Raw genomic sequence first — 56,781 nt, 5'->3', positions numbered from 1 at the left:
TCCTCCATCGAGGCGAACTCGACGGTGATCTTGCCCTTCTTCTGCCCGAGGTCGACCTTCACTCGCGTCTCGAAGCGGTCCGAGAGACGCGTGGCGAGGTCGCTCAGCGCCGGGGAGACCCGGGCGCCGGCCCGCGGTCCCTTGGCCCGCTGCGGCTTCTGCGGCCGGGACCCCATCAGGGTCACGATCTCCTCGACGGCCCGCACCGACAGCCCTTCGGCGACGATCCGGTGGGCAAGGCGGTCCTGCTCCTCCGAGTCCTCCACGGAGAGCAGCGCACGCGCATGTCCGGCGGAGAGCACACCGGCTGCCACCCGACGCTGGACCGCCGGAGACAGCTTCAGCAGACGAAGGGTGTTGGACACCTGCGGGCGGGACCGGCCGATGCGGTCCGCCAGCTGGTCGTGCGTGCAGTTGAAGTCCTTCAGCAACTGGTCGTAGGCGGCTGCCTCTTCCAGCGGGTTCAGCTGAGCCCTGTGGAGGTTCTCCAGCAGCGCGTCCAGGAGGAGCTTCTCGTCGTCCGTAGCCCGCACGATCGCCGGGATCGCCTCCAGACCGGCCTCACGGCAGGCCCGCCAGCGACGCTCACCCATGATGAGCTCGTAGCGACCGGGACCCATCTGCCGTACGACGACAGGCTGGAGGAGACCGACCTCCTTGATGGAGGTGACGAGCTCCTGCAGCGCGTCCTCGTCGAAGACCTCACGCGGCTGGCGCGGGTTCGGCGTGATGGCGTCGAGCGGCACCTCGGCGAAGTGCGCCCCCATGGGGGCAGCCGGCGTATCCAGGCTCGCCGGCGGCTCCTCCGTTTCACGTGAAACAGGCGGCTGCGGCAGCGTCGCCACCTTGGCCGCGGCCACGCCACGCTCGGTCGTGAGAACCGGTACGCCGGTGGGCGACGAGGGAGCGGCGCCCCCCGCCGCGGCCGGGGCCACCGTCTTCTCTGTCGGGGCAGCAGGGATCAGCGCGCCAAGACCACGGCCCAACCCCCTCCGTCGCTCGCTCACTGAATCCCCTCCACCATGTTCGGATCATTCTGTGCGCCGGCGTGAGCGTTCGACGCGTCATAGCTGACGCCGACGCCCCGCAGCGCGATTTCCCGTGCCGCCTCAAGATAGGAGAGGGCACCGCTCGATCCAGGATCGTAAGTCAGCACCGTCTGCCCGTAGCTCGGCGCCTCCGAGATACGGACCGAGCGCGGGATACTCGTCCTCAGTACCTCGTCACCGAAGTGGTTGCGCACCTCATCCGCGACCTGTGACGCGAGTCGCGTCCGGCCGTCGTACATGGTGAGCAGAATCGTCGACACGTGCAGTGTGGGGTTGAGGTGGCCCCGCACCAGGTCGACGTTGCGCAGCAGCTGCCCCAGGCCCTCCAGCGCGTAGTACTCGCACTGGATGGGGATGAGTACCTCCTGGCCCGCGACCAACGCATTGACCGTGAGCAGGCCGAGCGAGGGCGGGCAGTCGATGAGGACGTAGTCCAGCGGCTGCTCGTACGCCTGAATCGCCCGCTCCAGTCGGCTCTCCCGCGCCACCAGGGACACCAGCTCGATCTCCGCACCGGCGAGATCGATCGTGGCGGGGGCGCAGAAGAGTCCCTCGACATCAGGGACGGGCTGGACGACTTCCGAGAGCGGCTTGCTCTCGACCAACACGTCATAGATGGAGGGGACCTCGGCATGGTGGTCGATCCCCAGGGCAGTGGACGCGTTGCCCTGAGGGTCGAGGTCGATCACCAGGACACGGCCGCCGTGCAGAGCCAGCGATGCGGCAAGGTTGACGGTCGTCGTCGTCTTGCCCACACCACCCTTCTGGTTGGCGACCACGATGACCCGGGTCTGCTCGGGCCGTGGCAGGCCCTCGCCGGCGCGGCCTAGAGCCTCCACCGCCAGTTGGGCAGCACGACCGATGGGAGTGTCGTCCATTGGAGGCGGTGTTTCACGTGAAACATCCGCCCCCATCGACTCGGTACGGGGACCGGGGACCGGATCGGTCATCGGTCCCGCGATGTTGGCGTCGGACCGCAAGGATTCACTCTCCTCGACTTCAGGCTCGCGATGAACAGAGCCTCCCATGCCTTCGGGGTCGCGAACCAGTGAGGCCTGGCGTTCTGTGGAGAAATCCACCTCTGTGGACAACTCCGTGACCTCTACGGGGGACGGAGTGCCGCGGGAAGCGGAGTTTTCCTCACGAGATCCGAGGGATCCCAGAGGCTTCCGATCTCGGGGTTCGGCCGCAGCGCGGCCTCGACTGATGATGCCGTGCAACAGTGAGCGACGTTTCACGTGAAACACGATGCAGCGCAGCCGAGACCGGATTGCCGCGACACTCCGGGTTACATGGGTTTGGCAGCTTGTGTGGAGTAGGGAGTCAGGCGCGACGGCGACGCGCGCGCCCCGTCCGGGCCGCCTTGGCCCGCTTGGCGGCGAAGCGCACGCCGCCCGGGCTCTCGCCCACCTCTACCCGCACCACGGTCGACATCGGGTCGACCACGCCCTCACCGACGTGAAGGATCGACGTCTCCACGGCGCCGAGCTTGCTCAGAGCGGTGGCCGCGCTCTTGAGCTCCTCCTCGGCGGTGTCGCCCTTGAGCGCGAGCATCTCCCCGTACGGACGCAGCAGCGGGATGCCCCATGTGGCCAGGCGGTCCAGAGGTGCCACAGCACGGGCCGTGACCACGTGGACCGGCTGAAGCTTGCCCATGACCTCCTCGGCGCGCCCTCGTACGACGGTCACGTGGTCCAGGCCGAGCAGTTCGACGACCTCGGTGAGGAAGTTCGTGCGCCGCAGCAGCGGCTCCAGGAGCGTGATCTTCAGATCGTCCCGGACCAGCGCGAGGGGGATCCCGGGCAGGCCGGCACCGGAGCCGACGTCGCACACCGTCACTCCTTCGGGCACGACTTCCGAGAGCACCGCACAGTTCAGCAGGTGCCGCTCCCACAGGCGGGGCACTTCGCGCGGGCCGATGAGCCCTCGCTGCACACCTGCCTCGGCGAGCAGCTCCGCGTAGCGGACCGCGTCGGCGTACCGATCGCCGAACACCTCACGCGCCTGCTCGGGAACAGGGGGAAGCTCCGCTGCCTCCGTCACGGGGGACCGTCCTTCCGTACGGTGTCGGCAAGGACGCCGACACCAGAACCACCAGAACTATCAGGCTGACAAAGTTCGGCCCCGCCTGCGCAACAGACGGGGCCGGAGGAACGGGGGACCGTTCAGGCGGGAAGTACGACGACGAAGCGCTGCGGCTCCTCGCCCTCGGACTCGCTGCGCAGCCCGGCGGCCTTGACCGCGTCGTGCACGACCTTGCGCTCGAACGGCGTCATCGGGTCCAGCTTCACGGGCTCGCCGCTGTTCTTGACGTCGGCGGCGGCCTTGGCGCCCAGCTCGGAGAGCTCGGCGCGCTTACGGGCGCGGTATCCGGCGATGTCCAGCATCAGACGGCTGCGGTCACCGGTCTCCCGGTGCACGGCCAGACGCGTGAGCTCCTGGAGCGCCTCCAGGACCTCGCCGTCCCGGCCGACCAGCTTCTGCAGGTCACGGCTGCCCGTGTCGCTGATGATCGAGACGGAGGCACGGTCGGCCTCGACGTCCATGTCGATGTCGCCGTCGAGGTCGGCGATGTCGAGCAGACCCTCCAGGTAGTCCGCCGCGATCTCGCCCTCTTGCTCCAGGCGGGACAGGGTGTCTGCACCCTCGGCAGCGGCGGAGGTGGTGCCTTCCGTCACGGGATGGACTCCTTCTTACTTCTTGGACGGGGACTTGGGCCGCTGCGGACCCTTGCGCTGACCGGACTGGGCCTTGCTGCGGCCGCCGGATCCGGCCTTCTTCGCGCCGCCGGCGGGCTTGGCACCGGCCGCGGGCTTGGCGTCCTCGGGGGTCTCGGACTTGGTCAGCGACGTCTTGGACTCGGCTTCGGCCGCGGCCTTGGCGGCCTGGCGCTGGGCCTTGGTCTGCCGCTTGGGCTGCTGGCGCTTGGGCGTCGCGCCGGTGGCCGTGCCGTCCTCGGTCTCGGCGGCGGCCGTGGCCTCGCTCTTCACGACGTTGCCGTCGGCCTGGGCGGCCAGGCCGGCCTTGGTCAGGCCGTTGATGAACTTCCGCTCGTACTCGTTGCGGTCGCGGCCCTTGGCGACGATGGCCTTGACGATGACGCGCTCGCTGCGGCGACGGACCTTGCCGTGGTGCGTGACGTGCTTGTAGAGGCGGTCCAGGTAGGCGGCCTGGGCCTTGGAACCCGGGGTCGGGTTGTTGTGGATGACGTACATCTGCTGGCCCATGGTCCACAGGTTCGTGGTCAGCCAGTAGACGAGGACACCGACCGGGAAGTTGATGCCGAAGACGGCGAACATGATCGGGAAGATGTACATCAGCATCTTCTGCTGCTGCATGAACGGCGTCTTCACCGTGGTGTCGACGTTCTTCGTCATCAGCTGGCGCTGCGTGTAGAACTGCGACAGCGACATCAGAATGATCATGACCGCGGTGACGATCCGGACGTCCGTGAGCGAGGAGCCGAGCGCCTCGACCTTCGACGAGCTGTCCGTGAACTTCACCGCGAGCGGGGCCCCGACGATGTGGGCCTTCTGCGCGCTCGCGAGAAGACGCTCGTTGATCACGCCGACGGTGTCGTTCGACGCGATGCTGTTCAGCACGTGGTACAGGGCGAAGAAGAACGGCGACTGCGCCAGGATGGGAAGGCACGAGGAGAGCGGGTTGGTGCCCGTCTCCTTGTACAGCTTCATCATCTCTTCGGACTGGCGCTGCTTGTCGTTCTTGTAGCGCTCCTGGATCTTCTTCATCTCCGGCTGGAGCGTCTGCATGGCGCGCGTCGCCTTGATCTGCTTCACGAAGAGCGGGATCAGGCAGATGCGGATCAGGATCACCAGGGACACGATCGACAGGCCCCAGGCCCACCCGGTGTCAGCGCCGAAGAGGGCGCCGTACACCTTGTGGAACTGGACGATGACCCAGGAGACCGGTGTCGTGATGAAGCTGAAGAGGCTGGCAATCGTGTCCACTAATCATGCTCCTTGCGCATGGGACGAGGTCTCTGCGGCCGGGCTCGAGGGAGCCTGCCCCTCGGTGGCCGGTTCGGCGGCGGAGTGCCCGCCCTTGCGTGCCCGCCAGGCGTCCCGCAGCATCTCGTGCCATCGAGGACGCTTGCGCGGCGGAACGTGGTCCACCCCGCCGAGCGACCACGGATTGCACCGCAGGATGCGCCAGGCGGTGAGGGCCGTTCCCTTGATCGCACCGTGCCGGTCGATGGCCGTGTAGCCGTAGTGGGAACACGACGGGTAGTACTTGCAGACCGGCCCCAGCAGCGGACTGATCGTCCACTGGTACAGCTTGATCAGAGCTAGCAGCGGGTACTTCATCGCGCGCCCCCTCCCAGCAGCCGCTGCATGGCGGCGTCCAGGTCTCGGGCCAGCTGTGCATGGTCAGCGTCACCCGCACCGGGCAGCGCTCGTACGACTACCAGGCTACCGGGGGGAAACAGGTCGACTCGGTCGCGCATCAGATGACGAAGTCTGCGCTTCACCTTGTTGCGCACCACCGCGCCGCCCACGGCTTTGCTCACGACGAAACCCGCACGCGTCGGGGGAGCGCTCTCCCCAGGCGCGTGCGGGTCCGTGGCACCGCTACGAAAGTGGACGACGAGGCTTGGGCGACCGGCCCTGCGACCTCGTCGTACCGCGGTCGCGAAGTCCTCGCGCCGCCTCAGCCGGTTCTCGGTGGGCAGCACGACGTCATGACCTGACCGGGATCAGGCGGACAGACGGGCGCGACCCTTGCTACGGCGGGACGCGAGAATCGCGCGGCCGGCACGGGTGCGCATACGCAGCCGGAAGCCGTGGGTCTTCGCGCGACGACGGTTGTTCGGCTGGAAGGTGCGCTTGCTCACTCGGGGGCTCCAGTAAGAAATCGATGTTTGGCGGGTGCCGTCCTGGCTGTCACCGTGCGCCCACGAGTAGCTCGCGTTACGCCCGAGTGCACCGCTTCCCGATCACCGGTCACCCCCGACGTGCGGGGGACGTGATCTGTGCCCATCGGAGGCAGGCGGCAGCAGCCATCGACAACTCGACCTGGTTACGGTACGCGCGGCTACGCCATTCGGTCAAACCAAGGGTGATGGCGAGACACTGTCCACAGGCTGGGGACAACAACTTGAACCGTACCCGCCGCCCTGACTACCGTGACTGGACTCCGATTCGTTCCCTTGTCACCTGCCCCATCGGGTTTGCCCCCGCCGACCCGCCCGAATGACATCCCGACCCGTCCCGCGAACCACACGTTCGGGGGACCCCGTGAGAGAGCGTGCCCTGTGGCTGACGTACCTGCCGATCTTGCCGCAGTGTGGCCACGCGTATTGGAGCAGCTACTCGGTGAGGGCCGTGGCCAGGGCGTGGAGGCGAAGGACGAACACTGGATCCGGCGCTGCCAGCCGCTGGCGCTGGTCGCCGACACCGCGCTGCTCGCCGTACCCAACGAATTCGCCAAGGGCGTGCTCGAGGGCCGTCTCGCGCCCGTCGTCAGCGAGACGCTGAGCCGCGAGTGCGGCCGGCCGATCCGCATCGCGATCACCGTCGACGACTCCGCCGGCGAGCCGCCGGCCGCGCCGGCGCCCTCCCGCCCGCAGTCGCGCTACGACGACTCCGAGCACCAGCCCTCCGGCGGCCAGGGCGGGAGGGACGGATACGACCAGGGTCGCGACGGCTACGACCAGAGCGGCCGGGACGCCCGGGACGGCGGCCGCGAACGCGACGGGTACGAGGGGTACGGCCGCCACCGCGCCGAACCCCACCGCGCCGAGCCGCATCGTGGCGAGCCCCACCGTGGCGACTCGCACCGCGCCGACGCCCACCCGGGCCAGTCCGGCGGCGACCAGCTGCCGACCGCCCGGCCCGCGTACCCGTCGGAGTACCAGCGCCCCGAGCCCGGCGCCTGGCCGCGTCCCTCGCACGACGACTACGGCTGGCAGCAGCAACGGCTCGGCTTCCCCGAGCGCGACCCCTACGCGTCGCCGTCGCAGGACGCGTACGGCTCCTCGCAGGACAACTACGGCCCGCCTCCCGGCCACGACGCCTACGGCGCGCCCTCCCAGGACGGATACGGCCCGTCCTCCCAGGACTCCTACGGATCGCCGTCCCACTCGCAGGACTCCTACGGCGCCCCGTCGCACGAGTACCGGCCGCAGCCGATGGACCGCGGCGGCTACGACGGACAGCGCGGCGACTACGAACAGGCGCGCGGGGACTACGAACAGCGCGACGCCCGCCGCGACCTGCCCGAGCCGCCGCCCGGCTCCGGGCACGTGCACCGCGGCGGCCCCGTCGGCCCGAACCTGCCGACCACCGGCGCGCCCGGCCCGCTGGCCGCGCAGCCCGCGCCGGCGACCGGTCCCGGGGAGCCGACCGCGCGGCTGAACCCGAAGTACCTCTTCGACACGTTCGTCATCGGCGCCTCCAACCGGTTCGCGCACGCGGCCGCGGTGGCCGTCGCCGAGGCGCCGGCGAAGGCGTACAACCCCCTGTTCATCTACGGGGAGTCGGGCCTCGGCAAGACGCACCTGCTGCACGCGATCGGGCACTACGCGCGCAGTCTCTACCCGGGCACGCGCGTGCGGTACGTGAGCTCGGAGGAGTTCACCAACGAGTTCATCAACTCGATCCGCGACGGCAAGGGCGACAGCTTCCGCAAGCGGTACCGCGAGATGGACATTCTGCTCGTCGACGACATCCAGTTCCTGGCGGACAAGGAGTCGACGCAGGAGGAGTTCTTTCACACGTTCAACACGCTCCACAACGCCAACAAGCAGATCGTCCTCAGCAGTGACCGGCCGCCCAAGCAGCTGGTGACGCTGGAGGACCGGCTGCGCAACCGCTTCGAGTGGGGTCTGATCACGGACGTCCAGCCGCCCGAGCTGGAGACGCGCATCGCGATCCTGCGCAAGAAGGCGGTCCAGGAGCAGCTCAACGCCCCGCCGGAGGTGCTGGAGTTCATCGCGTCCCGGATCTCGCGGAACATCCGTGAGCTGGAGGGCGCGCTGATCCGGGTGACGGCGTTCGCGTCGCTCAACCGGCAGCCGGTCGATCTGGGCCTGACGGAGATCGTCCTGAAGGACCTGATGCCGGGCGGCGAGGACTCGGCGCCGGAGATCACCTCGACGGCCATCATGGGCGCGACCGCCGACTACTTCGGGCTCACGGTCGAGGACCTGTGCGGCACCTCGCGCGGGCGCGCGCTGGTGACGGCCCGCCAGATCGCCATGTATCTGTGCCGGGAGCTGACGGACCTCTCCCTGCCGAAGATCGGCGCGCTGTTCGGCGGCCGGGACCACACGACGGTCATGCACGCCGACCGCAAGATCCGCAATCTGATGGCCGAGCGCCGCTCCATCTACAACCAGGTGACGGAGCTGACCAACCGCATCAAGGCGGGCTGAGCGCCCCCGAGTTACGCGCCCGTAGGCGCCCCTGGACGAGATCCGGGGGCGCCTTTCGCGTGCCCCCGGGCCGGCCGCGGGCCCCGCGCGTGTGCCGGCTCGCTCCGGAATCAGGTCTCGGCGCCGTAACCCCCTGTTCGATTAGCCGCCGGGTTACGGTCTCCCTCCACAGATTCGGCGACTTTTTCCCGTCCACACGCTGGGGACCCAGAAGTTGTCCAGACGCTGTCCACAGCGCACGGTGGTGAAGGATCATCAGGGCAGGTCAGCCGCCTGTGGATTGGTGGACGAAGGATCTCCACAGCTTGTGGACGGGGAGTTGATCCACAGGCTGTGCACAGAGTTGTCCACGGGCAACCCACAGGCCGGACCCGGTTGTCCCCAGTGATCCCGCGCTTCTCCACATGGCTGTCCACTGTTCGGCAACGTGACGCGCCTCCTCACCGGGTCGAGTGAAAGGCGTCACACAAAGGTGCCGGGTTGGGCTGTGGGAAAGGTGGGTAAAGCTGGGGACGGCACTGGGGAGAACTCGCCCGGTCCTGTGCACGGGGTGTGCAGAACTTTCCGTTCTCCACAGAACCCCCTGGTTGTCCACCGCCGCCGCCCACAGGACCAGTGGACAAAATTTGGGGTCTGAGCTGGGAAAACGTGGTTATCCACGGTATCCACAGCCCCTACTACTACTCCCGACCATAGAGAGCCAGGGATTCGTTTCGAAGCGGGTCCTGTGCACAACTCGCCGTCTCGAGCCCGGCTGCCCCTCGGTGCGACTTGACCCCGATGGGCACCTACTGTCAGTGCGGTGCGTCAGACTGGTCCCCGGTGGTCCTTCCCCTCACAGGGATCCGTGACACCGAGACAGACGACGAAGGCGAAGCAGGGCGAGAACGCCGGCAACAGCAGGAGGCGGCTTAGGTGAAGATCCGGGTGGAACGCGACGTACTCGCGGAGGCAGTGGCCTGGGCGGCGCGCAGCCTCCCGGCCCGTCCGCCGGCGCCTGTCCTCGCCGGCCTGCTCCTTAAGGCCGAGGACGGGGCGCTGAGCCTGTCCGGCTTCGACTACGAGGTCTCGGCGCGGGTGTCCGTGGAGGCGGAGGTCGAGGAGGACGGCACGGTGCTGGTCTCCGGCCGCCTGCTCGCCGACATCTCGCGCGCCCTCCCCAACCGGCCGGTGGAGATCTCCACAGACGGTGTACGGGCGACGGTGGTGTGCGGCTCCTCGCGGTTCACACTCCACACCCTGCCTGTGGAGGAGTACCCGGCCCTGCCGCAGATGCCGAACGCGACGGGCACGGTCCCGGGCGAGGTCTTCTCGTCGGCCGTGCAGCAGGTCGCCATCGCCGCGGGCCGCGACGACACGCTGCCCGTCCTGACCGGCGTGCGCATCGAGATCGAGGGCGACACGGTCACGCTGGCCTCCACCGACCGCTACCGCTTCGCGGTCCGCGAGTTCCTGTGGAAGCCGGAGAACCCCGAGGCGTCCGCGGTCGCCCTGGTCCCTGCCAAGACCCTGCTGGACACGGCCAAGGCCCTGACCAGCGGAGACCAGGTCACGCTGGCGCTGTCCGGCTCGGGCTCCGGTGAGGGCCTGATCGGTTTCGAGGGCGCCGGCCGCCGCACGACGACGCGTCTGCTGGAGGGCGACCTCCCGAAGTACCGCACGCTGTTCCCGACGGAGTTCAACAGCGTCGCCGTCATCGAGACCGCCCCCTTCGTGGAGGCCGTCAAGCGCGTGTCCCTGGTCGCCGAGCGCAACACCCCGGTGCGGCTCAGCTTCGAGCAGGGCGTCCTGATCCTGGAGGCCGGCTCCAGCGACGACGCACAGGCTGTGGAAAGAGTCGACGCCCAGCTGGAGGGCGACGACATCTCGATCGCGTTCAACCCGACGTTCCTGCTGGACGGTCTGAGCGCGATCGACTCCCCGGTGGCCCAGCTGTCGTTCACGACGTCCACGAAGCCCGCGCTGCTCAGCGGCAAGCCCGCGCTGGACGCCGAGGCGGACGAGGCCTACAAGTACCTGATCATGCCGGTGCGCCTCAGCGGCTGACGTGAGTCCCGGCCGGTTGTCCACAGCGCCCCCGCGGCCGGTGGACAACCGGGCCCGCCGGGCGAAGCCGCAGGTAGGGGCCTACGTATGAGCGCGTATGCCCACAGGTGTGCGTCACCGTCCGGGTTTAGGCTCGGACTCGTACGCAAGTGCTGTAACGCCACCTCGCACACCTAAGGAACGCAACTGATGGAGCTCGGTCTCGTCGGCCTCGGCAAGATGGGCGGCAACATGCGCGAGCGGATCCGCCGCGCGGGCCACACCGTCGTCGGATACGACCGCAACCCTGACCTCGCCGACGTCCACAGCCTCGAAGAGCTTGTGGGCAAGCTCAAGGGCCCGCGCGTGGTCTGGGTGATGGTCCCGGCCGGCGAAGCCACCCAGTCCACGATCGACGAGCTCGCCGAGCTGCTGGAGCCCGGCGACGTGGTCGTGGACGGCGGCAACTCCCGCTGGACCGACGACGAGAAGCACGCCGAGGAGCTGGCCGCCAAGGGCATCGGCTTCGTCGACTGCGGCGTCTCGGGCGGCGTCTGGGGCCTGGAGAACGGCTACGCGCTGATGTACGGCGGCGACGCGGAGAACGTCGCCAAGGTCCAGCCGGTCTTCGACGCGCTCAAGCCGGAGGGCGACTTCGGCTCGGTGCACGCCGGCAAGGTCGGCGCGGGCCACTTCGCCAAGATGGTCCACAACGGCATCGAGTACGCCATGATGCAGGCCTACGCCGAGGGCTGGGAGCTGCTGGAGAAGGTCGACTCCGTGACCGACGTCCGGGAGGTCTTCCGCTCCTGGCAGGAGGGCACCGTCATCCGCTCCTGGCTGCTCGACCTCGCGGTCAACGCCCTCGACGAGGACGAGCACCTCGACAAGCTCCGGGGTTACGCACAGGACTCCGGTGAGGGACGCTGGACGGTGGAGGCCGCGATCGACAACGCGGTCCCGCTGCCCGCGATCACCGCGTCCCTGTTCGCGCGGTTCGCCTCCCGCCAGGACGACTCGCCGCAGATGAAGATGATCGCGGCGCTGCGCAACCAGTTCGGCGGCCACGCGGTGGAGAAGAAGTAGCCCGAGCAGCAGCCCGGGCAGTAAACGGTCACCAGAGCTACTGGGGGAGGTCGGCGAACGACCATGCACGTCACGCATCTGTCGCTTGCCGACTTCCGCTCCTACCCCCGGGTCGAGGTCCCGCTCGACCCGGGCGTGACCGCGTTCGTCGGACCCAACGGCCAGGGCAAGACGAACCTCGTCGAGGCGGTCGGCTATCTCGCCACCCTCGGCAGCCACCGCGTCTCCTCCGACGCCCCGCTGGTCCGCATGGGCGCCGACCGCGCGATCGTCCGCGCCCAGGTCCGCCAGGGCGAGCGGCAGCAGCTGATCGAGCTCGAGCTGAACCCGGGCCGCGCCAACCGGGCCCGCATCAACCGGTCCACGCAGGTCAGACCCCGTGACGTGCTCGGCATCGTGCGGACCGTGCTGTTCGCGCCCGAGGACCTCGCCCTGGTCAAGGGCGACCCCGGTGAGCGCCGCCGCTTCCTCGACGAGCTGATCACGGCCCGCTCGCCGCGCATGGCCGGCGTCCGCTCCGACTACGACCGCGTCCTCAGGCAGCGCAACACCCTGCTGAAGTCAGCCGCGCTGGCCCGCCGGCACGGCGGCCGCACGATGGACCTGTCCACCCTCGACGTGTGGGACCAGCACCTGGCGCGCGCGGGTGCCGAACTGCTCGCCCAGCGGCTCGACCTGATCGCCGCGGTCCAGCCGCTCGCCGACAAGGCGTACGAGCAACTGGCCCCCGGCGGCGGCCCGGTGGCCCTGGAGTACAAGCCGTCCGCCCCGGGCGAGGCACACACGCGTGACGACCTCTACGAGCAGTTGACGGCCGCCCTCGCCGAGGCGCGCAAGCAGGAGATCGAGCGGGGCGTCACGCTGGTCGGACCGCACCGCGACGACCTGCTGCTCAAGCTCGGCCAGTTGCCCGCCAAGGGCTACGCCTCGCACGGCGAGTCCTGGTCCTACGCGCTCGCCCTGCGGCTGGCCTCCTACGACCTGCTGCGCGCCGAGGGCAATGAACCGGTGCTCGTCCTCGACGACGTGTTCGCCGAGTTGGACACCCGCCGCCGCGAGCGCCTCGCCGAGCTGGTCGCGCCCGGCGAGCAGGTGCTCGTGACCGCCGCGGTCGACGACGACGTACCGCACGTCCTGGCCGGGGCGCGGTTCACGGTGTCCGACGGGACCGTGGAGCGCGTATGAGCGAGAACGCACCCGGGAACGGGGCCGGAAGGCCCGGACACACCTCCGCGAGCACGTCCGGGGCCGCCGCCGGCAAGGCGCCCGAGCCGTCCGGCGTCGACCTCGCGCGCGTGGCGTTGAAGGCGGCGAAGGAAGCGGCACGCGCGCGTGGCGACGCGGCACGGCAGAAGAAGCAGGCGCGGCGCGGCGGTCTGCGCTCCGGCGCGCGCGCCGACGGCCGCGATCCGATGGCGCTCGGCGCGGCCATCAACCGGCTGATCAGCGAGCGGGGCTGGGAGGCCCCGGCCGCGGTGGGCGGGGTGATGGGCCGCTGGCCGCAGATCGTCGGCGAGGACGTGGCCAAGCACTGCGTACCGGAGAGGTACGACGAGGACGAGCGGGTCCTGGTCGTGCGGTGCGACTCCACGGCCTGGGCGACGAACCTGCGGCTGCTCGCCCCGACGCTGGTGGCCCGGCTCAACGAGGACCTGGGGCACGGCACGGTGCGGCTCATCAAGGTCAACGGCCCCGGTGGGGGCGCCCGTCGCTACGGTCCCCTGCGTGCCCCGGGCAGCACGGGACCCGGCGACACCTATGGGTGACAGACATCACATCGAAGGCCGTCGAGGGGCCCGTTCCACCGCCCTCGGCGGCCTTCGGCGCGTGATCGCACGCGGTTGCGAATGCCGACCTGACTTCCAAGTAGCCAAGGGTTGACACCCGGAAGCGCTGAGTGCCGTTGTGAGCCTCTTGGAGCCCCCATCCGCATATCGGGAGTCGGGCGAGTCCGGTTCAGGGCGGCACATGAGGACTCAGGGACCGGCAAACCCCCATCAGTGTCAGTGCTACCGGTAGACTGGAAGCCAATCCCGCCCCATTCGTGGGGACCGTCCGGGACAAGCTGAGCAACGCTGATCAAGGCTTACCAACGCAACATGCCGCAGCCGCTCCGGCATCCCCGCCGACGAGCCCGGCTCGTGCTGTGCCAGAAAGGGCGCTTCGTGGCCGATTCCGGCAACCCCAACGAGAACATCCCGTCCACCGACACCGGCGTGAACGACGCGGCGAGCACCTCGAACGGCGAGGCCGCGGCCTCGTACGACGCCAGTGCCATCACCGTCCTCGAGGGTCTGGACGCGGTCCGCAAGCGACCCGGTATGTACATCGGTTCGACCGGTGAACGAGGACTGCACCACCTCGTGCAGGAGGTCGTCGACAACTCCGTCGACGAGGCGCTGGCCGGCCACGCGGACACGATCGACGTCACGATCCTCGCCGACGGCGGCGTCCGGGTCGTCGACAACGGCCGCGGCATCCCGGTGGGCATCGTGCCCTCCGAGGGTAAGCCCGCCGTCGAGGTCGTCCTGACCGTGCTGCACGCGGGCGGCAAGTTCGGGGGCGGCGGCTACGCGGTCTCCGGCGGTCTGCACGGCGTGGGCGTCTCCGTGGTCAACGCGCTGTCGACGCGGGTCGCCGTCGAGGTCAAGACCGACGGCTACCGCTGGACGCAGGACTACAAGCTGGGTGTCCCCACCGCGCCCCTCGCCCGGCACGAGGCCACCGAGGAGACCGGCACGTCGGTCACCTTCTGGGCCGACGGCGACATCTTCGAGACCACCGACTACTCCTTCGAGACGCTCTCCCGGCGCTTCCAGGAGATGGCGTTCCTCAACAAGGGCCTGCGCATCAACCTCACCGACGAGCGCGAGTCGGCGAAGGCCACCGCCGGCGCGGACGAGGCGGGCGAGGACGAGAAGCACGAGGTCAAGCACGTCTCGTACCACTACGAGGGCGGCATCGTCGACTTCGTGAAGTACCTCAACTCCCGCAAGGGAGAGGTGGTGCACCCCACCGTGATCGACCTGGAGGCCGAGGACAAGGACAGGAACCTGTCCCTCGAGGTCGCCATGCAGTGGAACGGCGGCTACACGGAGGGCGTGTACTCCTTCGCCAACATCATCCACACGCACGAGGGCGGTACGCACGAAGAGGGCTTCCGCGCCGCGCTCACCTCGCTCATCAACAAGTACGCGCGCGACAAGAAGCTGCTGCGCGAGAAGGACGACAACCTCACCGGTGACGACATCCGTGAGGGTCTGACCGCGATCATCTCGGTCAAGCTGAGCGAGCCGCAGTTCGAGGGCCAGACCAAGACCAAGCTGGGCAACACCGAGGCGAAGACGTTCGTCCAGAAGGTCGTCTACGAGCACCTCAACGACTGGCTGGACCGCAACCCCAACGAGGCCGCGGACATCGTCCGCAAGGGCATCCAGGCCGCCACCGCGCGCGTGGCGGCGCGCAAGGCGCGCGACCTGACCCGCCGCAAGGGCCTGCTGGAGTCGGCGTCGCTGCCGGGCAAGCTGTCCGACTGCCAGTCGAACGACCCCACCAAGTGCGAGATCTTCATCGTCGAGGGCGACTCCGCCGGCGGCTCGGCCAAGTCCGGCCGCAACCCGCAGTACCAGGCGATCCTCCCGATCCGCGGCAAGATCCTCAACGTCGAGAAGGCGCGCATCGACCGCATCCTGCAGAACCAGGAGATCCAGGCGATGATCTCCGCGTTCGGCACGGGCGTGCACGAGGACTTCGACATCGAGAAGCTCCGCTATCACAAGATCATCCTGATGGCGGACGCCGACGTCGACGGCCAGCACATCAACACCCTGCTGCTGACCTTCCTGTTCCGCTTCATGCGGCCGCTGGTCGAGGCCGGGCACGTGTACCTGTCCCGCCCCCCGCTGTACAAGATCAAGTGGGGCAAGGACGACTTCGAGTACGCGTACTCCGACCGCGAGCGCGACGCCCTGATCGAGATGGGCCGCAACGCCGGCAAGCGCATCCGCGAGGACTCGGTCCAGCGCTTCAAGGGTCTCGGTGAGATGAACGCCGAGGAGCTGCGCATCACGACCATGGACCAGGAGCACCGCGTCCTCGGCCAGGTCACCCTCGACGACGCCGCCCAGGCCGACGACCTGTTCTCGGTCCTGATGGGCGAGGACGTCGAGGCCCGCCGCGCGTTCATCCAGCGCAACGCCAAGGACGTCCGCTTCCTCGACATCTGAGTCGGTCTCAGCTGACCGCACCAGGAAGGATCTTCACCAGCAATGACCGACGAGAACACTCCCGTGACGACGCCCGAGGGTGACGCCCTGGCCATGCGCGTCGAGCCCGTCGGGCTCGAGACGGAGATGCAGCGCTCGTACCTCGACTACGCGATGTCCGTCATCGTCTCGCGTGCGCTGCCCGACGTCCGCGACGGCCTCAAGCCCGTCCACCGCCGCGTGCTGTACGCGATGTACGACGGCGGCTACCGGCCCGAGCGCGGCTTCTACAAGTGCGCCCGCGTCGTCGGCGACGTCATGGGCAACTACCACCCGCACGGCGACTCCTCGATCTACGACGCGCTGGTCCGCCTCGCGCAGTCGTGGTCGATGCGGATGCCGCTGGTCGACTCCAACGGCAACTTCGGCTCGCCGGGCAACGACCCGGCGGCGGCCATGCGCTACACCGAGTGCAAGATGGCGCCGCTGTCGATGGAGATGGTCCGTGACATCGACGAGGAGACCGTCGACTTCACGGACAACTACGACGGCCGCTCCCAGGAGCCGACCGTCCTGCCGGCCCGCTTCCCGAACCTGCTGATCAACGGCTCCGCCGGTATCGCGGTCGGCATGGCGACCAACATCCCGCCGCACAACCTGCGCGAGGTCGCCGCCGGCGCCCAGTGGTACCTGGAGAACCCCGAGGCCTCGCACGAGGAACTGCTCGACGCGCTCATCGAGCGCATCAAGGGCCCGGACTTCCCGACCGGCGCGCTCGTCGTCGGCCGCCGGGGCATCGAGGAGGCGTACCGCACCGGTCGCGGCTCCATCACGATGCGCGCGGTCGTCGAGGTCGAGGAGATCCAGAACCGCCAGTGCCTGGTGGTCACGGAACTGCCGTACCAGGTCAACCCCGACAACCTCGCGCAGAAGATCGCCGACCTCGTGAAGGACGGCAAGATCGGCGGCATCGCCGACGTCCGCGACGAGACGTCGTCCCGCACGGGCCAGCGCCTGGTCATCGTCCTGAAGCGGGACGCGGTCGCCAAGGTCGTGCTGAACAACCTCTACAAGCACACCGACCTGCAGACGAACTTCGGCGCCAACATGCTGGCGCTGGTCGACGGCGTGCCGCGCACGCTGTCGCTGGACGCGTTCATCCGCCACTGGGTGACGCACCAGATCGAGGTCATCGTCCGCCGTACGAAGTTCCGGCTGCGCAAGGCCGAGGAGCGCGCGCACATCCTGCGCGGCCTGCTGAAGGCCCTGGACGCCATCGACGAGGTCATCGCGCTGATCCGGCGCAGCGACACCGTCGAGATCGCGCGCGGCGGCCTGATGGACCTCCTGGAGATCGACGAGATCCAGGCCAACGCCATCCTCGAGATGCAGCTGCGCCGGCTGGCCGCCCTGGAGCGCCAGAAGATCGTCCAGGAGCACGACGAACTCCAGGCGAAGATCCGCGAGTACAACGAGATCCTGTCCTCGCCGGTCCGCCAGCGCGGCATCGTCAGCGAGGAACTGGCCGCGATCGTCGACAAGTACGGCGACGACCGCAAGACCAAGCTGATCCCGTACGAGGGCGACATGTCCATCGAGGACCTGATCGCCGAAGAGGACATCGTCGTCACGGTCACGCGCGGCGGCTACATCAAGCGCACCAAGACCGACGACTACCGCGCCCAGAAGCGCGGCGGCAAGGGCGTGCGCGGCGCGAAGCTGAAGGAAGACGACATCGTCGACCACTTCTTCGTGTCCACCACGCACCACTGGCTGCTGTTCTTCACGAACAAGGGCCGCGTGTACCGCGCGAAGGCCTACGAGCTTCCCGACGCCGGCCGTGACGCGCGCGGGCAGCACGTGGCGAACCTGCTCGCCTTCCAGCCGGACGAGGCCATCGCCGAGATCCTCGCGATCCGTGACTACGACGCGGCGCCGTACCTGGTCCTGGCGACCAAGGGCGGCCTGGTGAAGAAGACGCCGCTGAAGGACTACGACTCCCCGCGTTCCGGTGGCGTGATCGCCATCAACCTCCGGGAGCGGGAGGACGGCAGCGACGACGAACTGATCGGAGCCGAGCTCGTCTCGTCCGACGACGATCTGCTGCTGATCAGCAAGAAGGCGCAGTCGATCAGGTTCACCGCTACGGACGACTCGCTGCGGCCCATGGGCCGTGCGACCTCGGGTGTCAAGGGCATGAGTTTCCGCGAGGGCGACGAGCTGCTCTCGATGAATGTTGTTCGACCCGGTACGTTCGTGTTCACTGCCACTGACGGTGGGTACGCGAAGCGGACCGCCGTCGACGAGTACCGCGTCCAGGGTCGCGGTGGCCTGGGCATCAAGGCCGCCAAGATCGTCGAGGACCGCGGCTCGCTCGTCGGCGCGCTGGTGGTCGAGGAGACCGACGAGATCCTCGCCATCACGCTGTCGGGCGGTGTGATTCGCACGCGAGTCAACGAGATCAGGGAGACGGGCCGTGACACCATGGGCGTCCAACTGATCAATCTGGGCAAGCGCGATGCCGTGGTCGGTGTCGCACGCAACGCCGAGGCGGGGCGCGAGGCGGAGGAAGTCGACGGCGACGTGGTCGTCGACGAGTCCGCCGCGGACGCCACCGCGGCCGGCACGGACGAGGGTGAGGCGCCCTCGGCCGAGTAGGACGAGGAGTGAGTCAGCGTGAGCGGAGCCACGGGCGCCGGACCGGCCGGTACCAGTACGGGGACGGACGGCGGCGGCCGTGGCTCCGCCGCGCAGGCACAGGACTCGCACACCACTCAGCTGAAGGCGATCAAGTCCTCCGCGACCGACTCGCACTCGCCCGACTCTCATGGATCCCAGGGGGGAACTGTGACGGACACCCGAGGCCCGCAGACCCAGCACTACGCGGCTGGCGCGGGCCCGGCCGCTTCGGGGGCACAGCCGGGGGCCGGCTCGCCCCTTCCGGGGGAGCGGCAGCCGCAGCAGCAGAGCGGCCCGTACCACCCGCCGCAGGCCTACCCCACGCAGGGCGGCCAGACCGGGGCGGTCCGCCGCCCCCGCACCGGCGCGCGCACCACTCCCCGCGTCCGCAAGGCCCGCCTGCGGGTCGCGAAGGCCGACCCGTGGTCGGTGATGAAGGTCAGCTTCCTGCTCTCCATCGCCCTCGGCATCTGCACGATCGTCGCGGCTGCGGTGCTGTGGATGGTCATGGACGCGATGGGCGTCTTCTCGACGGTCGGCGGCACGATCTCCGAGGCGACCGGCTCGAACGAGTCGAACGGCTTCGACCTGCAGTCGTTCCTCTCCCTGCCCAACGTGCTGCTGTTCTCGACGATCATCGCGGTCATCGACGTCGTCCTCGCGACGGCTCTCGCGACGCTCGGCGCGTTCATCTACAACCTCTCCGCGGGCTTCGTGGGCGGCGTGGAACTGACGCTGGCGGAGGACGAGTGACGGGCGGCTGCCAGGGCGGGTGACGGGTCATCGACGAGGGCGGGTGACGGGTCACTGACGGGCGCGGGCGGTCCCCGGACAACCGATTTTGGGACTGCCCACCTCGTGCGCTAATCTTCAGGAGTCAGCGCGCGGGACACACACCGCAGAGCGCGGCGGGGCTATAGCTCAGTTGGTTAGAGCGCATCCCTGATAAGGATGAGGCCACAGGTTCAAATCCTGTTAGCCCCACCAGCGAAAAGACCCCCAGTCGATAGCGGCTGGGGGTCTTTGACATTCACGGCTGACATCAGTCGATGAGTGGATCTTTCAGTAGCTCGGCGAGCATGCCCACTGCTTCGCGCTCACTGTCGCCGACCACGTGCGTGTAGACATCCATGGTCATGCTGATCCGACTGTGCCGGAGAATGGTCGACGACGGACGGGATGGGAGCTGGCGAGAGCGGTGGGTTGAGGAAGGGAAGCAGGTGCAGGTCAGTGCGGGTTCAGCAGCAGTCGCAACCGGGGCGGCACCCGCAGGTGTCCGATGACGCACTGGTCTTTCCCAACCCTGCGGAGGGCGTCGCGCAGCAGCCCTTGCCCTGCCAGGCGTCGCGGCCTTCCTTGACGGCTACGGCGGCGATGACGAGGGCGGCGATGGGATCGGCCCATGACCAGCCGAGGACGGCGTTCAGGACAAGGCCCACCAGGAGTACGGCCGAGAGATACGTGCACAACAGAGTTTGCTTGGAGTCGGCGACGGCGGAAGCCGAGCCGAGTTCGCGTCCGGCCTTGCGCTGGGCTGCGGACAGGAACGGCATGATCGCCAGGGACAGGGCCGCGAGCACGATGCCGGGGATGGAACGGTCTGCCTCACTGGAGCCGACCAAGGCCCGCACGGCGTCGATGCTGACATAGGCCGCGAGCGCGAAGAACGAGACAGCGATGATGCGCAGAGTGGTCTTCTCGCGGGCTTCCCGCACGGTGTGCTCTCGGGCGGAGAACTGCCAGGCAACCGCCGCCGCGGAGGAAACTTCAATGATCGAGTCGAGACCGAAACCGACCAGCGCAGTGGAGGACGCCAGGGTGCCGGCCGAGATGGCAACGACAGCCTCGATGACGTTGTAGGTGATGGTCGCGGCGACCAACAGACGTATGCGGCGGGTGAGCGCATCGCGTCGGGACGGCGACGGACCGAGGGATATCGCGGTCATCAGCAGCAGCCCCTTTTGTCGGCATCGGGGCACGTACGGTCGCTCTCGACAGCCACCACGGCGGTCCGCAGATCATCGAGAGCGTGACCAAGGCGTTCGTCGGCGAGTTCGTAGCGGGTGCGTCGACCGTTCGGCACGGTCACGACCAGGCCACAGTCCCGCAGGCAGGCCAGATGGTTGGACAGACGGGTGCGTGAAACGCCCAGGTTCTCGGCGAGATCGGCCGGATAGGCCGGGGCTTGCCGCAGGGCCAGCAGGATGCGGCAGCGGATCGGGTCGGCGAGCGCACGGCCGAAGCGGGCCAGCACCTCGATGTCGGAAGCAACAGTGAGCACCCAACGACAGTACACGGAATCCTGAACTCAAGGACTCGTGAATCGTCGGTGATGTGCGCGAGGCGGCGGTCACCGTCAAGTGAGTGGGGGGCCTGACATCAGTGCCTGACACCAGCAGGCCCGAACGCGGGCGGTCTGTGCCGCACTCCAGCGGCATGGGGGCGCATGGCTGGCAACGGGTCGCGCCACTTCGCGGGCGTTTCCCCTGGTGGGAAGCGCCTGCTCTGCGTTTTTTTGCCCAGCTCAGAAGATCCTCAAGATCGTTGCGGCTGCATGCGACGCACTGATTGGATCTTTCTGTGCAGACCGCATCGCAGGCTGACCACCTGCGCATATGCGGCATATTCACCTACCCGGGTATCCGGGAATCCAAAGGTGGGGGAACACCTTGAAGCTCAATCGCATCACCACGCTGACCGCTGCCGTCGTCACTGCGGCGATACTCAGCACCGGCCTCTCCGGCGCTGCCGTGGCAGCGGACCACTCGTCCTCGCCCGCTGCTCCCGGGGCAGCGTCCGCGGCCGCTCGCGTCGCGGACGGCATCCCTGCGGAGCCCACGGCCGACGAGCAGGAACTCATCGACGCACTCGCGGTGATCGACGCCATGCCGGAGAGCGTCGCCGAGCGGGGCGACGCGGCCGTGCGCGCCTACCTGGCGGAGCACCTGCCGAAGAAGAAGGTCGCCCTGGCCGGTTGGTGGCAGACCACCAAGTGCGTCGGCGCCATCACCATGGCGGTGGCCAGTGCTGCCGTGCCTGCCGCCAAGATCCTCAAGCTGAAGGCGTTCATCAAGAAGGCCGGCGGCGTGAAGAAGGCCGCGTACCTCCTCATCCGCGTGTCCAAGGGCGAGGAGAAGCTCAGCGAGCTGGGTGCGACGCTCGGCGGTCTCGCGGGCTCGATCATCGGCATCGACAGCATCGCCAAGCACTGCAAGTGAGGACGGAGGGCGCCACACCATGAGCAGCAAGCAGGAAGTGACCATTCTGATCACCCCGGTTGATGCCGAGGTACAGGACGAGGCGCTGGCGCTGGCCGGCGAAGGCCGGGCCTCCAAGGCGGTGGCCAGGCTGCGCAAGGCTTCCGGACTCGGACTCGTCGACGCGCAAGCGGCCCTGGATCTGCTGACCTCCGGTCGCCGGCTGCCCGTGGACTACGCACAGGCCCTGGCCAACCTCAGGTCTCTGGACCCGGGACTGGTGGCGGAGCTGGACTCCCTGGTGGCCGTCGATGACGGCACTGGTGCGATCAAGCTGCTGCGGGAGCGTACCGACATGGACCTGGCCGGTGGTTACCACCTGGTGCAGGAGTTGACCGGCCAGGCCGGCTAACCACGGCCGACTGCCGCCTGACGTCGGCCCGGCAGAGGCCGGTTCGGGCAGCGGGGCAGGCCGAGGCCGGGGTGGCGGATGACTCCGGGTCGGGTCGAGGCCGTTGGCGTATCCGCTTTGAGGATGTGGCTATAAGTCGGCGGATTGCATCCATCGCGTGATTCGGGAGGCCGTGCGCAACCGCTGGTGGGTCCGTGGGGCTCTGTTGAGACCAAGGACGGCATCCACCACCCGAAGGAGAGCGGTATGCACACGATGACTGCCCCACCTGCTGCCGACCTGACGCGCCATCGCGCCGCCGAGGACGACTTCCTGCTGCCCCCGCCCAACCCGGTCGACCGACTGCCGAGCCGGATCGACCCGAGGGATCTGCGTCGGCTCGATCTGCACGCCGCGCTGACGGCGGCCGGGATCGCGCCCTCGCCGGGCGACCGTGAGGCCATCGAGAGGCTCAGCGACCTTCCGGTCACCGTGCACGAGGCCCTTCACCGCTGGCTCACGACCATGCCGTGACCGCGACGGCGGGAAACGCCGACAGCGCGAAGGCCCGACGGCCGGTATGAGCCGTCGGGTCTTCGCCTCGTGGGCGGTGCTGTACGCAAAGCGCCGGAACTGCTGGGTCTGGTCAAAGAGAGGGCTGGGGCGGCACGTGCCGGGACGTGCGGCGCGGTCAGCGCTGGAGGGGGATCTCGTGGGTGAGGGGTTCCTCGGAGGCCGTGCTGGGAGTGCAGGAGCTGGTGGCCGCGGTGGAGGCGTCCGGGCGGTGGCGGCAACTCGGGGACTTGCCGTGGGCCTCGGCGTGGATGCGCTGCTTCATCGTGGGGGGCAGGGCGCCGGTGTGTGACCAGGACCAGGGGGACGCCGTTCGTGCCGCCGGCTGCGGAGCGCTCCGGCCGGTGTCGCGCTCGCTGTCGCTGTTGCGCGTCGTCTCGGTCTGCTGTACGGCCGCCGAGGCGGTGGTGGTGGCGAGTCCGAGCGCCGCGAACAGCGCGAGGAAGGCGGTGACGATGGCGGTCCACAGCTTCATGACCTTGATCCGGGCCATGGCCCCTCACTTTCGGGTTGGGCGATTTGCGTACTTTCCTCATGATGTGTATGAGCGTCGCGAAGTGGTGGACCTACGCCCGTGGCGCGGCGATGTTCAGATGAACACCACTCGGATGGGTGCAAGAGCGGAGAAAAGGAGGAGAGTAGGGAGGGAAGCGCACAAATCTCACCGTCCGTGGGGGTGTGATCACCCTCCGATCGGAGCGGAGTACTCCCCTTCTTCTGCTGTGCGGCAGGCGGGAGTTGAGGGCCTACTCAGGTCACCGATCGGTATCGGTCGGTGTGTATAGTCGGGCGCCAGAGGTCCCCTACGTCAAGGAAAGACGAGGTCGCGCGGTGAAGAAGCTTCTCCTGGTCGCACTGGCCGCCATCGGCGGGCTCCTCGTGTACCGCCAGATCCAGGCGGATCGCGCCGAGCAGGATCTGTGGACGGAGGCGACTGACTCCGTGCCCACGGGTTCGTGAGCATCGACTTTCGATTCTGAACAGACCCCGGCCGTCGTAGCGGTCGGGGTTTTGTGTGTCCGGGGCGCCGGCGTCCGGCGCCGGGGCGGGCGTTTCGGACGGTGCGTTTCGGACGGGCGTACGGGAATGCGCGGACGGCGCAGGGGCGTGCGGGGCAGGATGGGCCACGGTTCCGGGCCCGGGTGGCGAAGAGGCGGGGTGTGTGATGGGGCGGCGGCGTACGGGGGGACGGGGGCGCGCGGGGGTGTTCCGCGCGGTGCTCTGCTGCTTCGTCGTCGCGCTTCCCGCCCCCGTGGCTTGGGCCACCCCCGTCGACGGGAGCGGTTACGACTTCTCCGACGGTGCCCGGCCGGTCGAGGGTGCGGAGGACACCGCGGACGCCGAGCGGCTCGAACCCGGCACGACGTACCGCAGCTCCCTGCCCAGCGGCGGCAAGGTCCACTACCGCCTCGAACTCGACGACGCCTCCAGTACGTACGTCGCCGCCACCGCCGTACCCCGCCCCGGCAGCTCGATCGCCGTCGTCGACGGGATCAAGGTGTCCGTGGAGGACACCGAGGGCCGCTCCTGCTCCTTCGACACCGCGAGTTTCGGCGCCGCCCGCAGCCCGCACCCCATCGCCGCCTGGGGCATGCGGGAGATCTCCCCCGGAAAGCCCCTGTGCCAGGAGGCCGGCACCTACTACGTCTCCGTCGAGCGCGTCGAACCGGCGGACACCTCCCCCGGCGTCTGGGACCTGGAGCTCACCGTCGCCTCCGAGCCGCGTACGGCGAAGGCCGGGGCGACGAGCCCGCCCGGCGCCTGGGACTCCGCCTCACCGGCGCCCGTCGAGGGCCGGGCCGGACACCGGCCGGGCGGCGCGGGCTTCGACACGGCCGCGTCCGTGGGGCAGGGCGTCTGGCGCGCCGAGATCGCGCCCGGCGGGACCCTGTTCTACAAGGTGCCGGTGGACTGGGGGCAGCAACTGTCCGCCACCGCCGAACTGGGCGACGCGAACGGGGGCGGCGGATACGCCGTCAGCGCCCTGCACCTCTCCCTCTACAACCCGGCGCGCGGGCACGTGCAGGACAGCAGCGTCGGGTACGACGGCGTCCGGAAGGCGGCGAGCCTCGCGCCGGTGCCGCCGGTCGGGTACGCCAACCGTTACGCCGCCACCGAGCAGGTGAACACCGTGCGGTTCGCCGGCTCCTACTACCTCGTCGTGCACCTCGCGGAAAAGGTGGCCGAGAGGTTCGGCGAGGGGCCGTTCGCGCTGACGCTGCGCGTGGGGGTGCGCGGAGCCGCGCAGGCCGGGCCCGGCTACGCGGGGGAGCCGGAACCGGCGGGCCTCTTCGAGGTCACGGAGCAGGACCGGCAGGCCGCGGCCGAGGGCGGCTCCGCCGATGACGACGGCGCGATGACGGCACTCGCGGCGGGAGGCATTGGTACGGGGACGGTTCTGCTCGTCGGGCTCGGGGTGTGGACGGCCGTGGCGCGGCGGAGGGGCCTGGGCGGGTGAGGTCCCGGGTCCCGAGGCACCGGGCAGCTCGGACGTGGCTGGGAGCTGCCGAGCCTGACCGGAGACCTGCGGATCTCAGATGCGGGTCAGGGCCCAGAAACCGATCGCGTAGCAGGCCAGGGCCAGGAGGAGGACCGGTACCGCGACCTTGGCCGGTGGCCCGGGGCGGCGCGGGCGCGCGGCGCGGTGCCTCGCCGGGGCGGGGGGCATCGGTACCGGCGGTGGCGGCGCTTGTCCGTGGGAAGGCTGGGAAGGCTGGGAGGCCTGGGGGGACTGCGCGGACTGGGGGGACTGCGCGGTGTAGGCGGCGGTTGAGGCTTCGGTGCGTTCTTGGGGCGGGTGGGACGTGGCGGAGTAGGGGGGCTGGGGGACCGGCGCCGCGTACGACTGTGGACGGTGGGGCGGCGGTGGTGCGGGGTGGTGGTGCTGGACGTTGCCCGCGCCCAGTGCGTGGGTCGCCTCGGCGTGGTTCCCGGCCGGAGGCACCGGCGGCGGCTGTGGGGCGCCAGGCGCGTGAGACGTGGTCACCGTGGCCTGCGGGGGCGGCAGATGGAAGCTTCCGGTGTCGGACATGGACGGCTGCTGCGCCGCCCGTGCCGGGGGCGGTGAGTGAGGGGTGGCAGCGGGGGCGGGCGCAGGTGTGGGTGTGGGCGTGGCCGGGGTGTGCGGCTCGGGGGGCGCTGCCCCTGGGCCCGGGGTCTCCGGGCCCGGCACCTTCCGGTCCGGCGACTCCGGGCCCGGCACCATCGGGTCGGGTGTCTTCTGGGCCGGGGCGGCGGAGGCCCGTCCGGTGGAGGCCCGTGCGTCCGGGGCAGGTGGGGCTGTGGGGGTGGCGCGCCCGTCGGCGTTCGGCATCGCGTTCTCAGAGGGTTCCTGCGCGGCGGGGGAGCCCGAGGCGGGGGCCCGGCGGGGATCCCCCGCTGCTGAGCCCGCCGCTGAGCCCGCTGCTGAACTCGCTGTCGAGCCCGGCACGGCGCCTGCCTCTGCGCCCGGCACGGCGCCTGCTGCTGAACCCGACCCCGTGCCCGCCGCCGAACCTGCCACTGGCCCCGCCGCGTTGCCCGCGGTTCCGCCCGCCGCCGCGCCCCCAAAGCCGCCCGCCGCTGTGCCCGTAAGGCCGTCCGCCGCACGGCTCGCAGTGCCGCCCGTCGCAGCCTCGGCCCCCGTCGCAGCCTCGGCCCCTGTCGCAGCCTCGGCCCCTGTCGCAGCCTCGGCCCCTGTCGCAGCCTCGGCCCCTGTCGCAGCCTCGGCCCCTGTCGCCGCCTCGGCCCTCGACGGCTCCGATTCCTGCGTGGCCCCAGCGGCACCGCCGCCCGGCTCCCTCGCCGTCGCCTCCGTCACCCCCGTGGCCCGTCGGAGCGGGCCGGACGGGCCGAACTCCGGGGGCAGGGGGCCGACTTGGTCGAAGATCTCGATCATCTCGTCGTCGGGGCCGGGCTCCGGCAGCAGTTCGGCAGCCGCGGCGAGCGCCTTGCGCGCCCCCGTCGCCGTACGGAAGCGGGCCTCCGGGTCCGGCTGGAGAAGCGTGGCCACCACCTGCCAGAGCGGTTCGGGAATGCCCTGGGGCGCGCCCGGCGTCCCGTGCTCGGCGAAGTACTGCACGAGCGCCTTGGCGTCCGGCTTGGCGCCCTCCAGCAGGTACAGGGCCACGAGGCCGACGGCGAACAGGTCGGCGGGGAAGGCCGGCTCCGCGCCCATCATCTGCTCGGGCGCGAGGTAACCCGGCGTCCCCACCACCAAGTTGGTCTCCGTGAGGCGTGGTTCGCCCAGGCGCATCGCGATGCCGAAGTCGGACAGCCGCAGCCGTGGCCGGGCGGTGCCGGTCGCCTCCAGCAGGACGTTGGCGGGCTTGATGTCGCGGTGCACGACGCCTTCCGCGTGGACGGCGGCCAGGCCCGACAGGAGCTGGTCGAGCAGGGTGCAGACGAAGGCCGGCGGCAGGGGACCGTAGTCGCCGATCAGGTGGACGAGTGAACCGCCGGCGACGAGGTCCATGGTGAACAGGACCTTGTCGTCGTCGGCGGCCCAGCTGGCGGGGGCGAGCACGTGCGGGTGGTCGATGCGCAGCGCCTGCTCGCGGACGAACCGCAGCAGGGAGTGCGCGTCGCTCTGCTGGAGCACCTTGGCCGCCACGTACCGGCGACGGCGGTGGTCCCAGGCGCGCCAGACCGCGCCGACGCCGCCGCGCCCGATCGGGTCGACCAGTTCGTACCGGCCGGCGAAGACCTCACCCATGGCTGTGCGTCGCTCCTCCCCCTGCGGTTTCCCGCTTCTCTTGCCCCCTTACGGTTTCCCGCTCCCCCTTGCCTCCCCCGTGCCGAGCGATACGACTCCCCCTCGCGTCCCTGTCGCCCCCCTCGCGCCGCCCCGCCGTGTCCCGTCGGTGAGCAGCCACGCCCCCACGTGTCCCCTTCCCGACGGCCGACGGCCGGCGTCCCGGCTGCCGCCCCCGTCGGCGGCCGGGCGGCGGGTCAGCTCTGGTGGGACTCGTAGTGCGCCACGGCGTCCGAGGTGCGCCCCGCGCCGTAGACCCGGAGGAACTCCGCGAGTTCCGGATGGGTCGGGGAGAGGGTGTCGGCCGCGTCGATGATGTCGCCGGCGGCCGCGACCGAGCGCAGCAGCGACTGGATCTCACGGACCACGCGCTTGACCGTGGGCGCGCCCGAAGTGCTCGTCGTCTGCGTGGTGTTGCTGAGCACCGAGCCCCCCTGCGACTTCTTGATCTCCTCCATGCGCTCGGTGGCCTCGGCGGCGCTCACGTGCCCGCCCGCGACCTGACCTGCCAGATCCTGCAGCAGCTGCACCCGCTGGACCACGGCCGGGTTGCCGATCTTCGCCCGCTGCCCGCTCATCAACTGCGACAGCATCGGCGCCGAAAGTCCCAGTACCCCCGCGAGACGAGCCTGGTTGAGACCAAGATCGTCGATCAGCCTACGGAAGAGCGCCCCCAACGGCTCCCCGTACCAGTTCCGCTGCAGTTCCCGCGCTCTTGCGGTGGCTTCCTGCTGTGCGGCGTCCATTGCGTCTCCCCATCGCTTCCCCAAAAACCGCGGTTCGCTGTAGCGAACCACGCGTGCATCCTACGGAGAGTGGTGAGGCATCGGGACCCCCTCATTTGCGAGATCCCGGGGCCCACCCGGTACTCTGGACTGCGGTGTCGACCGGTATGGACTTCCTCCGGTCGGATGCCCGTCTTCCGGGGGCCTTAGCTCAGTTGGTAGAGCGCTGTCTTTGCATGGCAGATGTCAGGGGTTCGACTCCCCTAGGCTCCACACAGAAACGCCCTCTGATCTGCGACAACGCGGATCAGAGGGCGTTTTGTCGTGGGAGTTCCGGCCGCCGCCGGGGTCAAAAGCCCGTCGGCTGGGGGCAGTTGGAGATGGCCGCCTTCAGGGGTTTCACGTGAAACATCGCCGTGGGGCGGGAGACCTCGATGGTTTCCCGCCCCACGGCGATGTGTGTGCCTTGGCCCGCCGGACCCCGCGCCCGCCGGACCCCGCGCCCGCCGGGCCCCGCTCCGGCGCTAGCGCTGGTCGTCGCGGTCCGGGCCGCCCTGCTCGGCCTCCTTGGCCTCCACCTCGGGGTCGAGTACGGACGTCGAGCCGGTGCCGTCGACCGAGGTCAGCCGTCCGGACTCCGGGACCTCCGTCGCCGCGGGGGGCTCGACCAGCCAGTCCGGGTTGGCCTGCTTGTCCCACCACTTCCAGGCGGCGAAGGCGCCGCCGGCGAGGATGCCCAGCATCGCCAGCATCCTGGTCGCCCGCCCGGCCCGGGCCCGGCGCTCGTGCTTGCGGACCAGCTTCTGGATCTCCTTGGCCGAGACCTGACCGCGCAGGGCGGCCAGCGCCGCGGCACTGCGCGCGGCGGCCTCGTCCTTGACGGGCGCGGCGACGGCCACCGCCTGCTCGATCCTCGGCCGGGAGTACACGGCGGCCTGCTGGGCGGCCCTGCGCGTACGGACGGCGGCCTCGTGGGCGGCCTGGTCGACCTTCGGCGGCACATGCGTACGGGCCTGCTCCAGGCGTGGGGCGACATGAACGCCGTACTGGGCGCGGGCCTGTTCGGCGGCCAGCGTCACCTTGGGCGCGAGCCGTACGCGGGCCTCGTGTGCGTAGTGCGCGGCCCTGTCCTTGGCCGTGTCGGCGTAGGGCGCCACCACTTCCGCGGCGTGCAGCACGCTGTCCTTCGCCGAACCGGTCGCGGCGCGCACGCTGTCGATGCGGGTCACGGGTTCCTCCTCCTCGGTGGCGTACGGTATTTCGACTTTCCACCCTTTTACGGATCATGCCTGTCGGTGCGGTGCCGGGCATGCGAGGACGGGCATCCGGGTCATGGGCCCCGCCGGACGGAACCGGGCGCGGGTCAGAGGGTGATCACCAGTCGATCTTGTGAAATAGCGGATGAATACGGGACAACTAGAGCCTGTCGTCGACAATGCCACGGATCGCCGGTTCTCGCGCCCGTCCCGCGACCACTCGGCCGGATTTCCGCAAGCGGCAGACGGTGAGTGACCCCCGGTTCCCCCCGCCGGGCGACGAGCGGCCTCGACCGTGCGAGGATCGGGGAGTCACAGGAAGACAACGGAAGGCAGATCGTGGCTGAGCAGCTTTACGCCACCCTGAAGACCAACCACGGCGACATCGAAGTCCGGCTTCTGCCGAACCACGCCCCCAAGACGGTGCGCAACTTCGTGGAGCTCGCCAAGGGCGAGCGGGAGTGGACCCACCCCGCCACGGGCGAGAAGTCCACCAAGAAGCTCTACGACGGCACGGTCTTCCACCGGGTGATCAGCGGTTTCATGATTCAGGGCGGAGACCCGCTGGGCAACGGCACCGGCGGCCCCGGCTACCAGTTCGAGGACGAGTTCCACCCGGACCTGTCCTTCGACAAGCCCTACCTGCTGGCGATGGCCAACGCGGGTCCGGGCACCAACGGCTCGCAGTTCTTCGTCACCGTCGCCCCGACGACGTGGCTGAACCGCAAGCACACCATCTTCGGCGAGGTCACGGACACGGCCAGCCAGAAGGTGATCGACTCCATCGCCGGTACGCAGACCAACCCGCGCACCGACCGCCCGGTCAACGACGTGGTCATCGAGTCGGTCGTGATCGAGACCCGCGAGGGCTGAGTCCCCGGTCCAGGGCGGTGGTGGACGGCCCCCAGGGAACCAAACGCCCCGCTCATCCGTAAGGATGGGCGGGGCGGTGCTTTCCCCGCACCGAGATGTCCCGTGGCGAGGAGTGAGGGGATCCCATGGACCAGCCGCCAGGCAGCCCGAAGGGCCCGGAGGACACCGGTCCGACGGACGCCCGGAGCCTGCCCACCTGCTATCGCCACCCGGATCGCGAGACCGGCATCAGCTGCACTCGCTGCGAGCGGCCGATCTGCCCCGACTGCATGATCGACGCGTCGGTCGGCTTCCAGTGCCCCGAATGCGTCCGGGGCGGCTCCGGCACCGGTCACGCACCGGGCGCCTCCCGGCCCCGCACCCTCGCCGGCGGCACCGTCACCGCCGATCCCCGCCTGCTGACCAAGATCCTCCTAGGGATCAACGTCGCGGTGTTCCTCGCCGTGCACCTCTGGTCGGGGCTGCTCGACCACCTGCTGCTCATCGGCGCCTGGCCGCCGGCGCCGTTCGGCCCGACCGAGGGCGTCGCCGAGGGCGAGTGGTACCGCGTGGTGACGGCGATGTTCGCCCACGAGGCCCCCTGGCACCTCGCGTTCAACATGCTCAGCCTGTGGTGGCTGGGCGGACCGCTCGAAGCGGCCCTCGGCCGCGCCCGCTATCTCGCCCTGTACCTCACCTCGGGGCTGGCGGGCAGCGCCCTCACCTATCTGCTGACCGGGCCGGCCACGGCCTCGCTCGGCGCGTCCGGCGCGATCTTCGGGCTGTTCGGCGCGACCGCCGTCCTCATGCGGCGCCTCAACTACGACATGCGCCCGGTGATCGCCCTCCTGGTGATCAACCTGATCTTCACCTTCGGCTGGAGCAACATCGCCTGGCAGGCGCACATCGGCGGTCTGGTCGCCGGTGTCGTGATCGGCTACGCGATGGTGCACGCCCCGCGTGAACGGCGGTCGCTGGTGCAGTTCGGCAGCTGCGCCCTGATGCTCCTGCTGGCCCTCGGAATGATCCTTCTGAGAACGGCGCAGCTCACCTGAGCGGAGCAGTGGTCACCGGACCGCGGCCGCCGTTATCCACAGCGGGTGCCGGATCTTGTGCACACGGTGCGGGAACACTTGTGCCCCCTGTAGCTGGCGCGTGTTTCCGCAGGTCAGACAGGGGGCGAACAAGTTTTCGGTTGCCGGTAGGGCAGTCACACCGGCGTCAACCCTCGATGGGTTATCCACAGATCGTCGTTCTTTTCCCCACTGTGGAAAACAGCTGTGGATAACTCAGTGGATAGCCCTGGGCAGAGCTGTGTTCAGACAGCGGCCGCCCGGGCTTCTCCGGCTACTTCCACTGCGTGGAGACGCCGAATCCGGCGGCGATGAAACCGAAGCCCACGACGATGTTCCAGTTGTCGAGCTTGTCGATGGGCAGCGAGCCGTCGGTGACGTAGAAGACGACGATCCAGGCCAGCCCGATGAGGAACATGGCGAGCATGACGGGCGCGACCCAGGAGCGATTGGTCAGCTTGATGCTGGCCGCCTGCTTCGCGGGCGGCGGCGTGTAGTCGGCCTTCTTGCGGATACGTGACTTCGGCACGAGGGTCTCTCCTGTCGATGCGCTGCGTGGCCGCGCAGGTACTGGGTCGGGCTCGGGGCGGCTTGCAGGGGACTCTGAGCGCTCCCCCGGGCGTCCGTTAGCGTAGTGCTTCCGCGGCGCCGAAGGAGATAAGGGTACGTTGAGCAATTCTGCCGACTCCCCCGGGACGGGATCCAGCCCCACCGGCGGCCGACGTTTCCGGCCGGTCCGGGTGCTCACCGTGGCCGTCTTCGCTCTCGCGGGGATCATTTTCTTCACGAGTTTCAACACCGCCAAGGGCACCAATATCCGCACGGACTCGTCCTTGCTGAAGCTTTCCGACCTGATTCAGGAACGCAGCCGCAAGAACGGCGAACTGGTCGATTCCAACGCCGCCCTGCGCGACGACATGGAGGCGCTCGCCGAACGCGACAGCGGCAGCACGGCGGCGGAGGAGAAGAAGCTCGCGGAGCTGGAGAAGAGCGCCGGCACGCAGAAGCTCACGGGCGAGGCGATATCGGTCACGCTCAACGACGCCCCACCGGACGCCACCGCCAAGCTCCCCGGCTACCCCGAGCCGCAGCCCGACTACCTGGTCATCCACCAGCAGGACCTCCAGGCCGTGGTGAACGCGCTGTGGCAGGGCGGCGCCAAGGGCATCAAGGTCATGGACCAGCGGCTGATCTCCACCAGCGCCGTGCGCTGCGTCGGCAACACCCTGATCCTCCAGGGCCGGGTCTACTCACCGCCCTACAAGATCACGGCGGTCGGCGACCCGGCGAAGCTGAAGAAGGCGCTCTCGGCGTCCCCGGCGATCCAGAACTACATGGTGTACGTGAACGTCTACGGCCTCGGCTGGAAGGTCGAGGAGGAGGGCGAGGTCACCCTCCCCGGCTACTCGGGCGCCGTCGACCTGCACTACGCCGAGCCCGTGGACTGAGGCGCGGGCCCGCCGCCCCGCACCGGCCTTCCCCACTCCCTGTGGACACCGGGATGCCGGGCCCGTCCCGCCGTTAGTCTGTTTGCTGTACGGCGTGAGTCTGGTGCCGTGTTGCGACGGAAGGGACGGCATGTACGGCTGGATCTGGCGGCATCTGCCGGGGAACGTGTGGGTGAGGGCGCTGCTCTCCCTCGTGCTGATCGTGGCCGTGGTCTACGTGCTGTTCGAGTACGTCTTCCCGTGGGCCGAGCCGCTGCTTCCCTTCAACGATGTGACGGTGGACAACCAGTGAGCGCACGCATTCTCGTCGTCGACAACTACGACAGCTTCGTCTTCAACCTGGTCCAGTACCTGTACCAGCTGGGCGCCGAGTGCGAGGTCCTGCGCAACGACGAGGTGGCCACCGCCCACGCCCAGGACGGCTTCGACGGCGTCCTGCTCTCGCCGGGACCGGGCGCCCCCGAGCAGGCGGGCGTCTGCGTCGACATGGTGCGGCACTGCGCGGCGACCGGCGTGCCCGTCTTCGGCGTCTGCCTCGGCATGCAGTCGATGCAGGTGGCGTACGGCGGCGTCGTCGACCGGGCGCCGGAACTGCTGCACGGCAAGACCTCGCTCGTCGAGCACGAGGGCCGGGGCGTCTTCGCGGGCCTGCCCTCGCCCTTCACGGCCACGCGCTACCACTCCCTGGCCGCCGAACCCGCGACGGTGCCCGCCGAGCTGGAGGTCACGGCGCGCACCCAGGACGGGATCGTGATGGGACTGCGGCACCGCGAACTCCCGGTCGAGGGCGTGCAGTTCCATCCGGAGTCGGTCCTCACCGAGCACGGGCACCGGATGCTGGCGAACTGGCTCGTGGAGTGCGGCGACCACGGCGCGGTGGCGAGGTCTGCGGGGCTCGCCCCGGTGGTGGGCAGGGCCACGGCGTGACCGCGCTGCGCCCCGAGCGCGAGTCCGGCGCCTCGTACGGGCAGGAGCCGTACGGGGCGCGGGGCGCGTTCGAGGACTGGTCGTCGGCGGATCAGGGCCAGGCGCGGGCGCCGTACGAGCAGGGCGCGTACCAGCAGCCGTACGAGAGCGCGGCCTACGAGCCGTCACCGTACGAGCCGCCGTACGAAACCCCTCCGCACGCACCCCCCGCGGACGACGAGACGGTGGCGCTGCGCGTGGCCGAGCCGCCGGGCGGGGCCGGAGGCTCCATATCCGCCTCTGCCGCCTCAGGGGGCGCGGGGGGTTCCGGCCCGGCGCACGGGGGGCGTGCGGCCCGCAGGAAGGCCGCCAAGCGGCGGCACGGGCGTCACGGCGCCGGGAGCCGCCCGAGCGCGGCGGGCGCGGGCGGCCGGAGCGGACATGACGAGCAGGAGACGCCGGCCGCTCCGCTGTCGCGGGTCGAGGCCCGCAGGCTCGCCCGCGCGCGCAAGCCGGGTCCGGCGGTGGTCGCGAGCCGGGTGATCGGCGAGGTCTTCATCACGACCGGCGTGCTGATGCTGCTGTTCGTCACCTACCAGCTGTGGTGGACGAACGTCCGGGCGCAGGCGCAGGCCGGCAAGGAGGCCAGCGACCTCCAGGACGACTGGGCGAACGGCAAGCGCAGCCCGGGAGCCTTCGAGCCCGGCCAGGGCTTCGCGCTGCTGCACATCCCGCGGCTGGACGTGGTCGTGCCGATCGCCGAGGGCACCAACAGCAAGGGCGTCCTCGACCGGGGCATGGTCGGCCACTACGCCGAGGGCGCGCTGAAGACGGCCATGCCGGACGACAAGACCGGGAACTTCGGGCTGGCGGGCCACCGCAACACGCACGGCGAGCCGTTCCGGTACATCAACCGGCTGGAGCCGGGCGACGCGATCGTCGTCGAGACCCAGAACAAGTACTTCGTCTACAAGATGGCGTCGATGCTGCCGGTGACGTCACCGAGCAACGTGAGCGTCCTCGACCCCGTCCCGAGGGGCTCCGGCTTCACCAAGCCCGGCCGCTACATCACCCTCACCACGTGCACGCCCGAGTTCACCAGCAAGTACCGGTTGATCGTCTGGGGCAAGATGGACGAGGAACGGCCGCGCAGCAAGGGCAAGCCGGATGCGCTCGTCAATTAAGGGCAGATGAAACGTGGCAGCGACCACCGACGGCACCGAAGAGCACACCGACGCGCTCCAGTCACCCCCTCCCGCGGCACGCCGCCGCGGCACGGGCCCGCTGGCCACGGCCGTCGGACTCTTCGGCGAACTCCTGATCACGGCGGGCCTGGTGCTGGGCCTGTTCGTCGTCTACTCCCTGTGGTGGACGAACGTCGTCGCGGACCGGGAGGCCGGCAAGCAGGCCGACAAGGTCCGTGACAGCTGGGCCCAGGACTCCGGACCCGGCGCGCTGGACACGAAGAACGGCATCGGCTTCCTGCACGTCCCGGAGATGACGAAGGGCGAGATCCTCGTCGAGAAGGGCACCACGTCGAAGATCCTCAACGACGGCGTCGCCGGCTACTACACGGACCCGGTCAAGTCGGCCCTGCCCATGTCGGGCAAGAAGGGCAACTTCTCACTCGCCGCCCACCGCGACGGCCACGGCGCGAAGTTCCACCACATCGACAAGCTCGAGAAGGGCGACGCGATCGTCTTCGAGACGAAGGACAAGTGGTACGTCTACAAGGTCTACGGCATCCTTCCCGAGACCTCGAAGTACAACGTCAAGGTCCTCTCCCCGGTCCCCGAGGAGTCGGGGAAGAAGAAGGCCGGCCACTACATCACCCTGACGACCTGCACCCCGGTCTACACGAGCCGCTACCGCTACGTGGTCTGGGGCGAACTGGACCGGGTGGAGAAGGTCGACGCGGAGCGTACGCCGCCGAAGGAACTGCGCTGACGCGCGCCGCACGACACGACTGAGCCCCGGCACCGTGGAGGTGCCGGGGCTCTCGTCCTGTGACGGGCGGGCGGATCAGTCGTCGCCGGTGATGCCGCCGAAGATGCCGCCGTTGTTGTTGCCGCCGTTCTGGCCGCCGCCGTTCGTCTGCCCGGCGGTGACCAGGTCGACCTTGGTGCCCTTCGGGACCGGGGTGCCCTGACCGGGGTTCGAGGCCAGCACGATCGCGTTGTCGTCACCGGGGCCGGTGATGTTGCCGATCTGGAGCCCTGCGTCCTGGAGCGCCTTCTTGGCGTCCTTGAGGGCCTGGCCCTGGATGTTGGGGACCTGGGTCTGCTGGTTCTCCTTGGCCTTGCCGATCTGGATGGTCACCGTGGAGCCCTTGTCGACCGAGGAACCGGACGCCGGCGTGGTCGTGATGACCTTGCCGACCAGGTTCGGGTCGTCGGTCTCCACTTCGCTGCAGGTACCCGCCAGCTCGTTGTCCTTCAGCTGGGCCACGGCCTCGTCGCAGGTCTTGCCCGCGACGTCCGGCACCGTCGCCTTCGCCTCTTCCTTCGCCACCGTCAGCGTGATCGTCGAGCCCTTCTCGACCTCGGTGCCCTTGATCGGGTCCTGGTCGAGGACGGTGCCCGGGTCCTCCGAGGACTCGCGCGTCTCGGTCTCGACGGTCAGCTCGTAGTCGTCGCCCTCGAGCTTCTCCTTGGCGTCCTTGAGCTCGAGGCCGATCACGCTGGGCACCGCGACCTTCGGCGCACCGGTGGACACCACCAGGTTCACCGTGGACTGCTTGTCGACCTTGGTGCCGGCCGGCGGATTCTGTGAGCAGATCTTGCCCTGGCTCTGGTCCTCGCAGGGCTTGGAGGTGAAGGACAGTTCCAGGTCGGCGTTGGTGGCCAGCTTCTGGGCCCCCGACTTCGTCTCGCCCACGAAGTTCGGTGCCGCGACCGTGTCGTTTCCGGCGCTGTCGCCCGTGAACGCCCACTTGCCGATCAGGATGGCGCCGACGAGGACGAGTATCCCCGCCACGACCAGCAGGATCGTCGAGGTGTTCGACTTCTTCTGGCGGCGCCGGTCGGGGCGGTCGTCGTAGCCGTAGGCGCCGTCGTCCGGGTTCATGGGCGGCAGCATCGACGTGGCACCGCCGCCGGCGTCCGCGCGCAGGGCCGTCGTCGGCTGGTCGTCGGGGTAGCCGCCGTAGCCGACCGCGCCCATCGCCGCGGTCGCCGCGACGGGCTGGCCGTCGAGGCAGGCCTCGATGTCGGCGCGCATCTCGTCGGCGGACTGGTAGCGGTAGTCGGGGTCCTTGACCAGCGCCTTCAGCACGATCGCGTCCATCTCGGGCGTGATCTCGGGATCGAAGACGCTCGGTGCCTGCGGCTCCTCCCGCACGTGCTGGTACGCGACGGCGACCGGGGAGTCGCCGACGAAGGGCGGGCGTACCGTCAGCAGTTCGTAGAGCAGGCAGCCGGTCGAGTACAGGTCGGACCGGGCGTCGACCTGCTCGCCCTTGGCCTGCTCCGGGGAGAGGTACTGGGCGGTGCCGATCACCGCGGACGTCTGGGTCATCGTCATGCCGGAGTCGCCCATGGCGCGGGCGATGCCGAAGTCCATCACCTTGACCTGGCCGTTGCGCGTGAGCATCACGTTGGCCGGCTTGATGTCGCGGTGGACGATGCCGTTGCGGTGCGAGTACTCCAGGGCCTGGAGGATGCCGATGGTCATCTCCAGCGTGCGCTCCGGCAGCAGCTTGCGACCGCTGTGGAGCAGCTCACGGAGCGTGGAGCCGTCGACGTACTCCATGACGATGTACGGGATCGAGACCCCGTCGATGTAGTCCTCGCCCGTGTCGTAGACCGCCACGATCGCGGGATGGTTGAGCGAGGCGGCCGACTGGGCCTCCCGGCGGAACCGGGCCTGGAAGGACGGGTCGCGTGCGAGGTCCGCGCGAAGCGTCTTCACCGCCACGGTGCGGCCGAGGCGGGTGTCATGCGCGAGGTAGACCTCCGCCATGCCACCGCGACCGAGCACCTGGCCCAGTTCGTACCGGCCGCCGAGGCGACGCGGCTCTTCCATAGCTACCTACCAGCCCTCTCCGTCGGTCCCGACCGGCACAGGTGTGTGCGGCCGGAGGCTGCCGTCCGGGCCTACCGTACCCGGCTCGTTTTGTATGACCTGGCCAAGCCCGTCAGCCGATACCGGACCGGTACCGCAACGTGCACCGATGTGAAGCAGACGTGAGCGGGCTCACTCCTTGCTGTCGATGACCGCCTTCATCACGTCCCTCGCGATCGGACCGGCGAGACCGCCGCCGCTGATGTCGTCACGGTTGGCGGCGCCGTCCTCGACGACCACGGCGACGGCCACCGGTGAGCTGCCGTCGGACAGCTTGGCGTAGGAGATGAACCAGGCGTACGGCTTCTCGCTGTTGTTGAGGCCGTGCTGGGCGGTGCCGGTCTTGCCGCCGACCGTAGCGCCGTCGATCCTCGCGCTGGAGCCGGTGCCCTGCGGTTCGCTGACCACGGCCTCCATCATCTTCTGGAGCTTCTGCGCGGTCTCGGAGGAGACGGCCTGGGACAGCTCTTCGGGCTCGCTGGTCTCGATGGTGTCGAGGTTCGGGGCCTTGAGCTGGTCGACCATGTACGGCTTCATCAGCTTGCCGTCGTTGGCGATGGCCGCGGAGACCATGGCCATCTGGAGCGGGGTGGCGCGGTTGGAGGCCTGGCCGATGCCGTCCATGGCGTTCTGCGGGGCGTTGTCCTCGGGGTAGACGCTCTCCGCGGCGCGGACCGGGGTGTCCAGCTCCGGGTTGTTGTAGCCGAACTTCTCGGCCTGCTCGATCATCTTCTCGTTGCCGATGTTGTCGGCGAGCTTCGCGAAGACGGTGTTGCAGGACACCATCAGGGCGTACTTCAGGGTGGCGTTCTTGCACTCACCGTGCTGGTTGGTGAGCGGGTTGCCGGTGGTCTGCGGCAGTTGGTACGGGTCCGGCGTCTTGGTGGGCTCGTCGATCTCCGAGACCTCGCCGTTCTCCAGCGCCGCGGCCGCGGTGACCACCTTGAAGGTGGAGCCGGGCGGGTAGACCTCGCGCAGCGCCCGGTTCAGCATCGGGTTGTCGGGGTTGTTCTGCTTCTGGACGGCCTTCCACGCCTCGGCGTCCTTGTCGGAGTTCCCGGCGAACTTCGACGGGTCGTAGGACGGGGTCGACACCAGCGCGAGGATCTTGCCGGTGGCCGGCTCGATCGCGGCGACGGCGCCCTTCTTGTTGCCCAGCCCCCGGAAGGCGGCCTTCTGCGCCTCGCCGTTGAGCGTGGTGACGACGTTGCCGCCCTCCTTGTGCTTGCCGGTCAGCATGTCGAGGGTGTTGCGGAAGAACAGCCGGTCGTCGTTGCCGGAGAGGATGCCGTCCTCCAGCTTCTCCAGCTGGTTGGCGCCGAACGCCTGCGAGGAGTAGCCGGTGACAGGCGCCCACATGGGGCCGTTGGTCCAGGTGCGCTTGTACCTGTAGTCGCCGCTCTTGGACTCGACGGAGTCGGTGATGGCCTTGCCGTCGACGATGATGTTGCCGCGCGGGGTGGAGTAGCGCTCGATGTTGACGCGGCGGTTCTCGTCGTCGTCGGCCAGGTCGTTGGCCTTGACGTACTGGAGGTAGTTGTTGCGGACCAGCAGGGCGAGGATGAGGAGTCCGCAGAAGATCGCGATCCGGCGCAGGGGTTTGTTCATGACGGGCGGACCACCTGGGTCATCTCGGCGTCGGGGTTGGGGGCAGGGGCGGGTGCGGGGCGCCTGGCGGTGTCGCTGATGCGGAGCAGGATGCCGATGAGGGCCCAGTTGGCGATGACGGACGAACCGCCGTACGCGACGAAGGGCAGCGTCATACCGGTCAGCGGGATGAGTCCCATGACACCACCGGCCACGACGAAGACCTGGAGGGCGAAGGCGCCCGACAGGCCGATCGCCAGCAGCTTGCCGAACGGGTCGCGGGCCGCGAGCGAGGTGCGGATGCCGCGCTCGATGATCAGCCCGTAGATCAGCAGGATCGCCATGACGCCCGCCAGTCCCAGCTCCTCGCCGAAGGTGGCGAGGATGAAGTCGGAGTTGGCGGCGAAGCCGATGAGATCGGAGTTCCCCTGGCCCCAGCCAGTGCCGAGGGTGCCCCCGGAGCCGAAGGCCCACAGGGCCTGCATGGCCTGCTCGGAGTGGATGATGCCGTCCTGGACTCCGGCTCGGGAGAGTTCGAACTCGCGCATCGGGTCGAGCCAGGCCTGCACACGCGTCTGGATGTGCGGCTCGAAGCTCGCCACGCCGACGGCACCGACCGCGGACATCAGCAGACCGAAGACGATCCAGCTGGTCCGCTCGGTGGCGACGTACAGCATGATGACGAACATTCCGAAGAACAGCAGCGACGTACCGAGGTCGGTCTCGAAGATCAGGATGAGGATCGACAGCACCCAGACCACGAGGATCGGGCCGAGGTCGCGGCCGCGAGGCAGGTACAGGCCCATGAAACGGCGGCTGGCCAGAGCCAGCGCGTCCCTCTTGACCATGAGATAGCCGGCGAAGAACACCGCCAGGACGATCTTGGCGAACTCGCCCGGCTGAAGCGTGCCGAGGCCGGGGATCTTGATCCAGATCTTGGCGCCGTAGATGTCCGCGCCAAGACCCGGCACCAGCGGCAGGATCAGCAGGAACAGGGCACCGGCCATGGAGATGTACGTGTAGCGCTGCAGGACGCGGTGGTCCTTGAGGAAGATCAGCACGACCGCGAGCAGCGCGACGCCCATCGCCGAGTACAGCAGCTGGCGCGGCGCCGCCTCGGCGTAGTTGCTGAGGCGCTTGGACTGGTCGAGACGCCAGATGGCCACGAGCCCGAGCCCGTTCAGCAGGGTGGCCAGCGGCAGCATCAGCGGGTCCGCGTACGGCGCGAACTTCCGGACGGCGAGATGGCCGATGCTTGCCAGCAGACCGAGGCCCAGACCGTAGCTCAGCAGGCCGGTGGGAACCTCGTCATTGATCGCCAGCCCCACATTGGCGTAGGCGAAAACCGGGATCACCACGGCGAACACGAGCAGCGCGAGCTCGGTGTTGCGCCGGCTCGGTGCGCCGATGGAGCCGATCGTTGACGTGTGGTGCGTCGGCGAGTTGGTTGGACTGCTCATCGTGTGACGGGGCCTCTCACGGCTTGCCTATTGCTTGCTGCACAGCGAGACGACCTTCTTCTCCTGCTCCGAGAGGCTCGGGCCGGGTGTCGGAGTCGGGGTGCCCTTGGCCGGTGCCGACGGTGAAGTCGACGGCGACGCCGAGGGGTTCGGTGTCGCCGTGGCCTTGGACGTGAGGGAGGTGCGGCTGGTTCCCAGCGTGCCTCCGGCCTCGCCCTCGCCCGTGCTCGCGTTGTTCTCGCTCTCCGCGGCGCGCCGCTCCGCCTCCTTCTTGCACGCGGACGCCTGCACCGACAGTTCCTGGATCTTCGCCTGGGCGTTCTTCAGGTCGCCCTCGGTGATGGTCGCCTTGACCAGTTTCTGCTGGTACGGCGGCAGGTACTTGAGTTCGATCTCGGGGTGGTCCTTCTCCACGTCCGACAGCGAGACCCAGGCCAGGTCCTGGCTGATGCCGCGGTACAGCGCGACGTGCTCGTCGTTGGCGCCGACGTAGTACTGGGTCTGCGTCCAGCGCCAGCCGCCGTACATGCCGCCGCCGACGACGGCGAGCACGAGCACGCCGTAGAGGGATCTCTTCAGCCACTTGCGGTTCTTGCGGGGCTTGACGAAGTCGTCGTCGCCGTAGTCGCCGAACGTCGCGGCGGGGACGTAGCCGGTGGTGTCGCCGCTGCCCGGCGGGCCGAACTCACCGCCCCCTCCGCCGCCCTGGCGGCCGAGGTGCGCGGCGCGGCCCGCGGGGGTCTGCATGATGCCGTTGTCGTGCAGCTGGTGCTGGTTCTCGGCGACCGCGCCGACCACGACCGGCGTGTCGGACAGCTGCCCGGCGAGGGTGTCGCCCGTGTCCAGGTCGAGGACGTCGGCGACGATCACGGTGATGTTGTCGGGGCCGCCGCCGCGCAGCGCGAGCTGGATCAGCTCCTGCACGGTCTCCTGCGGGCCCTGGTAGCTGGCGAGGGTGTCCTCGAGCGTCTGGTGGGACACGACGCCGGACAGGCCGTCGGAGCAGATCAGGTACCGGTCGCCGGCCCGCACCTCGCGGATGGACAGGTCGGGTTCGACGTGGTCGCCGCTGCCGAGGGCGCGCATCAGCAGGGAGCGCTGGGGGTGGGTGGTGGCCTCTTCCTCGGTGATGCGGCCCTCGTCGACGAGGCGCTGCACCCAGGTGTGGTCCTGCGTGATCTGCGTCAGCACACCGTCGCGCAGCAGGTACGCGCGCGAGTCGCCGACGTGCACGAGGCCGAGGCGCTGGCCGGTCCACAGCAGGGCGGTCAGGGTCGTGCCCATGCCCTCCAGCTGGGGGTCGTCCTCGACCATGGAGCGCAGCTGGTCGTTGGCGCGCTGTACGGCCGTGCCGAGCGAGGTGAGGATGTCGGAGCCGGGGACGTCGTCGTCGAGCGCGACGATGGTGGAGATCGCCTCGGAGGAGGCGACCTCGCCGGCGGCGGCGCCGCCCATGCCGTCGGCGATGGCGAGCAGGCGCGGGCCCGCGTAACCGGAGTCCTCGTTGCCCTCCCGGATCATGCCTTTGTGCGATCCGGCGGCGAAGCGCAGTGACAGACTCATGCGCACCTCGCCCGTCGGCTCCGGGTACATCCGCACGGTGCCCACCCTCCGGTCGGGAGCGCGCCGGGGCCCGGGGTGCCGGGCGCCGCTGCGTGCTCGCTCCGCTCGCGCTCATTCATGACGTAGCACTACTTCCGCAGCTCGATGACGGTCTTGCCGATGCGGATCGGCGCGCCCAGCGCAATCGGTGTGGGGGTCGTCAGCCGGGTCCGGTCCAGGTAGGTGCCGTTCGTGGAGCCCAGGTCCTCGACGATCCACTGGCCGTCTCGGTCCGGGTAGATCCTGGCATGGCGGCTGGAGGCGTAGTCGTCGTCCAGCACGATCGTGCTGTCGTGCGCCCGGCCCAGGGTGATGGTCTGGCCCTGGAGCGCGACGGTGGTGCCGGTGAGGGTGCCCTCGGTCACCACGAGTTTGGTGGGGGCGTTGCGGCGCTGGCGGCCGCCGCCCTGCTGGCCGCGCTGCGGTGGGGGCGCGGCCTGTCGTGCGGCCTGCTGCGGCCGCGCGGCCTCCTGGCGGGCCCCCCGCTGGGTGACGCGCGTACCGAACAGATCGCTGCGGATGACCTGCACGGCCACGATCACGAACAGCCACAGTACGGCCAGAAAACCCAGCCGCATGACCGTGAGGGTCAGCTCTGACATTGCCCCCGGATCACCCTTCGGCTTGCCTGTAGATAACGGTGGTGCTGCCCACGACGATCCGCGAGCCGTCGCGGAGCGTAGCGCGGGTGGTGTGCTGCCCGTCCACCACGATGCCGTTGGTGGACCCGAGATCCTGGATCGTCGAGGGCGTTCCGGTCCGGATCTCGCAGTGCCGGCGGGAGACGCCGGGGTCGTCGATCCGCACGTCGGCGTCGGTGCTGCGACCCAGCACGAGCGTGGCGCGGGAGATCTGATGGCGGGTGCCGTTGATCTCGATCCAGTGGCGGGTGCGTGCGCCGGGCGGGGTCGCGCCGGGACGCGGAGCCGTGGCGGGCTGCGGGTAGCCGTAGCCGCCGGGGCGGCCGGCGCCGGGTGGCGGCGCGGCTGGCATGGGGGGAGCGCCGGCGGGCTGACCGGGCGGCGGGTAGCCGTAGCCACCGCCTGCCGGGGGCCGTCCGGCGGGCGGCGCGGAGGCCGGTGCCTGCTGGCTGCTGGAGGAGGCGAGCGTGCGGCTGCGCACCCGGTACAGACCGGTGTCGAGATCGTCGGCCTTCTCCAGGTGGACCTTGATGGGGCCCATGAAGGTGTAGCGCTGCTGCTTCGCGTAGTCGCGCACCATGCCGGCGAGTTCGTCGCCGAGCTGGCCCGAGTACGGGCTGAGCCGCTCGAAGTCGGGAGCGCTCAGCTCCACGATGAAGTCATTGGGTACGACCGTCCGGTCGCGGTTCCAGATCGTCGCGTTGTTGTCGCACTCCCGCTGGAGTGCTCCCGCGATCTCCACGGGCTGCACCTCGGACTTGAACACCTTGGCGAAGGTGCCGTTGACCAGACCTTCGAGACGCTGCTCGAACTTCTTCAGGACTCCCATGGGGCACCTCCTCCGCCGTTGCCGTCCTGTGTACTGCGCTGCGTTCTGTCGTGCCGTCCCGTCCCGCGGTCCGGCGTGACCACCTGGTACTGCTTACTGATCGTATCCACGCGCCGGTGAATCGGCTGGTTCCCCCTGTCCGCCCGGTCGACGGGTGTCGACGCCTGACGACGTTCCCTGCGGGGCTCCTCTTCGAACCCTTCGGGCAGCATGCCTGCGCGTACTCCTGCCCTGGATCGTAGAGGGGGCCGTAGACCAGTGTCCCGCACCTGACTGCGGTCCCCGACCGGCTCCTGGCCAGATGCCCGGGACCGGTACGAGGTTGATACGTGAACAGGTGCGGGTTGATACGTGTGGGACTGGTGGGGCGCGGGAGGGGCGGTGGTGCCCTGCTCGGCGGCCTGCCGGGGGCCGTCGCGCGGGCGTCGGGAGGGTGCCGGGACGGTGCTGGGGCGGTGCCGGGGCGGGCGTCGGGCGGTCCGCGCGCCGGCGTTCTCGCGGGAGGGAGTCGGCCGTTCTCGCGGGAGAGAAGGGATGTGAATCCACCCCGTACAGCGTGCTAATGTTCTGGGTGTCGGAAGGCGCCAGGCCCGAAAGGGCGGGACCGGAAGACACACCCAATGCGCGGGTGGCGGAATAGGCAGACGCGCTGGATTCAGGTTCCAGTGCCCGCAAGGGCGTGGGGGTTCAACTCCCCCCTCGCGCACACCGTGAGAACGGGCGGCATCGTCAAGATGCCGCCCGTTTTCGTGTGCCCGGAGACGGGTACGGAAGGCCGCGGACCAGGGCCGCGGACCAGTGCCGCGCGGGTGCCGGTACGGGTGCGGGCTGTGAGGAACGTCTCAGGCAGCCCCGGTGGCGGCCTCAATGGAGGTTGTCCACAGGGTCTGACCGTGTCCGGCCGCCGGCTGTACCGTCGGCACGAGTCGATGTTCGTGCGTGCGGGGGAGGCGGTCGCGGTGACCGAGGTCGATGAGGGGACGGTCGGGGCCGGGGCTGCCGGTTCCGGCGGCGCGGGCGCGGTTCCGGCGCAGCAGGCGTCCGCCGACGGCGGGGCGCGGCGGCTGCCCCGGGTGCGCGGCTTCGCGCGGTGGCCGGACGCGGGGTCGGTGAAGGAGGCCGGCAAGGCGCTGCGCGACGGCGTCCCGCGCGGCGCGCACGCCGTGCTCGACCTGGACGCCGCCCGGCCCGACGCGGTCGGCGCGGTCGAGGAGTCCAACCGGGGCCGCATCCCCGGGCTCGCCCCGCTCCGGGTGGGCCGCATGGCGGCCACGCCGTTCGCCTTCCTGCGCGGCTCCGCGGGCCTCATGGCGTACGACCTGGCGCGTACGCCGACGACGCGGATCCCCGCGCAGATCTGCGGCGACGCGCACGCGGCGAACTTCGGGCTGTACGGCGACGCGCGCGGCGGCCTGGTCATCGACCTGAACGACTTCGACGAGACGGTCCCGGGCCCCTGGGAATGGGACCTCAAGCGGCTCGCGGCGTCCCTGGTGCTCGCCGGCCGGGAGGCCGGGGCGGACGAGGACACCTGCCGCAGGGCCGCCCACGACGCGGCCGGGGCCTACCGGCGCACCATGCGGCTGCTGGCCCGGCTGCCGGTGCTGGACGCGTGGAACGCGATCGCGGACGAGGAACTGGTCTCCCACACGGACGCGCACGACTTGCTCGGCACGCTGGAGCGGGTCTCCGAGAAGGCCCGCGCCAACACCAGCGGGCGTTTCGCGGCGAAGTCGACCGAGCCGACCGAGGACGGCGGCCGCCGCTTCGTCGACGCCCCGCCGGTGCTGCGGCGCGTGCCGGACGCGGAGGCCGCGGCGGTCGCGGCGTCCCTGGAGCCGTACCTGGCCACGCTGCCCGAGGACCGGCTGCCGCTGCTGGCCCGGCACGCGGTGCACGACGTGGCGTTCCGTGTCGTCGGCACGGGCAGCGTCGGAACGCGGTCGTACGTCGTGCTGCTGCTGGACCACCGGGGCGAGCCCCTGGTGCTCCAGGTGAAGGAGGCCCGGCCGTCGGCGCTGCTGCCGCATCTGGTGACCGCAGGGTTCGAGATACCGGAGGTCGCGCACGAGGGGCGGCGCGTGGTCCTGGGGCAGAAGCGGATGCAGGTCGTCAGCGACATCCTGCTCGGCTGGACGTCGGTGGAGGGGCGGCCGTTCCAGGTGCGGCAGTTCCGCAACCGCAAGGGCAGCGTGGACCCCGCCGCGCTCGCCGCCGACCAGGTCGACGACTACGCGCGCATGACCGGCGCCCTGCTGGCCCGCGCCCACTCCCACAGCGCGGACCCGCGCCTCGTCGCCGGCTACTGCGGCAAGAACGAGGAACTGGACGAGGCGGTGGCCGCCTTCGCCGTGGCCTACGCCGACCGCACGGAGGCCGACCACGCGGACCTGGTCACGGCGATACGCGCGGGCCGCGTCGCGGCGGAACTGGGCGTGTGACGCGCCGTCGCGGTGCCGCCCAGCGGGCCTGGAGCGCCGGGTGAGGTACGTGGACGTGGACGGCGTGGCGGGTGAGCTGACCGGCGTACTCGACCCGGGGCCCTGTCTGGCGCGGCTGCCGGAGCTGGCGCCGCGGCTGCCGCCGGGCGCGCGGGCGTTCGCCACCGACCCGGGGCACTACGACTTCTCGGGCCGCCGGTGCGTGAAGGACCTTGCGCCGGTGACCGTACGGCGGTGCGGGGACGGCGAGTTGGAGATCCGCTTCCGGCACAACTGCTGGAAGCACGACGTGGACCTGGTCGTCCGGTACGAGGGGGTGCGTGACGTTCGGGTCGCCGTCCGGGTCGACGTCCCGGACGGCGGAGGAGCGGGCGGCGAAGGAGCGGGCGGGGCGAGCGGGGACGGGGTGGCCCGGCTGGTCAGTGACGGGGTGGCCGAGTTGGGGGACGTGGTCCTCGACGAGGTGTTGCCGCACTCCGAGGGCTGCGCCCACGAGATCGCCTGCCGGGGCGGGACGCTGGTGGTGACCTGCCGTGACCTGTCGGCGACCTGGGTGGACGCCGGCTGTCCCGAGGACCGGTGATCCGGCCCCCGGGGCGTGGCGAGGCCGCGGGGGCCGTGGCCTAGGCTGGCCGGGTGACGACCCCGGAAGCTGAGCAGCCGCGGCCCGAGGACCGGCTCGAACAGGCCGTGCGGGCCGCCGAGCAGGCGCTGATCGAGTACGAGATCGCCGTGGAGACCTTCCGCGTCGAGGTCGAGAACTTCTCGCGGCTGCACGAGCAGAGGCTCGGTCCGATGTACGCGCGGATCGAGGAGCTGGACGCGCGGATCCTGGAGGCCCGGGCCGCCCGCAGCGGCGACCCCGAGGACCGCCGTCGTGCCGAGGAGGCGCGGGCCCGCCTCGCGCCGATCCCCGGCGTCGAGGAGTTGCTGAACGGCTGGATGGACGGGGACGGGCTGTTCCCGGAGGCCGCGGCGATGCTCACGGACCAGCCGGTGCGGCCTCCGCAGCGGGTGCGCCCCAGCGAGGGCGCCCGCAAGCTCTTCCGCGACCTCGTCCGCAAGGCCCACCCCGATCTGGCGCAGGAGGAGAAGGAACGTGCGCGGCGCGAGGAGTTCATCACCCGCGTCAACGCCGCCTACGCCCGCGGTGACGAGACGGAGCTGCGGGAGCTGGCCGAGGAGTGGGCGGCCGGTCCGAAGGTCGAGCGCGGTCCGAGCCGTGGCGAGGAGCTCTTCGCCCGCCTGGAGTGGCTCGCCCAGCGCAAGGAACTGCTCGCGGTGATCGCGAAGGAGCTGGAGGACAGCGCTATCGGCGCCATGCTCCGGCTCGCCCCGGACGACCCGGACGCGCTCCTGGAAGAGATCGCCGGCCGGCTGTCCTCCGACGTCGCCGAGCGCGAGGCGCAGCTCGCGGCGCTGCTGGACGCCCCTTAGGGGGTGTCGGTCCCGGGTCGCGACGTGACGTCGTCGGCGGGAGCGCGGCAGGCGGCACTTTGCGGGCCGGGCCCGGCGGTCCGGTAGCGTCGGGGGTATGCAATTCGGAGCTGGTGTGCCCACGGTTCAGGTCGCGGATCTCAAGGACGGCGACTTCCTGCTGGACGTCCGCGAGGACGACGAGTGGAAGGCCGGTCACGCGGCAGGGGCGCTGCACATCCCGATCAGTGAGTTCGTGGCCCGGTACGGCGAGCTGACCGAGGCCGCCCCGCAGGACGGCACGATCCACGTGATCTGCCGTTCCGGTGGCCGTTCGGCGCAGGTCACGCAGTATCTGGCGCAGCAGGGCATCGACGCCGTGAACGTGGCGGGCGGCATGCAGGTGTGGGAGGCCGCGGGCCGTCCCGTCGTGACGGACGACGGACAGCCGGGGCACGTCCTGTAGTCGACGCCCGCCGGACGGGATGTCCTTAACCCGAGGGATGTCCCGATCCGTCGGTGATCCGGTGTGGCCACGACCGGCCGGGACTGCCGACCGGGGGTGTGCCGGGCGGGCGCGTCTGAGTACCGTTCCGTGCGAACGCCGCGGAGCGGCGGAATCCGGCGATGCGACGCGGCCCCGTGGGCCGGCGCCAGGGCCGGGCGGACGGAACGACTGACCGACGGAACGACGGACCGGCTGACCGACGGACCGGACACATCGGGGAACGGGGCGGAATGGACGCGTACGACGGAGGCTCGGACGACCGGCGGGGGCCGGACACGTCGGCCTCTCCGGCCCCTCCGGCCTCTCCGGCCCCTCCGGCCTCCCCGACTCCTGCCCTTCCGGCCTCTCCGATTCCTCCAGCCTCTCCGCCCCCCACGCCCCCCACGGCCACTGCGGATGCGAGCGTCGCTCTGTCGCCCGACGAGCCGAAGCCCGTCGACATCACCACGCTCTCGCCGCGCCACCAGATAGCCGTGGCGCTGGCGCTCGCGGTCGTCGCGGCCACCGTCTGCGTCCACCTCGGCATGTCGTTCCTGCACGTCGCGCCGGCGAACACCATCACCAAGCAGCACGGCCAGGCCATCGACGACTGGATATATCCGGAGTTCGAGCAGAACTGGAAGCTGTTCGCGCCCAACCCGCTGCAGCAGAACATCGCCGTCCAGGTCCGCGCCGAGGTGCGCACGGGCGACGGCGGGACCCGGACCACCGGCTGGTACGACCTGTCCGCGCAGGACGGCCGCGCCATCGACGGCAACCTGCTGCCGAGCCACACCCAGCAGAACGAACTGCGCCGGGCCTGGGACTTCTTCACCGCCACGCACGGCAGCGACAACCGCCCGATGGGCATGCGCGGCGCGCTGTCCGAGTCGTATCTGCGGCGCATCGTGGTGATGCGGCTGGACCGCGCCGGCGTGGCCGGCCCCGGCGGCAGCGTCGAGCGGGTCCAGGTCCGGTCCCGGACCACCAACGTGCAGCCGCCCGAGTGGACGCGGGAGCGCGTCTCGGACAAGCCGACCTACCGGGTGCTGCCCTGGTGGTCGGTCTCCGTCGGCACCGACACCGCTGACGGCGAAGCCACCGAAGCCACCGAAGCCACCGAAGCCACCGAAGCCGACACCGCTGACGCCGAAGCCGAAGCCGACGCCGCCGCCTCGACCGAGGGGAGCGCGCGGTGAACCGTCTCGCCCTGTACTTCTCCCAGGCCATCGCCCGCGTCACCGGCGCCGCGCTCGGCCCGTACCAGACGGCCGTCATCCGCATCGGCTTCAGCCTGACCTGGCTGCTGTTCCTGCTGCGCGAGCTTCCGCACCGGCACGAGCTGTACGGACCGGACGGCCCCTGGTCCTGGGACCTGGCCCAGCAACTGATCGGGTCCAACGGCGCGTTCACGGTGCTGATGTGGTCGGACGGGCGGCTGTGGTTCGAGGCGGTGTACGCGTTCGGTGTGCTGACCAGCGTGCTGCTGCTGCTCGGCTGGCGGACCCGCACGATGTCGGTGCTGTTCATGGTCGGGGTGCTGTCGCTGCAGAACCGCAGCATCTTCATGGGCGACGGCGGCGACAACGTCCTGCACCTGATGTCGATCTACCTGGTGTTCACGCGCTGCGCGCAGGTGTGGTCGCTGGACGAGCGGCGGGAGCGCCGGGCGCGGGCCGCACTCGCGCGTGGCGAGCGGGTCGTGGACCGGACCGGGCCCGTGCTGTGGTCCGTGCTCGGGTTCGTCCTCGTCGCGGTGACCCTGGCGGGCAGGCTCGACGGCGACCTCGTCATCCCGGCGTTGCTGTGGGGCGTGTGGCTCGCGCAGGCCGTGTGGTGGGTGGTCGGGCGGCGGTCCCGGACCGGGCGGCCGCGCATGATGCTCGACGCCGTCGGCAACATCGTGCACAACGGCGCGCTGTTCGTGATCATGGCCGAGGCGTGCCTGATCTACGCCACGGCCGGCTGGTACAAGATCCAGGGCTCGCGCTGGCAGGACGGCACCGCCGTCTACTACCCGCTGCACCTGGACTACTTCTCGCCCTGGCCCGCGCTCGCCGACCTGCTGACCGCCAGCGCCACGATGATGCTGCTGGTGACGTACGGGACGGTGATCGTGCAGGTCGCGTTCCCGTTCACGCTGTTCAACCGGCGGGTGAAGAACGTCCTGCTGGTGGCGATGATGACCGAGCACGCCGTGATCGCCGTGGTGCTCGGGCTGCCGTTCTTCTCGCTGGCGATGATCGCGGCGGACGCGGTGTTCCTGCCGACGCCGTTCCTGCGCCGGGTGGGCGGCTGGGTGGCACGCGCGCGTGACCGGGCGCTGGGCCGCGGCGACCGTACGACCGCGCCGGACGAGCGTGCCGAGGAGAAGGCGGAGCAGCCGCACGTAGGCTTCCCGGCATGACCGATGCAGGCTCCGGCTCCGACTCCGGCTTCGACCGCGGCTCCGGCACCGACTCCGGCTCTGGCTTCGACCGCGGCTCCGGCTCCGATCCCCTGCGGCTGTGGCACCGGCTCGCGGACACGGCCGTGCTGCTCGACGGCTTCCACGCCCTCAAGCACGCCGTGCGGTTCGGTGCCGAGGTGCCCGTGGCGGTCACCGCCGACCGGTCGGCCGCCCTCGCGCTCGCCGAGGAACTGGCGCCCGACGTCCTCGCCGCGCTGGACGGGCTGCTGACCGAGGTGCCGGAGGCGACGTACCGCGGGCTGGTCCCGCGCCCGCATCCGACCGCCGTCGCCGCCCTGGCCGTACGGCCCTCCCGCGCGGCCAACGTGCGGAGGCTGGCGCACACGCCCCGGACGACGCCCGTGGTGGTCCTCGACAACCCGCGGAACCTGGGCAACGCCGGGGCGGTGATCCGGCTGGCCGCCGGTTTCGGCGCGACCGGTGTCGTCACCACCGGCACCCTCGACCCCTGGCACCCCACGGTGGTGCGCGGCGGGGCGGGGCTGCACTTCGCGACGGCCGTGGAGCGGCTGGCCGTCGAGGAACTGCCGCCGGGGCCGGTCTTCGCGCTCGATCCCGAGGGGGAGGACATCCGCGGGGTGAAGCTGCCGGACGACGCGCTGCTCGCGTTCGGTTCGGAGCGCAGCGGGCTGTCGGCCGAACTGCGCGCCCGCGCCGACCACTTGGTGGCGCTGCCGATGCGCCCACAGGTGTCCAGCTACAACCTCGCGACCAGTGTGGCCATGACGCTGTACCACTGGAGCGCGGGCGGGACCGGGGGCGCGCCGGCGTAGGCCCTCACGCCCCGCCGCGCGCTCCCTTCGTGCCCGCCGCGTCCGCCGTGCCCGCCGCGTCCGGCTCGGCCTACGCGTCCTCCGCGCCGGCTCACGCCTCCCTGCGGACCTCGACGACGCGGAACCGGTTGGCGACGAACGCCCCGTCGCACAGGGCCGAGTTGGCCGCCGGGTTGCCGCCCGAGCCGTGGAAGTCGGAGAAGGCGGCCGTCTGGTTGACGTACACCCCGCCGGTGAGGTTGAGGGAGAGCTGGGCCGCCTCCTCCAGGCAGACCTCCTGCACGGCCTGCTCGACCTCGGCGTCGGTGGTGTACGCGCCGACCGTCATGGCGCCCTTCTCGCGGATCGTGCGGCGCAGCAGTTCCACCGCGTCGGCCGCCGAGTCGACCGCGACGGCGAACGCGACCGGGCCGAAGCACTCGCTCATGTAGGCGGCCTCGGCGTCCGGCTTCGCGCCGTCCAGTTTCACGATCACGGGCGTGCGGACCACGGCGCCCGGGAAGTCCGGGTTGGTGATCTCGCGGGAGGCGAGGGCGACCTCGCCGAGTCCGGCGGCGGCCTCCAGACGGGCCTTGACGTCCGGGTTGACGATGGCGCCGAGCAGGGCGTTCGCCCGGGCGTCGTCGCCGAGCAGGCCGTCCACGGCCTTCGCGAGGTCGGCGACCACCTCGTCGTAGGACTTGGGGCCCTCGTCCGTGGTGATGCCGTCGCGCGGGATGAGCAGGTTCTGCGGGGTGGTGCACATCTGGCCGCTGTAGAGCGACAGGGAGAACGCCAGGTTGGCGAGCATGCCCCTGTAGTTGCCGGCCGACTCGACGATCACCGTGTTGACGCCGGCCTTCTCCGTGTAGACCTGGGCCTGTCGGGCGTTCGTCTCCAGCCAGTCGCCGAAGGACGTGGAGCCCGTGTAGTCGATGATCCGGATCTCCGGGCGGGTCGCGAGGGTCTTGGCGATGCCCTCGCCGGGCCGCTCGGCGGCCAGCGCGACCAGGTTCGGGTCGAAGCCGGCCTCGGTGAGCACCTCGCGGGCGACCCGCACGGTGAGCGCCAGCGGCAGCACCGCGCGCGGGTGGGGCTTGACCAGGACCGCGTTGCCCGTGGCCAGGGAGGCGAACAGGCCCGGGTAGCCGTTCCACGTCGGGAAGGTGTTGCAGCCGATCACCAGGCCGATGCCGCGCGGGACCGGCGTGAACTGCTTGGTCAGCGCGAGCGGGTCGCGCTTGCCCTGCGGCTTGGTCCACTCCGCGGTGTCGGGCGTGCGGACCTGCTCCACGTACGCGTACGCCACGGCCTCCATGCCGCGGTCCTGCGCGTGCGGGCCGCCCGCCTGGAACGCCATCATGAAGGCCTGGCCGGACGTGTGCATGACCGCGTGGGCGAACTCGTGGGTCCGGTCGCTGATGCGCTTGAGGATCTCCAGGCAGACCACCGCGCGCGTCTCGGCGCCGGCGTCCCGCCAGGCCCGCATCCCGGCCTTCATGGCGGGCAGCAGCACGTCCACGTCCGCGTGCGGGTACGTCACGCCCAGCTCGATGCCGTACGGGGAGACCTCGCCGCCCACCCAGTCGTCCGTGCCGGGCTGGTCCAGGTCGAGGCGGGTGCCGAGCAGGGCGTCGAAGGCGGCCTTGCCCGCGGCCATGTCCAGGCTGCCGCCCTCCCCGTACGCCTTGGGGTGCTCGGGGTGCGGGGACCAGTACGCGCGCGTGCGGATGGCTTCCAGCGCTTGGTCGAGGGTGGGCCGGTGCCTGGCGATCAGGTCGTGCGCGGTCAGTTCGGCGGCCATGCGGGACCAACTCCTCGTCTCAGGAACTCGTCGTCGAGCTCATGGACCTGGACAGAAACGTGGGCGTGAACGGCTAGTCAGAGTTAGAGTAACCGAACGATCGGTCGGGACAAGGGGGCCTGCCGCATCTGTGGAGAACCCCGTGCGGGAGGATCGCGCTCATGACAGCACTCGACCTCAGCAGCCCCGTGGCCGTCGTCGGCACCGGCACCATGGGCCAGGGCATCGCCCAGGTCGCACTGGTCGCGGGCCACCCCGTCCGGCTCTACGACGCCGCCCCGGGCCGTGCCCGGGCAGCGGCCGACGCGATCGGCGCCCGCCTCGACCGGCTCGTCGAGAAGGACCGGCTCAGCGCCGCCGACCGGGACGCCGCGCGCGCCCGGCTGCTGCCCGCCGACAGCCTCACCGACCTCGCGGACTGCGCCCTGGTCGTCGAGGCGGTGCTGGAGCGCCTCGACGTCAAGCGAGACCTCTTCACCGAGCTCGAAGGCATCGTCGCCGACGACTGTCTCCTCGCCACCAACACGTCCTCGCTGTCCGTCACGGCCATCGGCGGCGCCCTCGCCCACCCGGGCCGGTTCGTCGGCCTGCACTTCTTCAACCCGGCGCCGCTGCTGCCGCTCGTCGAGGTCGTCTCCGGGTTCGCCACCGACGTCACGTCGGCCACGCGCGCGTACGAGACCGCCCGCGCTTGGGGCAAGGCCCCGGTGGCCTGCGCGGACACCCCCGGCTTCATCGTGAACCGCATCGCCCGGCCCTTCTACGCCGAGGCGTTCGCGGTGTACGAGGCGCAGGCCGCCGACCCCGCCACCATCGACGCCGTGCTGCGCGAGTCCGGCGGTTTCCGGATGGGCGCCTTCGAGCTCACCGACCTCATCGGGCAGGACGTCAACGAGTCCGTCACGCACTCCGTCTGGGAGTCGTTCTTCCAGGACGTGCGCTTCACGCCGTCGCTCGCCCAGCGCCGCCTCGTGGAGTCCGGCAGGCTCGGCCGCAAGAGCGGGCAGGGCTGGTACGACTACCGGGACGGTGCCGAGCGCCCCGAACCGCACACCGCCGAGCCGTCCACGCCGCCCGAGTACGTCGTCGCCGAGGGCGATCTGGGCCCGGCGTCCGAACTGCTCACGCTGATCCGTGAGGCGGGCATCCCGGTCCGCGAGGAGGACGAGGACCACGGCACCCGGTTCGTGCTGCCGAGCGGCGGTCAGCTCGTCCTCGCCGACGGGCAGACGTCCGTGGAGTTCCGCGACGTCGTCTACTTCGACCTCGCCCTCGACTACCGCCGTGCCGGCCGCGTCGCCCTCTCGGCCTCCCAGGACACCGCGCCGCGCACGCTCGCCGAGGCCACCGGGCTGTTCCAGGCCCTCGGCAAGAAGGTCAGCGTCATCGGGGACGTTCCCGGCATGATCGTCGCCCGCACGGTCGCACGGATCATCGACCTGGCGCACGACGCCGTGGCGAAGGGCGTGGCCACCGAGGAGGACGTCGACACCGCGATGCGGCTCGGGGTCAACTACCCGCTCGGACCGTTCGAATGGAGCCGCAGGCTCGGCCGCAACTGGGCGTACGCCCTGCTGGACGACCTGCACCTGCGCGACCCCAGTGGCCGCTACGCGCCGTCCCTCGCGCTGTACCGGCACGCGTACGCCTCCGACAAGCGGGAGGGCAGCACCTCATGACCACCGCCAGGCGCGACACGTACACGCCGGAGACGCTGCTGTCCGTGGCCGTGCGGGTGTTCAACGAGCGGGGCTACGACGGCACGTCCATGGAGCACCTGTCCAAGGCCGCCGGGATCTCCAAGTCGTCGATCTACCACCACGTGTCGGGCAAGGAGGAGCTGCTGCGCCGGGCCGTCAGCCGCGCCCTGGACGGTCTGTTCGGCATCCTCGACGAGGAGCACGCGCGCGAGGGGCACGCCGCCGACCGGCTGGAGTACGTCGTACGGCGCATGGTCGAGGTGCTGCTGCGCGAACTGCCGTACGTGACGCTGCTGCTGCGGGTGCGCGGCAACACCGGCACCGAGCGGTGGGCGCTGGACCGGCGCCGTGAGTTCGACCACCGGGTGGCCGCGCTGCTGAAGGCGGCGGCCGACGCGGGCGAGGTGCGCGGGGACGTGGAGGTGCGGCTCGCGACCCGGCTCGTCTTCGGCATGATCAACTCGATCGTCGAGTGGTACCGGCCGGAGGTGCGCGGCATGGGGGAGCGCGAAGTCGCCGACGCGGTGGTGAGGTTGGTGTTCGGGGGGCTCCGCAAGGACGGTTCCTGAGCCGCGAGGCGAGCGGGCCCCGGACGGGTCCCGGGCGTGCTGCGGGCCGGCCGCGGTCGTGCGGCGGTCGCGCTGTCGGGTTCAGCCCTGCGGTTCCAGGTCTTCCTCCTCGAACACCAGCAGCGTGCGCGTGCTGAGGACTTCGGGCATCGCTTGGAGGCGGGTCAGCACCAGTTCGCGCAGTGACCTGTTGTCGGCGACGTGCACCATCAGCAGCACGTCGAAGTCCCCGCCGACCAGGGCGATGTGGGAGGCGCCGGGCAGCTGCCTGAGCTGTTCGCGGACCGTGCGCCAGGAGTTCTGGACGATCTTCAGCGTGATGTAGGCCGACGTGCCGTGGCCCGCCCGTTCGTGGTCCACGCGGGCGCCGAAGCCACGGATCACGCCGTCCTCGATGAGCCGGTTGATGCGCGCGTAGGCGTTCGCCCGCGAGACGTGCACCCGTTCGGCGACCGACCGGATCGACGCGCGGCCGTCCGCCTGGAGCATCCGCAGGATGTCCTGGTCTATGGAGTCGAGGGGGCGTGGGGGCGGGAGCGGGCCGCCGGGGTCCACTCCCTCGGCCATTTGTTCAGATGCCATCTCCCCCGGCCTCCCTACCATGGACGTACTGCGTTCATTTCAGGTTGTGCAGAACCGTTTGTCCACAGCCTGGGGCCGCCTGTAGCCAAAATGTGCCGACGACCGAACAATCGGTTGGTGAGGCGCGTCACAGACGCCGCGCCTTTTGATGCCGCTCCCACCAGGAGGTGCCGTCATGACGGTCATGGAGCAGCGGGGCGCCTACCGGCCGTTCCCGCCGCCCGCCTGGCAGCCCCGCACGGACCCCGCGCCGCTGCTGCCCGACGCCGAGCCCCACCGCGTCCTCGGCACCGAGGCCGCCGCGCAGGCCGACCCGGACCTGCTGCGCAGGCTGTACGCGGAGCTGGTGAGAGGCCGCCGCTACAACACGCAGGCGACCGCCCTCACCAAGCAGGGCCGCCTCGCCGTCTACCCGTCCAGCACCGGCCAGGAGGCCTGCGAGGTCGCCGCCGCGCTCGTGCTGGAGGAGCGCGACTGGCTCTTCCCGAGCTACCGCGACACCCTCGCGGTCGTGGCACGCGGCGTGGACCCCGTCGAGGCCCTCACCCTGCTGCGCGGCGACTGGCACACCGGCTACGACCCCCACGAGCACCGGGTCGCCCCGCTGAGCACGCCGCTCGCCACCCAGTTGCCGCACGCCGTCGGGCTCGCCCACGCCGCCCGTCTCAAGGGCGACGACGTGGTGGCGCTGGCCATGGTCGGCGACGGCGGCACCAGCGAGGGCGACTTCCACGAGGCGCTGAACTTCGCGGCCGTCTGGCAGGCCCCGGTCGTCTTCCTCGTCCAGAA

Annotated in this window: 53 protein-coding genes and 3 tRNA genes (2 of these 56 only partly in view); 33 read left to right on the top strand and 23 right to left on the bottom strand. The window is 70.3% G+C overall.

Translation table 11 applies throughout. From position 1 onward, the window contains the following. From ACZ7D7_RS20830 to rpmH, 8 genes are all read right to left on the bottom strand, one after another. Positions 1 to 1,007, bottom strand: the 5' portion of a protein-coding gene (locus ACZ7D7_RS20830) for a ParB/RepB/Spo0J family partition protein (RefSeq protein ID WP_470826033.1). Its footprint begins 94 nt before the window's first position; the window shows 1,007 of its 1,101 coding nt (coding positions 1-1,007); its start codon is at positions 1,005 to 1,007; the stop codon falls past the left edge of the window. Then, positions 1,004 to 2,077 carry a ParA family protein gene (locus ACZ7D7_RS20825; RefSeq protein ID WP_470826223.1) on the bottom strand — a complete coding sequence of 358 codons (1,074 nt, stop codon included), beginning with the start codon at positions 2,075 to 2,077 and terminating at the stop codon, positions 1,004 to 1,006. Before ACZ7D7_RS20825 ends, ACZ7D7_RS20830 begins: the two co-directional genes overlap by 4 nt. Positions 2,078 to 2,372: 295 nt before the next feature. After that, positions 2,373 to 3,092 (bottom strand): 16S rRNA (guanine(527)-N(7))-methyltransferase RsmG, encoded by a 720-nt coding sequence (rsmG, locus tag ACZ7D7_RS20820; protein ID WP_470826031.1) that lies wholly within the window; start codon positions 3,090 to 3,092, stop codon positions 2,373 to 2,375. Positions 3,093 to 3,214: 122 nt separating this feature from the next. Continuing rightward, a complete protein-coding gene (locus ACZ7D7_RS20815; RefSeq protein ID WP_470826029.1) occupies positions 3,215 to 3,727 on the bottom strand; it encodes a Jag family protein in 513 nt (170 codons plus the stop codon). A gap of 15 nt (positions 3,728 to 3,742) precedes the next feature. Then, on the bottom strand, positions 3,743 to 5,017 hold the full coding sequence (yidC, locus tag ACZ7D7_RS20810) for a membrane protein insertase YidC (protein ID WP_470826027.1): 1,275 nt from the start codon (positions 5,015 to 5,017) through the stop codon (positions 3,743 to 3,745). 3 nt (positions 5,018 to 5,020) lie between these two features. Further along, positions 5,021 to 5,374, bottom strand: a complete 354-nt coding sequence (gene yidD / locus ACZ7D7_RS20805; protein ID WP_470826026.1) for a membrane protein insertion efficiency factor YidD — start codon at positions 5,372 to 5,374, stop codon at positions 5,021 to 5,023. Continuing rightward, positions 5,371 to 5,742, bottom strand: coding sequence for a ribonuclease P protein component (gene rnpA / locus ACZ7D7_RS20800; RefSeq protein ID WP_470826024.1), 372 nt, complete (start codon positions 5,740 to 5,742; stop codon positions 5,371 to 5,373). Before rnpA ends, yidD begins: the two co-directional genes overlap by 4 nt. 21 nt (positions 5,743 to 5,763) lie before the next feature. Continuing rightward, positions 5,764 to 5,901: a 50S ribosomal protein L34 gene (gene rpmH, locus ACZ7D7_RS20795; RefSeq protein ID WP_003956500.1), complete on the bottom strand. Its 138-nt coding sequence runs from the start codon at positions 5,899 to 5,901 to the stop codon at positions 5,764 to 5,766. Between the two features lie 291 nt (positions 5,902 to 6,192). On the opposite strand from rpmH, the gene dnaA reads away from it, so the two are divergent. The 9 genes from dnaA (at position 6,193) to ACZ7D7_RS20750 (ending at position 19,424) form a co-directional block, all read left to right on the top strand. After that, positions 6,193 to 8,442, top strand: a complete 2,250-nt coding sequence (gene dnaA / locus ACZ7D7_RS20790) for a chromosomal replication initiator protein DnaA (protein ID WP_470826022.1) — start codon at positions 6,193 to 6,195, stop codon at positions 8,440 to 8,442. Between the two features lie 915 nt (positions 8,443 to 9,357). After that, the gene (gene dnaN / locus ACZ7D7_RS20785; RefSeq protein ID WP_470826020.1) at positions 9,358 to 10,488 is read left to right on the top strand and encodes a DNA polymerase III subunit beta; all 1,131 of its coding nucleotides are present in this window, start codon (positions 9,358 to 9,360) and stop codon (positions 10,486 to 10,488) included. 189 nt (positions 10,489 to 10,677) lie between these two features. Next, positions 10,678 to 11,553, top strand: a complete 876-nt coding sequence (gene gnd, locus ACZ7D7_RS20780) for a phosphogluconate dehydrogenase (NAD(+)-dependent, decarboxylating) (RefSeq protein ID WP_470826019.1) — start codon at positions 10,678 to 10,680, stop codon at positions 11,551 to 11,553. Positions 11,554 to 11,616: 63 nt separating this feature from the next. Continuing rightward, positions 11,617 to 12,738 carry a DNA replication/repair protein RecF gene (gene recF / locus ACZ7D7_RS20775; protein WP_470826018.1) on the top strand — a complete coding sequence of 374 codons (1,122 nt, stop codon included), beginning with the start codon at positions 11,617 to 11,619 and terminating at the stop codon, positions 12,736 to 12,738. Continuing rightward, on the top strand, positions 12,735 to 13,319 hold the full coding sequence (locus tag ACZ7D7_RS20770) for a DciA family protein (RefSeq protein WP_470826017.1): 585 nt from the start codon (positions 12,735 to 12,737) through the stop codon (positions 13,317 to 13,319). The genes recF and ACZ7D7_RS20770 overlap by 4 nt, the downstream gene beginning before the upstream one ends. A gap of 399 nt (positions 13,320 to 13,718) precedes the next feature. Continuing rightward, complete coding sequence (gene gyrB, locus ACZ7D7_RS20765; protein ID WP_470826222.1) at positions 13,719 to 15,779, top strand: DNA topoisomerase (ATP-hydrolyzing) subunit B; 2,061 nt, start codon at positions 13,719 to 13,721, stop codon at positions 15,777 to 15,779. 42 nt (positions 15,780 to 15,821) lie between these two features. Beyond that, positions 15,822 to 18,416 carry a DNA gyrase subunit A gene (gyrA, locus tag ACZ7D7_RS20760; protein WP_470826016.1) on the top strand — a complete coding sequence of 865 codons (2,595 nt, stop codon included), beginning with the start codon at positions 15,822 to 15,824 and terminating at the stop codon, positions 18,414 to 18,416. 18 nt (positions 18,417 to 18,434) lie between these two features. Then, a complete protein-coding gene (locus ACZ7D7_RS20755) occupies positions 18,435 to 19,190 on the top strand; it encodes a DUF3566 domain-containing protein (RefSeq protein WP_470826015.1) in 756 nt (251 codons plus the stop codon). Positions 19,191 to 19,347: 157 nt separating this feature from the next. Continuing rightward, positions 19,348 to 19,424, top strand: a tRNA-Ile gene (locus tag ACZ7D7_RS20750). 251 nt (positions 19,425 to 19,675) lie between these two features. Here ACZ7D7_RS20750 and ACZ7D7_RS20745 read toward each other — a convergent pair. Continuing rightward, positions 19,676 to 20,383: a cation efflux transmembrane domain-containing protein gene (locus ACZ7D7_RS20745; RefSeq protein ID WP_470826014.1), complete on the bottom strand. Its 708-nt coding sequence runs from the start codon at positions 20,381 to 20,383 to the stop codon at positions 19,676 to 19,678. After that, complete coding sequence (locus tag ACZ7D7_RS20740; RefSeq protein WP_470826013.1) at positions 20,383 to 20,718, bottom strand: ArsR/SmtB family transcription factor; 336 nt, start codon at positions 20,716 to 20,718, stop codon at positions 20,383 to 20,385. Before ACZ7D7_RS20740 ends, ACZ7D7_RS20745 begins: the two co-directional genes overlap by 1 nt. A 388-nt stretch (positions 20,719 to 21,106) precedes the next feature. Here ACZ7D7_RS20740 and ACZ7D7_RS20735 point away from each other — a divergent pair, with 388 nt between their 5' ends. The 3 genes from ACZ7D7_RS20735 (at position 21,107) to ACZ7D7_RS20725 (ending at position 22,559) form a co-directional block, all read left to right on the top strand. Further along, on the top strand, positions 21,107 to 21,655 hold the full coding sequence (locus tag ACZ7D7_RS20735; RefSeq protein WP_470826012.1) for a hypothetical protein: 549 nt from the start codon (positions 21,107 to 21,109) through the stop codon (positions 21,653 to 21,655). Between the two features lie 19 nt (positions 21,656 to 21,674). After that, complete coding sequence (locus ACZ7D7_RS20730; RefSeq protein ID WP_470826011.1) at positions 21,675 to 22,046, top strand: hypothetical protein; 372 nt, start codon at positions 21,675 to 21,677, stop codon at positions 22,044 to 22,046. Positions 22,047 to 22,292: 246 nt separating this feature from the next. Beyond that, complete coding sequence (locus tag ACZ7D7_RS20725) at positions 22,293 to 22,559, top strand: hypothetical protein (RefSeq protein ID WP_470826010.1); 267 nt, start codon at positions 22,293 to 22,295, stop codon at positions 22,557 to 22,559. Between the two features lie 157 nt (positions 22,560 to 22,716). Here the strand turns inward: ACZ7D7_RS20725 and ACZ7D7_RS20720 are convergent, their stop codons facing one another. Continuing rightward, entirely contained in the window at positions 22,717 to 23,091 is a 375-nt protein-coding gene (locus ACZ7D7_RS20720; RefSeq protein ID WP_470826009.1) for a DUF6344 domain-containing protein, read from the bottom strand. A gap of 338 nt (positions 23,092 to 23,429) precedes the next feature. Here ACZ7D7_RS20720 and ACZ7D7_RS20715 point away from each other — a divergent pair, with 338 nt between their 5' ends. Continuing rightward, positions 23,430 to 23,558, top strand: coding sequence for a DLW-39 family protein (locus ACZ7D7_RS20715; RefSeq protein ID WP_003999697.1), 129 nt, complete (start codon positions 23,430 to 23,432; stop codon positions 23,556 to 23,558). A 205-nt stretch (positions 23,559 to 23,763) separates the two neighbouring features. After that, the gene (locus ACZ7D7_RS20710; RefSeq protein WP_470826008.1) at positions 23,764 to 25,056 is read left to right on the top strand and encodes a hypothetical protein; all 1,293 of its coding nucleotides are present in this window, start codon (positions 23,764 to 23,766) and stop codon (positions 25,054 to 25,056) included. A gap of 75 nt (positions 25,057 to 25,131) precedes the next feature. Here ACZ7D7_RS20710 and ACZ7D7_RS20705 read toward each other — a convergent pair whose 3' ends face one another. Then, entirely contained in the window at positions 25,132 to 27,291 is a 2,160-nt protein-coding gene (locus ACZ7D7_RS20705) for a serine/threonine-protein kinase (RefSeq protein ID WP_470826007.1), read from the bottom strand. A 236-nt stretch (positions 27,292 to 27,527) separates the two neighbouring features. After that, positions 27,528 to 28,076, bottom strand: a complete 549-nt coding sequence (locus tag ACZ7D7_RS20700) for a helix-turn-helix domain-containing protein (protein ID WP_470826006.1) — start codon at positions 28,074 to 28,076, stop codon at positions 27,528 to 27,530. Between the two features lie 179 nt (positions 28,077 to 28,255). Between ACZ7D7_RS20700 and ACZ7D7_RS20695 the strand changes: the two genes are divergently transcribed. Next, positions 28,256 to 28,328: transfer RNA gene (locus tag ACZ7D7_RS20695), tRNA-Ala, on the top strand. Positions 28,329 to 28,579: 251 nt separating this feature from the next. On the opposite strand, the gene ACZ7D7_RS20690 is transcribed toward ACZ7D7_RS20695, so the two are convergent. After that, entirely contained in the window at positions 28,580 to 29,284 is a 705-nt protein-coding gene (locus ACZ7D7_RS20690; protein ID WP_470826005.1) for a DUF5324 family protein, read from the bottom strand. A gap of 366 nt (positions 29,285 to 29,650) precedes the next feature. Between ACZ7D7_RS20690 and ACZ7D7_RS20685 the strand changes: the two genes are divergently transcribed. Together ACZ7D7_RS20685 and ACZ7D7_RS20680 are read left to right on the top strand one after the other, a co-directional pair. After that, a complete protein-coding gene (locus ACZ7D7_RS20685; RefSeq protein ID WP_470826003.1) occupies positions 29,651 to 30,184 on the top strand; it encodes a peptidylprolyl isomerase in 534 nt (177 codons plus the stop codon). A gap of 125 nt (positions 30,185 to 30,309) precedes the next feature. Further along, the gene (locus tag ACZ7D7_RS20680) at positions 30,310 to 31,218 is read left to right on the top strand and encodes a rhomboid family intramembrane serine protease (protein ID WP_470826002.1); all 909 of its coding nucleotides are present in this window, start codon (positions 30,310 to 30,312) and stop codon (positions 31,216 to 31,218) included. A 292-nt stretch (positions 31,219 to 31,510) separates the two neighbouring features. Here the strand turns inward: ACZ7D7_RS20680 and crgA are convergent, their stop codons facing one another. Then, positions 31,511 to 31,765 (bottom strand): cell division protein CrgA, encoded by a 255-nt coding sequence (gene crgA / locus ACZ7D7_RS20675; RefSeq protein WP_279550427.1) that lies wholly within the window; start codon positions 31,763 to 31,765, stop codon positions 31,511 to 31,513. 139 nt (positions 31,766 to 31,904) lie between these two features. Between crgA and ACZ7D7_RS20670 the strand changes: the two genes are divergently transcribed. The 5 genes from ACZ7D7_RS20670 to ACZ7D7_RS20650 all read left to right on the top strand — a co-directional run bounded on the left by ACZ7D7_RS20670 (position 31,905) and on the right by ACZ7D7_RS20650 (position 35,537). Then, entirely contained in the window at positions 31,905 to 32,684 is a 780-nt protein-coding gene (locus ACZ7D7_RS20670; RefSeq protein ID WP_470826001.1) for a DUF881 domain-containing protein, read from the top strand. A 130-nt stretch (positions 32,685 to 32,814) separates the two neighbouring features. Further along, the gene (locus ACZ7D7_RS20665; RefSeq protein ID WP_470825999.1) at positions 32,815 to 32,976 is read left to right on the top strand and encodes a hypothetical protein; all 162 of its coding nucleotides are present in this window, start codon (positions 32,815 to 32,817) and stop codon (positions 32,974 to 32,976) included. Continuing rightward, entirely contained in the window at positions 32,973 to 33,611 is a 639-nt protein-coding gene (locus ACZ7D7_RS20660; protein ID WP_470825997.1) for an aminodeoxychorismate/anthranilate synthase component II, read from the top strand. The genes ACZ7D7_RS20665 and ACZ7D7_RS20660 overlap by 4 nt, the downstream gene beginning before the upstream one ends. Then, positions 33,608 to 34,774 carry a class E sortase gene (locus tag ACZ7D7_RS20655; RefSeq protein ID WP_470825996.1) on the top strand — a complete coding sequence of 389 codons (1,167 nt, stop codon included), beginning with the start codon at positions 33,608 to 33,610 and terminating at the stop codon, positions 34,772 to 34,774. Before ACZ7D7_RS20660 ends, ACZ7D7_RS20655 begins: the two co-directional genes overlap by 4 nt. Before the next feature lie 13 nt (positions 34,775 to 34,787). Then, complete coding sequence (locus tag ACZ7D7_RS20650) at positions 34,788 to 35,537, top strand: class E sortase (protein ID WP_470825995.1); 750 nt, start codon at positions 34,788 to 34,790, stop codon at positions 35,535 to 35,537. Positions 35,538 to 35,612: 75 nt separating this feature from the next. On the opposite strand, the gene pknB is transcribed toward ACZ7D7_RS20650, so the two are convergent. From pknB to ACZ7D7_RS20620, 6 genes are all read right to left on the bottom strand, one after another. Beyond that, positions 35,613 to 37,613, bottom strand: coding sequence for a Stk1 family PASTA domain-containing Ser/Thr kinase (pknB, locus tag ACZ7D7_RS20645; RefSeq protein WP_470825994.1), 2,001 nt, complete (start codon positions 37,611 to 37,613; stop codon positions 35,613 to 35,615). Positions 37,614 to 37,784: 171 nt separating this feature from the next. Continuing rightward, complete coding sequence (locus ACZ7D7_RS20640; RefSeq protein ID WP_470825993.1) at positions 37,785 to 39,260, bottom strand: peptidoglycan D,D-transpeptidase FtsI family protein; 1,476 nt, start codon at positions 39,258 to 39,260, stop codon at positions 37,785 to 37,787. After that, positions 39,257 to 40,699 carry an FtsW/RodA/SpoVE family cell cycle protein gene (locus tag ACZ7D7_RS20635; protein ID WP_470825992.1) on the bottom strand — a complete coding sequence of 481 codons (1,443 nt, stop codon included), beginning with the start codon at positions 40,697 to 40,699 and terminating at the stop codon, positions 39,257 to 39,259. Before ACZ7D7_RS20635 ends, ACZ7D7_RS20640 begins: the two co-directional genes overlap by 4 nt. Before the next feature lie 27 nt (positions 40,700 to 40,726). Further along, on the bottom strand, positions 40,727 to 42,262 hold the full coding sequence (locus tag ACZ7D7_RS20630; RefSeq protein ID WP_470825990.1) for a Stp1/IreP family PP2C-type Ser/Thr phosphatase: 1,536 nt from the start codon (positions 42,260 to 42,262) through the stop codon (positions 40,727 to 40,729). 128 nt (positions 42,263 to 42,390) lie between these two features. Next, complete coding sequence (locus tag ACZ7D7_RS20625; protein ID WP_470825989.1) at positions 42,391 to 42,903, bottom strand: FHA domain-containing protein FhaB/FipA; 513 nt, start codon at positions 42,901 to 42,903, stop codon at positions 42,391 to 42,393. A 10-nt stretch (positions 42,904 to 42,913) separates the two neighbouring features. Next, positions 42,914 to 43,771, bottom strand: a complete 858-nt coding sequence (locus ACZ7D7_RS20620; protein ID WP_470825987.1) for an FhaA domain-containing protein — start codon at positions 43,769 to 43,771, stop codon at positions 42,914 to 42,916. Between the two features lie 622 nt (positions 43,772 to 44,393). On the opposite strand from ACZ7D7_RS20620, the gene ACZ7D7_RS20615 reads away from it, so the two are divergent. The 8 genes from ACZ7D7_RS20615 (at position 44,394) to ACZ7D7_RS20580 (ending at position 51,358) form a co-directional block, all read left to right on the top strand. Next, positions 44,394 to 44,477: transfer RNA gene (locus tag ACZ7D7_RS20615), tRNA-Leu, on the top strand. 223 nt (positions 44,478 to 44,700) lie between these two features. Then, positions 44,701 to 46,212, top strand: coding sequence for a DUF2252 domain-containing protein (locus tag ACZ7D7_RS20610; RefSeq protein ID WP_470826221.1), 1,512 nt, complete (start codon positions 44,701 to 44,703; stop codon positions 46,210 to 46,212). A gap of 40 nt (positions 46,213 to 46,252) precedes the next feature. Beyond that, positions 46,253 to 46,795, top strand: coding sequence for a hypothetical protein (locus ACZ7D7_RS20605; protein WP_470825986.1), 543 nt, complete (start codon positions 46,253 to 46,255; stop codon positions 46,793 to 46,795). A gap of 53 nt (positions 46,796 to 46,848) precedes the next feature. After that, a complete protein-coding gene (locus tag ACZ7D7_RS20600) occupies positions 46,849 to 47,649 on the top strand; it encodes a hypothetical protein (protein ID WP_470825985.1) in 801 nt (266 codons plus the stop codon). Between the two features lie 115 nt (positions 47,650 to 47,764). Continuing rightward, on the top strand, positions 47,765 to 48,094 hold the full coding sequence (locus tag ACZ7D7_RS20595) for a rhodanese-like domain-containing protein (RefSeq protein WP_470826219.1): 330 nt from the start codon (positions 47,765 to 47,767) through the stop codon (positions 48,092 to 48,094). A gap of 272 nt (positions 48,095 to 48,366) precedes the next feature. Continuing rightward, positions 48,367 to 49,314 (top strand): DUF5819 family protein, encoded by a 948-nt coding sequence (locus tag ACZ7D7_RS20590; protein ID WP_470825984.1) that lies wholly within the window; start codon positions 48,367 to 48,369, stop codon positions 49,312 to 49,314. After that, complete coding sequence (locus ACZ7D7_RS20585; RefSeq protein WP_470825983.1) at positions 49,311 to 50,522, top strand: HTTM domain-containing protein; 1,212 nt, start codon at positions 49,311 to 49,313, stop codon at positions 50,520 to 50,522. Before ACZ7D7_RS20590 ends, ACZ7D7_RS20585 begins: the two co-directional genes overlap by 4 nt. Further along, entirely contained in the window at positions 50,519 to 51,358 is an 840-nt protein-coding gene (locus tag ACZ7D7_RS20580; RefSeq protein ID WP_470825981.1) for a TrmH family RNA methyltransferase, read from the top strand. The genes ACZ7D7_RS20585 and ACZ7D7_RS20580 overlap by 4 nt, the downstream gene beginning before the upstream one ends. A gap of 91 nt (positions 51,359 to 51,449) precedes the next feature. Here ACZ7D7_RS20580 and paaN read toward each other — a convergent pair whose 3' ends face one another. Further along, on the bottom strand, positions 51,450 to 53,141 hold the full coding sequence (gene paaN, locus ACZ7D7_RS20575; RefSeq protein WP_470825980.1) for a phenylacetic acid degradation protein PaaN: 1,692 nt from the start codon (positions 53,139 to 53,141) through the stop codon (positions 51,450 to 51,452). 161 nt (positions 53,142 to 53,302) lie between these two features. Here paaN and ACZ7D7_RS20570 point away from each other — a divergent pair, with 161 nt between their 5' ends. Beyond that, complete coding sequence (locus ACZ7D7_RS20570; RefSeq protein ID WP_470825978.1) at positions 53,303 to 54,820, top strand: 3-hydroxyacyl-CoA dehydrogenase; 1,518 nt, start codon at positions 53,303 to 53,305, stop codon at positions 54,818 to 54,820. After that, on the top strand, positions 54,817 to 55,410 hold the full coding sequence (locus ACZ7D7_RS20565; RefSeq protein ID WP_470825976.1) for a TetR/AcrR family transcriptional regulator: 594 nt from the start codon (positions 54,817 to 54,819) through the stop codon (positions 55,408 to 55,410). Before ACZ7D7_RS20570 ends, ACZ7D7_RS20565 begins: the two co-directional genes overlap by 4 nt. Before the next feature lie 81 nt (positions 55,411 to 55,491). Here ACZ7D7_RS20565 and ACZ7D7_RS20560 read toward each other — a convergent pair whose 3' ends face one another. Then, complete coding sequence (locus tag ACZ7D7_RS20560; RefSeq protein ID WP_470825975.1) at positions 55,492 to 55,992, bottom strand: Lrp/AsnC family transcriptional regulator; 501 nt, start codon at positions 55,990 to 55,992, stop codon at positions 55,492 to 55,494. Between the two features lie 175 nt (positions 55,993 to 56,167). Here ACZ7D7_RS20560 and pdhA point away from each other — a divergent pair, with 175 nt between their 5' ends. Beyond that, on the top strand, positions 56,168 to 56,781 hold the 5' portion of the coding sequence (gene pdhA, locus ACZ7D7_RS20555) for a pyruvate dehydrogenase (acetyl-transferring) E1 component subunit alpha (protein WP_470825974.1). It continues 529 nt past the right edge of the window; the window shows 614 of its 1,143 coding nt (coding positions 1-614); its start codon is at positions 56,168 to 56,170; its stop codon lies beyond the right edge, outside the window.

This window comes from Streptomyces sp. NPDC037054 (assembly GCF_055606745.1).
The sequence above is the reverse complement of the archived record's forward strand: the minus strand, read 5'-3'. Positions and strand labels throughout refer to the sequence as shown.

Coding starts and splice junctions, on each gene's coding strand:
- ACZ7D7_RS20825 (WP_470826223.1), bottom strand. CDS start 2,077: ATGGGAGGCTCTGTTCATCGCGAGCCTGAAGTCGAGGAGAGTGAATCC.
- yidD (WP_470826026.1), bottom strand. CDS start 5,374: ATGAAGTACCCGCTGCTAGCTCTGATCAAGCTGTACCAGTGGACGATC.
- gnd (WP_470826019.1), top strand. CDS start 10,678: ATGGAGCTCGGTCTCGTCGGCCTCGGCAAGATGGGCGGCAACATGCGC.
- recF (WP_470826018.1), top strand. CDS start 11,617: ATGCACGTCACGCATCTGTCGCTTGCCGACTTCCGCTCCTACCCCCGG.
- ACZ7D7_RS20770 (WP_470826017.1), top strand. CDS start 12,735: ATGAGCGAGAACGCACCCGGGAACGGGGCCGGAAGGCCCGGACACACC.
- gyrA (WP_470826016.1), top strand. CDS start 15,822: ATGACCGACGAGAACACTCCCGTGACGACGCCCGAGGGTGACGCCCTG.
- ACZ7D7_RS20745 (WP_470826014.1), bottom strand. CDS start 20,383: ATGACCGCGATATCCCTCGGTCCGTCGCCGTCCCGACGCGATGCGCTC.
- ACZ7D7_RS20730 (WP_470826011.1), top strand. CDS start 21,675: ATGAGCAGCAAGCAGGAAGTGACCATTCTGATCACCCCGGTTGATGCC.
- ACZ7D7_RS20725 (WP_470826010.1), top strand. CDS start 22,293: ATGCACACGATGACTGCCCCACCTGCTGCCGACCTGACGCGCCATCGC.
- ACZ7D7_RS20720 (WP_470826009.1), bottom strand. CDS start 23,091: ATGGCCCGGATCAAGGTCATGAAGCTGTGGACCGCCATCGTCACCGCC.
- ACZ7D7_RS20710 (WP_470826008.1), top strand. CDS start 23,764: ATGGGGCGGCGGCGTACGGGGGGACGGGGGCGCGCGGGGGTGTTCCGC.
- ACZ7D7_RS20705 (WP_470826007.1), bottom strand. CDS start 27,291: ATGGGTGAGGTCTTCGCCGGCCGGTACGAACTGGTCGACCCGATCGGG.
- ACZ7D7_RS20700 (WP_470826006.1), bottom strand. CDS start 28,076: ATGGACGCCGCACAGCAGGAAGCCACCGCAAGAGCGCGGGAACTGCAG.
- ACZ7D7_RS20680 (WP_470826002.1), top strand. CDS start 30,310: ATGGACCAGCCGCCAGGCAGCCCGAAGGGCCCGGAGGACACCGGTCCG.
- ACZ7D7_RS20665 (WP_470825999.1), top strand. CDS start 32,815: ATGTACGGCTGGATCTGGCGGCATCTGCCGGGGAACGTGTGGGTGAGG.
- pknB (WP_470825994.1), bottom strand. CDS start 37,613: ATGGAAGAGCCGCGTCGCCTCGGCGGCCGGTACGAACTGGGCCAGGTG.
- ACZ7D7_RS20640 (WP_470825993.1), bottom strand. CDS start 39,260: ATGAACAAACCCCTGCGCCGGATCGCGATCTTCTGCGGACTCCTCATC.
- ACZ7D7_RS20635 (WP_470825992.1), bottom strand. CDS start 40,699: ATGAGCAGTCCAACCAACTCGCCGACGCACCACACGTCAACGATCGGC.
- ACZ7D7_RS20630 (WP_470825990.1), bottom strand. CDS start 42,262: ATGAGTCTGTCACTGCGCTTCGCCGCCGGATCGCACAAAGGCATGATC.
- ACZ7D7_RS20625 (WP_470825989.1), bottom strand. CDS start 42,903: ATGTCAGAGCTGACCCTCACGGTCATGCGGCTGGGTTTTCTGGCCGTA.
- ACZ7D7_RS20620 (WP_470825987.1), bottom strand. CDS start 43,771: ATGGGAGTCCTGAAGAAGTTCGAGCAGCGTCTCGAAGGTCTGGTCAAC.
- ACZ7D7_RS20610 (WP_470826221.1), top strand. CDS start 44,701: ATGTTCGTGCGTGCGGGGGAGGCGGTCGCGGTGACCGAGGTCGATGAG.
- ACZ7D7_RS20590 (WP_470825984.1), top strand. CDS start 48,367: ATGGACGCGTACGACGGAGGCTCGGACGACCGGCGGGGGCCGGACACG.
- ACZ7D7_RS20580 (WP_470825981.1), top strand. CDS start 50,519: ATGACCGATGCAGGCTCCGGCTCCGACTCCGGCTTCGACCGCGGCTCC.
- paaN (WP_470825980.1), bottom strand. CDS start 53,141: ATGGCCGCCGAACTGACCGCGCACGACCTGATCGCCAGGCACCGGCCC.
- ACZ7D7_RS20570 (WP_470825978.1), top strand. CDS start 53,303: ATGACAGCACTCGACCTCAGCAGCCCCGTGGCCGTCGTCGGCACCGGC.
- ACZ7D7_RS20565 (WP_470825976.1), top strand. CDS start 54,817: ATGACCACCGCCAGGCGCGACACGTACACGCCGGAGACGCTGCTGTCC.
- ACZ7D7_RS20560 (WP_470825975.1), bottom strand. CDS start 55,992: ATGGCATCTGAACAAATGGCCGAGGGAGTGGACCCCGGCGGCCCGCTC.